The organism is Rheinheimera sp. 1928-s (assembly GCF_029269265.1).
Classification (GTDB): Bacteria; Pseudomonadota; Gammaproteobacteria; order Enterobacterales; family Alteromonadaceae; genus Pararheinheimera.
The window spans coordinates 230,686-288,356 of record NZ_JARIXP010000003.1; the positions used below are offsets into that span (position 1 = coordinate 230,686).

General features: G+C 48.3%; 56 protein-coding genes and 1 riboswitch (1 of these 57 running past the window's edge). Of the genes, 16 read left to right on the forward strand and 40 right to left on the reverse strand.

Going from position 1 to position 57,671, the window contains the following annotated elements; all coding sequences use genetic code 11:
* Positions 1–51: 51 nt before the first annotated feature.
* Positions 52–140, reverse strand: a riboswitch (cyclic di-GMP riboswitch).
* Between the two features lie 330 nt (positions 141–470).
* The 29 genes from P3C17_RS08750 to flgB all read right to left on the reverse strand — a co-directional run bounded on the left by P3C17_RS08750 (position 471) and on the right by flgB (position 24,600).
* Positions 471–2,543, reverse strand: coding sequence for a flagellar biosynthesis protein FlhA (locus P3C17_RS08750; protein ID WP_300929068.1), 2,073 nt, complete (start codon positions 2,541–2,543; stop codon positions 471–473).
* Positions 2,540–3,694 carry a flagellar biosynthesis protein FlhB gene (gene flhB / locus P3C17_RS08755; RefSeq protein ID WP_300929069.1) on the reverse strand — a complete coding sequence of 385 codons (1,155 nt, stop codon included), beginning with the start codon at positions 3,692–3,694 and terminating at the stop codon, positions 2,540–2,542. Before flhB ends, P3C17_RS08750 begins: the two co-directional genes overlap by 4 nt.
* A 5-nt stretch (positions 3,695–3,699) precedes the next feature.
* Positions 3,700–4,476 (reverse strand): flagellar biosynthetic protein FliR, encoded by a 777-nt coding sequence (fliR, locus tag P3C17_RS08760; RefSeq protein ID WP_300929070.1) that lies wholly within the window; start codon positions 4,474–4,476, stop codon positions 3,700–3,702.
* Between the two features lie 7 nt (positions 4,477–4,483).
* Entirely contained in the window at positions 4,484–4,741 is a 258-nt protein-coding gene (locus tag P3C17_RS08765; RefSeq protein ID WP_300929071.1) for a flagellar biosynthetic protein FliQ, read from the reverse strand.
* Positions 4,742–4,749: 8 nt separating this feature from the next.
* Positions 4,750–5,487 (reverse strand): flagellar type III secretion system pore protein FliP, encoded by a 738-nt coding sequence (gene fliP, locus P3C17_RS08770; protein WP_300929072.1) that lies wholly within the window; start codon positions 5,485–5,487, stop codon positions 4,750–4,752.
* Positions 5,480–5,836 (reverse strand): FliM/FliN family flagellar motor switch protein, encoded by a 357-nt coding sequence (locus P3C17_RS08775; RefSeq protein ID WP_300929073.1) that lies wholly within the window; start codon positions 5,834–5,836, stop codon positions 5,480–5,482. Before P3C17_RS08775 ends, fliP begins: the two co-directional genes overlap by 8 nt.
* Positions 5,836–6,717 carry a FliM/FliN family flagellar motor switch protein gene (locus tag P3C17_RS08780; protein WP_300929074.1) on the reverse strand — a complete coding sequence of 294 codons (882 nt, stop codon included), beginning with the start codon at positions 6,715–6,717 and terminating at the stop codon, positions 5,836–5,838. Before P3C17_RS08780 ends, P3C17_RS08775 begins: the two co-directional genes overlap by 1 nt.
* A gap of 3 nt (positions 6,718–6,720) precedes the next feature.
* Positions 6,721–7,149 carry a PilZ domain-containing protein gene (locus P3C17_RS08785; RefSeq protein ID WP_300929075.1) on the reverse strand — a complete coding sequence of 143 codons (429 nt, stop codon included), beginning with the start codon at positions 7,147–7,149 and terminating at the stop codon, positions 6,721–6,723.
* 1 nt (position 7,150) lies between these two features.
* Complete coding sequence (locus P3C17_RS08790; RefSeq protein ID WP_300929076.1) at positions 7,151–8,143, reverse strand: flagellar motor protein MotB; 993 nt, start codon at positions 8,141–8,143, stop codon at positions 7,151–7,153.
* Positions 8,143–9,000, reverse strand: coding sequence for a flagellar motor stator protein MotA (motA, locus tag P3C17_RS08795; protein ID WP_300929077.1), 858 nt, complete (start codon positions 8,998–9,000; stop codon positions 8,143–8,145). The genes P3C17_RS08790 and motA overlap by 1 nt, the downstream gene beginning before the upstream one ends.
* A gap of 18 nt (positions 9,001–9,018) precedes the next feature.
* Positions 9,019–9,738, reverse strand: a complete 720-nt coding sequence (locus P3C17_RS08800) for a FliA/WhiG family RNA polymerase sigma factor (protein ID WP_300929078.1) — start codon at positions 9,736–9,738, stop codon at positions 9,019–9,021.
* A gap of 8 nt (positions 9,739–9,746) precedes the next feature.
* The gene (locus P3C17_RS08805; RefSeq protein WP_300929079.1) at positions 9,747–10,178 is read right to left on the reverse strand and encodes a flagellar basal body-associated FliL family protein; all 432 of its coding nucleotides are present in this window, start codon (positions 10,176–10,178) and stop codon (positions 9,747–9,749) included.
* Positions 10,179–10,201: 23 nt separating this feature from the next.
* The gene (locus P3C17_RS08810; protein WP_300929080.1) at positions 10,202–11,365 is read right to left on the reverse strand and encodes a flagellar hook-length control protein FliK; all 1,164 of its coding nucleotides are present in this window, start codon (positions 11,363–11,365) and stop codon (positions 10,202–10,204) included.
* Entirely contained in the window at positions 11,365–11,700 is a 336-nt protein-coding gene (locus P3C17_RS08815) for a hypothetical protein (protein WP_300929081.1), read from the reverse strand. Before P3C17_RS08815 ends, P3C17_RS08810 begins: the two co-directional genes overlap by 1 nt.
* 215 nt (positions 11,701–11,915) lie before the next feature.
* Positions 11,916–12,305, reverse strand: coding sequence for a flagellar export chaperone FliS (gene fliS, locus P3C17_RS08820; RefSeq protein ID WP_300929082.1), 390 nt, complete (start codon positions 12,303–12,305; stop codon positions 11,916–11,918).
* Positions 12,306–12,316: 11 nt separating this feature from the next.
* Positions 12,317–13,603: a flagellar filament capping protein FliD gene (gene fliD, locus P3C17_RS08825; RefSeq protein ID WP_300929083.1), complete on the reverse strand. Its 1,287-nt coding sequence runs from the start codon at positions 13,601–13,603 to the stop codon at positions 12,317–12,319.
* 92 nt (positions 13,604–13,695) lie between these two features.
* A complete protein-coding gene (locus P3C17_RS08830; RefSeq protein ID WP_300929084.1) occupies positions 13,696–14,559 on the reverse strand; it encodes a flagellin in 864 nt (287 codons plus the stop codon).
* A gap of 150 nt (positions 14,560–14,709) precedes the next feature.
* Positions 14,710–15,723: a hypothetical protein gene (locus P3C17_RS08835; RefSeq protein WP_300929085.1), complete on the reverse strand. Its 1,014-nt coding sequence runs from the start codon at positions 15,721–15,723 to the stop codon at positions 14,710–14,712.
* 15 nt (positions 15,724–15,738) lie between these two features.
* A complete protein-coding gene (gene flgL / locus P3C17_RS08840) occupies positions 15,739–16,635 on the reverse strand; it encodes a flagellar hook-associated protein FlgL (protein WP_300929086.1) in 897 nt (298 codons plus the stop codon).
* 10 nt (positions 16,636–16,645) lie between these two features.
* Positions 16,646–17,959, reverse strand: a complete 1,314-nt coding sequence (flgK, locus tag P3C17_RS08845) for a flagellar hook-associated protein FlgK (RefSeq protein WP_300929087.1) — start codon at positions 17,957–17,959, stop codon at positions 16,646–16,648.
* A gap of 2 nt (positions 17,960–17,961) precedes the next feature.
* Entirely contained in the window at positions 17,962–18,384 is a 423-nt protein-coding gene (locus P3C17_RS08850) for a rod-binding protein (protein ID WP_300929088.1), read from the reverse strand.
* Positions 18,385–18,401: 17 nt separating this feature from the next.
* On the reverse strand, positions 18,402–19,505 hold the full coding sequence (locus tag P3C17_RS08855) for a flagellar basal body P-ring protein FlgI (protein WP_300929089.1): 1,104 nt from the start codon (positions 19,503–19,505) through the stop codon (positions 18,402–18,404).
* Between the two features lie 10 nt (positions 19,506–19,515).
* Entirely contained in the window at positions 19,516–20,187 is a 672-nt protein-coding gene (gene flgH / locus P3C17_RS08860) for a flagellar basal body L-ring protein FlgH (RefSeq protein ID WP_300929090.1), read from the reverse strand.
* A 10-nt stretch (positions 20,188–20,197) separates the two neighbouring features.
* Positions 20,198–20,983, reverse strand: coding sequence for a flagellar basal-body rod protein FlgG (gene flgG, locus P3C17_RS08865; protein WP_300929091.1), 786 nt, complete (start codon positions 20,981–20,983; stop codon positions 20,198–20,200).
* Between the two features lie 13 nt (positions 20,984–20,996).
* Entirely contained in the window at positions 20,997–21,725 is a 729-nt protein-coding gene (locus P3C17_RS08870) for a flagellar basal body rod protein FlgF (protein ID WP_300929092.1), read from the reverse strand.
* An 11-nt stretch (positions 21,726–21,736) separates the two neighbouring features.
* Positions 21,737–23,113 (reverse strand): flagellar hook-basal body complex protein, encoded by a 1,377-nt coding sequence (locus tag P3C17_RS08875; protein WP_300929093.1) that lies wholly within the window; start codon positions 23,111–23,113, stop codon positions 21,737–21,739.
* A gap of 11 nt (positions 23,114–23,124) precedes the next feature.
* The gene (locus P3C17_RS08880) at positions 23,125–23,796 is read right to left on the reverse strand and encodes a flagellar hook capping FlgD N-terminal domain-containing protein (protein ID WP_300929094.1); all 672 of its coding nucleotides are present in this window, start codon (positions 23,794–23,796) and stop codon (positions 23,125–23,127) included.
* 10 nt (positions 23,797–23,806) lie between these two features.
* On the reverse strand, positions 23,807–24,223 hold the full coding sequence (gene flgC, locus P3C17_RS08885) for a flagellar basal body rod protein FlgC (RefSeq protein WP_233009027.1): 417 nt from the start codon (positions 24,221–24,223) through the stop codon (positions 23,807–23,809).
* A 2-nt stretch (positions 24,224–24,225) separates the two neighbouring features.
* Positions 24,226–24,600 carry a flagellar basal body rod protein FlgB gene (gene flgB, locus P3C17_RS08890; RefSeq protein ID WP_300929095.1) on the reverse strand — a complete coding sequence of 125 codons (375 nt, stop codon included), beginning with the start codon at positions 24,598–24,600 and terminating at the stop codon, positions 24,226–24,228.
* 78 nt (positions 24,601–24,678) lie between these two features.
* On the opposite strand from flgB, the gene flgA reads away from it, so the two are divergent.
* The 3 genes from flgA to flgN all read left to right on the forward strand — a co-directional run bounded on the left by flgA (position 24,679) and on the right by flgN (position 26,240).
* Positions 24,679–25,443, forward strand: a complete 765-nt coding sequence (gene flgA / locus P3C17_RS08895) for a flagellar basal body P-ring formation chaperone FlgA (RefSeq protein WP_300929096.1) — start codon at positions 24,679–24,681, stop codon at positions 25,441–25,443.
* 78 nt (positions 25,444–25,521) lie between these two features.
* The gene (flgM, locus tag P3C17_RS08900) at positions 25,522–25,809 is read left to right on the forward strand and encodes a flagellar biosynthesis anti-sigma factor FlgM (protein WP_300929097.1); all 288 of its coding nucleotides are present in this window, start codon (positions 25,522–25,524) and stop codon (positions 25,807–25,809) included.
* Positions 25,806–26,240, forward strand: a complete 435-nt coding sequence (gene flgN, locus P3C17_RS08905) for a flagellar export chaperone FlgN (protein WP_300929098.1) — start codon at positions 25,806–25,808, stop codon at positions 26,238–26,240. Before flgM ends, flgN begins: the two co-directional genes overlap by 4 nt.
* A 21-nt stretch (positions 26,241–26,261) precedes the next feature.
* Here the strand turns inward: flgN and P3C17_RS08910 are convergent, their stop codons facing one another.
* The 4 genes from P3C17_RS08910 to P3C17_RS08925 all read right to left on the reverse strand — a co-directional run bounded on the left by P3C17_RS08910 (position 26,262) and on the right by P3C17_RS08925 (position 30,379).
* Positions 26,262–26,984, reverse strand: coding sequence for a copper homeostasis protein CutC (locus tag P3C17_RS08910; RefSeq protein WP_300929099.1), 723 nt, complete (start codon positions 26,982–26,984; stop codon positions 26,262–26,264).
* 40 nt (positions 26,985–27,024) lie between these two features.
* Positions 27,025–27,996, reverse strand: a complete 972-nt coding sequence (locus P3C17_RS08915; RefSeq protein ID WP_300929100.1) for a N(4)-(beta-N-acetylglucosaminyl)-L-asparaginase — start codon at positions 27,994–27,996, stop codon at positions 27,025–27,027.
* Positions 27,996–28,919: a BadF/BadG/BcrA/BcrD ATPase family protein gene (locus P3C17_RS08920; protein WP_300929101.1), complete on the reverse strand. Its 924-nt coding sequence runs from the start codon at positions 28,917–28,919 to the stop codon at positions 27,996–27,998. The genes P3C17_RS08915 and P3C17_RS08920 overlap by 1 nt, the downstream gene beginning before the upstream one ends.
* Before the next feature lie 236 nt (positions 28,920–29,155).
* Positions 29,156–30,379 carry an acyltransferase family protein gene (locus tag P3C17_RS08925; protein WP_300929102.1) on the reverse strand — a complete coding sequence of 408 codons (1,224 nt, stop codon included), beginning with the start codon at positions 30,377–30,379 and terminating at the stop codon, positions 29,156–29,158.
* Between the two features lie 123 nt (positions 30,380–30,502).
* Here P3C17_RS08925 and P3C17_RS08930 point away from each other — a divergent pair, with 123 nt between their 5' ends.
* The 6 genes from P3C17_RS08930 (at position 30,503) to P3C17_RS08955 (ending at position 40,393) form a co-directional block, all read left to right on the forward strand.
* Positions 30,503–31,387, forward strand: a complete 885-nt coding sequence (locus P3C17_RS08930) for a LytTR family DNA-binding domain-containing protein (RefSeq protein WP_300929103.1) — start codon at positions 30,503–30,505, stop codon at positions 31,385–31,387.
* Positions 31,388–31,821: 434 nt separating this feature from the next.
* Complete coding sequence (locus tag P3C17_RS08935) at positions 31,822–35,160, forward strand: TonB-dependent receptor (protein ID WP_300929104.1); 3,339 nt, start codon at positions 31,822–31,824, stop codon at positions 35,158–35,160.
* A gap of 102 nt (positions 35,161–35,262) precedes the next feature.
* Positions 35,263–36,804 carry a tryptophan halogenase family protein gene (locus P3C17_RS08940; RefSeq protein WP_300929105.1) on the forward strand — a complete coding sequence of 514 codons (1,542 nt, stop codon included), beginning with the start codon at positions 35,263–35,265 and terminating at the stop codon, positions 36,802–36,804.
* Between the two features lie 4 nt (positions 36,805–36,808).
* Positions 36,809–38,191, forward strand: a complete 1,383-nt coding sequence (locus P3C17_RS08945) for a tryptophan 7-halogenase (protein WP_300929106.1) — start codon at positions 36,809–36,811, stop codon at positions 38,189–38,191.
* Positions 38,192–38,198: 7 nt separating this feature from the next.
* Entirely contained in the window at positions 38,199–39,707 is a 1,509-nt protein-coding gene (locus P3C17_RS08950; RefSeq protein WP_300929107.1) for a tryptophan halogenase family protein, read from the forward strand.
* Positions 39,707–40,393: a DUF6445 family protein gene (locus P3C17_RS08955; protein WP_300929108.1), complete on the forward strand. Its 687-nt coding sequence runs from the start codon at positions 39,707–39,709 to the stop codon at positions 40,391–40,393. Before P3C17_RS08950 ends, P3C17_RS08955 begins: the two co-directional genes overlap by 1 nt.
* A 1-nt stretch (position 40,394) precedes the next feature.
* On the opposite strand, the gene P3C17_RS08960 is transcribed toward P3C17_RS08955, so the two are convergent.
* Together P3C17_RS08960 and P3C17_RS08965 are read right to left on the reverse strand one after the other, a co-directional pair.
* On the reverse strand, positions 40,395–41,702 hold the full coding sequence (locus P3C17_RS08960) for a TIGR00366 family protein (RefSeq protein ID WP_300929109.1): 1,308 nt from the start codon (positions 41,700–41,702) through the stop codon (positions 40,395–40,397).
* 159 nt (positions 41,703–41,861) lie between these two features.
* On the reverse strand, positions 41,862–42,812 hold the full coding sequence (locus P3C17_RS08965; RefSeq protein WP_300929110.1) for a LysR family transcriptional regulator: 951 nt from the start codon (positions 42,810–42,812) through the stop codon (positions 41,862–41,864).
* A 106-nt stretch (positions 42,813–42,918) separates the two neighbouring features.
* On the opposite strand from P3C17_RS08965, the gene P3C17_RS08970 reads away from it, so the two are divergent.
* Both P3C17_RS08970 and P3C17_RS08975 read left to right on the forward strand, forming a co-directional pair.
* Positions 42,919–43,353 (forward strand): DMT family transporter, encoded by a 435-nt coding sequence (locus tag P3C17_RS08970; protein WP_300929111.1) that lies wholly within the window; start codon positions 42,919–42,921, stop codon positions 43,351–43,353.
* Between the two features lie 23 nt (positions 43,354–43,376).
* Positions 43,377–43,856, forward strand: a complete 480-nt coding sequence (locus P3C17_RS08975) for a DMT family transporter (RefSeq protein ID WP_300929112.1) — start codon at positions 43,377–43,379, stop codon at positions 43,854–43,856.
* On the opposite strand, the gene P3C17_RS08980 is transcribed toward P3C17_RS08975, so the two are convergent.
* Positions 43,849–44,850, reverse strand: coding sequence for an alpha/beta hydrolase (locus P3C17_RS08980; protein ID WP_300929113.1), 1,002 nt, complete (start codon positions 44,848–44,850; stop codon positions 43,849–43,851). The genes P3C17_RS08975 and P3C17_RS08980 overlap by 8 nt on opposite strands.
* A 386-nt stretch (positions 44,851–45,236) precedes the next feature.
* Here P3C17_RS08980 and P3C17_RS08985 point away from each other — a divergent pair, with 386 nt between their 5' ends.
* The 5 genes from P3C17_RS08985 (at position 45,237) to P3C17_RS09005 (ending at position 52,410) form a co-directional block, all read left to right on the forward strand.
* On the forward strand, positions 45,237–48,326 hold the full coding sequence (locus P3C17_RS08985) for a TonB-dependent receptor (RefSeq protein ID WP_300929114.1): 3,090 nt from the start codon (positions 45,237–45,239) through the stop codon (positions 48,324–48,326).
* A 102-nt stretch (positions 48,327–48,428) separates the two neighbouring features.
* Positions 48,429–49,169, forward strand: a complete 741-nt coding sequence (locus tag P3C17_RS08990) for a SapC family protein (RefSeq protein WP_300929115.1) — start codon at positions 48,429–48,431, stop codon at positions 49,167–49,169.
* Positions 49,166–50,212, forward strand: a complete 1,047-nt coding sequence (locus P3C17_RS08995) for a cupin-like domain-containing protein (RefSeq protein ID WP_300929116.1) — start codon at positions 49,166–49,168, stop codon at positions 50,210–50,212. The genes P3C17_RS08990 and P3C17_RS08995 overlap by 4 nt, the downstream gene beginning before the upstream one ends.
* A 30-nt stretch (positions 50,213–50,242) precedes the next feature.
* Positions 50,243–51,724, forward strand: a complete 1,482-nt coding sequence (locus tag P3C17_RS09000; protein WP_300929117.1) for a tryptophan halogenase family protein — start codon at positions 50,243–50,245, stop codon at positions 51,722–51,724.
* Between the two features lie 8 nt (positions 51,725–51,732).
* Positions 51,733–52,410 (forward strand): DUF6445 family protein, encoded by a 678-nt coding sequence (locus P3C17_RS09005; protein ID WP_300929118.1) that lies wholly within the window; start codon positions 51,733–51,735, stop codon positions 52,408–52,410.
* A 176-nt stretch (positions 52,411–52,586) separates the two neighbouring features.
* On the opposite strand, the gene P3C17_RS09010 is transcribed toward P3C17_RS09005, so the two are convergent.
* The 4 genes from P3C17_RS09010 to P3C17_RS09025 all read right to left on the reverse strand — a co-directional run.
* The gene (locus tag P3C17_RS09010) at positions 52,587–52,949 is read right to left on the reverse strand and encodes a hypothetical protein (RefSeq protein WP_300929119.1); all 363 of its coding nucleotides are present in this window, start codon (positions 52,947–52,949) and stop codon (positions 52,587–52,589) included.
* Positions 52,927–53,199 (reverse strand): hypothetical protein, encoded by a 273-nt coding sequence (locus P3C17_RS09015; protein ID WP_300929120.1) that lies wholly within the window; start codon positions 53,197–53,199, stop codon positions 52,927–52,929. Before P3C17_RS09015 ends, P3C17_RS09010 begins: the two co-directional genes overlap by 23 nt.
* 103 nt (positions 53,200–53,302) lie before the next feature.
* Positions 53,303–55,222: a sialate O-acetylesterase gene (locus P3C17_RS09020; protein WP_300929121.1), complete on the reverse strand. Its 1,920-nt coding sequence runs from the start codon at positions 55,220–55,222 to the stop codon at positions 53,303–53,305.
* Between the two features lie 13 nt (positions 55,223–55,235).
* Positions 55,236–57,671, reverse strand: the 3' portion of a protein-coding gene (locus P3C17_RS09025; RefSeq protein WP_300929122.1) for an exo 1,3/1,4-beta-D-glucan glucohydrolase. 153 nt of this gene lie beyond the right edge of the window; 2,436 of the gene's 2,589 nt are visible here — the last part of the coding sequence; its start codon lies off the right edge, out of view; it ends in the stop codon at positions 55,236–55,238.

Consider the following 57,671-nt stretch of genomic DNA (forward strand, 5'->3'; position numbering starts at 1 on the left):
TCTGACCATCACTGATCAACCTTCAGGTTCACCTTTTGGGTGACCGCTTGCTAATGCAACCCCGCTATCGTAGATCCTGAAGGATCCTTAGACCGGAGGCTTTGCGTCCTGACCTTTAAGCCAGTTTGCCTTTTAATTTCTAAGCTTGTTAGAAAAATGAGGTTCTGAACAAAAATGAACTCTCACTTAATACTCTACAATAAACAAAAAAAAATTGGCTGCAAGCTTTATTTGATAGGGTTCAATCGTTTACCTGAAAAAACACCCATCAGTGCACACCAATATTTTTTAACAAATAATCTACAAAACTTCATGTAGTTCAATAACATACATATGTTAACTATGATACATGACCTTTTGGTGACAAAGTTACGCTCAATTATGAATTCAAGCTGAATTGCGCCAGGCCGCCTCATTTGTGAGATGAATGGTTTAAGTTTAGATCCTTTTTTGTCGTTATTTAATCGCTTTTAACCCAGCGTACCTAACACATTGACCCGAATCTGTTCTGGAATTTCGTTATAAGACAACACAACCAGCGATCCTTGAGTAAAAGTACGGGCGTATCTGGCCAGCAAAGGTCGCAATTGTGGCAACACCACTAATACTGGTTGATAACCCTGGCGTTGCATTTGTTCTTTCACTTGTGGCATAGCACGCTGAAACTGGCTCAGTAAATTAGGCGCTACAGGGAAACTGTCCAGCGCTACTTTGCCCGCCTGCATCGCCTGATTTAACGCACTTTGTAAGGTTTGTTCCAGCTTCTCATCCAAACTATAAGCCGCCAGTTCTTCGCGCTCTCCCAGTACCTGCTTCACCAGTACTCGTTGCAAAGCACAGCGCACGTCGCTGGTGAGTAAAATAGGATCTTTGGTCACTTCTGCACTATCGACCAAGGCTGTGGCTATAGTCACCACATCCCCTAAACTAACCTGCTCTTTCAGTAACAAGCGATAGACTTTGAGTTGCAGATTAGGCGTCAAAGCCTTTTCTAAACTTTCAGCCAAAGTTGGTGCGACATGCGCAAGGCGTTTGTTAAATTGTTTAATATCTTCAAACAAAAATAAGTCAGCCAGATTTTCTTTAATCACTTTGCCTACATGAGTGGCGATGACTGTGGCCCCGTCCACCACCGAATAGCCCAAATTCAGCGCCTTGGATTTCTGCTCTGGCTCTATCCAGACCGCTTCCAAGCCATAAGCCGGATCAACGGTCAGCTCACCATCCATCTGACCATAAATATCGCCAGTGTTCAGCGCCAGCAGCTTTTGTGGCTGTAATTTGCCTGACACTAAGGGGACTCCGGCCAGCTTAATGCGGTACTCCTGAGGATTCTGTTTTAAGCTGTCGCGCACCCGTACTTCGGGGAGTAAAAAGCCGGATTGCTCGGACAAGGTTTTACGCACACCTCTTAAGGTTTGCAATAAAGTTTCGCCTTGTTCTTTGTCCGCCAGATACACCAGCCGAAAACCCAGTTCTATTGAAATACGGTCAATAAAAGGCAAATCATCCCAGACCAGAGTGGCTGGTTCCTGACTGATTTTTTCGGTCAGGGCCTCAACTTCAGTGTAACTGCGGCCATCGGCTTTTTGTTGTAAACGCCAGGCGGCAAAATACAGAGGTGCAGCAAATATCAAAAAAGCAAAGGTAGGCATACCAGGCACTAAACCCAGCACTGTCATAATCAAACCTGCCGTCAGTAGAACACGAGGTGAAGCCAACAACTGACGGCCCACTTCGTCTGACATTTCGCCTTCGTCATTCATCCGGGTGACAATAATGGCTGCGGCGACAGACATCAGTAATGACGGCACCTGAGCCACTAAACCATCACCTATGGTTAATAAGGCAAAACGCTGAAACGACTCGCCTAAGCCCAGGCCATGCATAAAGACGCCTATGGCCACACCACCCAGCAGGTTAATCACCAATATGACTAAACCCGCTATGGCATCACCACGCACAAACTTAGACGCACCATCCATAGATCCATAAAAGTCGGCTTCTTTGGCTATGGTCTGACGCCGTTCTTTGGCTTGCTCCGGCGCTATTAAACCGGCATTTAAGTCGGCGTCTATCGCCATTTGTTTGCCCGGCATGGCATCCAGCGTAAAACGGGCAGCCACTTCAGAGATACGTTCGCCCCCTTTGGTGATCACCACAAAGTTGATAATCATCAGAATGATAAAAACCACCATACCCACGACGTAGTTGCCGCCAATTACCACTTCACCAAAGGCTTGTACTACATTACCAGCGACATGAGTTCCCTCATGACCATTCAGTAATACCACCCGGGTTGAGGCCACATTCAGTGTTAAGCGCATCAAAGTTGCGACCAGTAACACAGTCGGAAACACAGAAAAATCCAGCGGTTTTTGGCTGGACACAGCCACCAGCAGAACGATGATCGACAGCACTATGTTAAAGGTGAATAGCACATCCAGCAGCCAGGCTGGCAAAGGCAACACCACCATGGCCAAAACGGCCAGCAGTAACACAGGAATTGCGGTGTAGGGTTGGGTAAAAGAACGCCAGTTCACAATGTACTTCCTCGCTCATTGGCCTGTTTTTGCAGGCTGGACGGAATAAAAATATCGGGAATAGGTGCAGGCTTTTGGCCTCGCCCCTGTTTATACGCTTTGAGTTGCATCACATAGGTCAGTACATAAGCCACAGCTGTGTAGAGGCCTTTGGGCACTTCCTGATCCACCCGGGTGGAGAAATAAATAGCCCGGGCTAAAGGTGGTAACTCAATCACTTCCAACTGATGCGTTGCGGCCAGTTCACGAATGCGCAATGCCATCTGGTCCACCCCTTTGGCCACTACATAAGGGGCTTTGGCTTTTTGCTCCGAGTACTTCAGCGCTACCGCATAATGAGTGGGGTTGGTAATAATCACATCAGCAGTCGGCACTCTGTCTTCAATACGTCTGTTGGCTATCTGGTACTGGATTTGCCTAATCCGGCCTTTAATTTCTGGGTTGCCATCTGTTGATTTGCGCTCGTCTTTTACTTCCTGTTTGGTCATTTTCAGCTTGCTGGCCACTTTATACTGCTGAAAAGGCACGTCGATAGCAGCCACGATTAACAGCACCAGCGCCAGCATCATCAGACTGAATGACAGCACTTCCAGCCCGTCTTTGGCTGCAGTAGCTAAATCCATGCGCTGCAAAAACAATAAGCGAGTCGCCAGATGGCTCATCAATCCCCATAAACACAAACCCAGCAGCAGTACTTTTAAAATTGATTTGGCTAGCTCAACCAGGCTTTCGCTGCCAAACATCCGGCCTAAACCGGCGATAGGATTCATATTGCTGAATTTTGGCCCCAGTAATTTACTGGAAAAAATAGCGCCTCCCGGCAACATGCCAGCTATCCAACTGGCGATAAACAAAGTCAGTAGAAAGGGCATGCTGGCCCCCAACATGGCCAACAAGGCATCGGCTATAGATCCCGTCATTAAGTCCCCCTGCTTGAGCGAGTCTTTATCCAGTTGCCAACTGCTTTCTACCAACTGATAAAACAACTGCATAAACAAGTCAGCAAACCACAACAAAGAAGCACTACCCAATAACAGCAACAAGGCAGTATTCAGCTCTTTTGAGCGTGCCACCTGCCCCTCTTTGCGCGATTTTTTAAGCCGCTGCTCTGTGGGTTGTTCGGTTTTGTTCTGACCGGTATTTTCTGACATCAGGCTTAACTCATCACCAGTTGCATCACGCCCAACACATGCTCAGCCAGCACAGAAAAGTGGTTGCCCATCTGGCTTAAGGTTAAAAACACACACACAAAACCCAGCAGCAGCGTCATAGGAAAACCTAAAGAAAATAAATTCATACTGGGTGCAGAGCGGCTAGCAATACCAAAAGTAAGGTTCACCAGCAGCATGGCAATAATGGCAGGCAATGCCACCAACAAGGCAGCACCAAACATCCAGCCAAATAAATTCACCAGCAGCATTAAATCCAACTGATACAAGCTGGCACCGACAGGCCATAAACTGAAACTGTCGACCATAATTTGCAGGCTGATCAGATGGCCGTTCAGTGCAAAAAATAATAAGGCTGTCATCACCCAAAATAACTGGCTGAGTACAGATACCGAATCGCCGCTGGCCGGGTCGTTCATCATCGCCATTGACAAGCCCATTTGCATCGAAACCATCAGGCCAACCAATGCCAGTACCTCAAACAACATCCGTACTGCACCGGCCATAATGACGGCGAAAATCACCTGCTCCAACGTCACTACGGCGCCTTCCAGTGAAAAAGGGTCTATGGCTTTGACTTCAACAGCAGGGGCCAGTAAAAAGCTGAGAAACAATGCCAGAATGATACGGGCTCTTGGCACAACAGCTGGGTTATCAAATACAGGCAAAGCCCAGAAAAATGCAGCCAGCCGGACAAAAGGCCACCATAAGGTACCAAACCACACCATCAGTTGATCTGTTGTCAGGCTTAATAACGAGCTCATCAGACGTTCATCCCAACATAGCCGGGATCATTTGACTTAAATTGGCAAACCAATCGAGTAACTTTTGGATCAGCCAATGGCCGGCAAAAACCACCATCAACAGTGTCAGCAGCATACGGGGCAAAAAGGTCAGGGTTTGCTCCTGAATGGAGGTCGCAGCCTGAAACACCGCCACTACAATACCCAGCAGCAAGCCCGGCACTATCAGCACCAGCAAAATCTCGATAATGGTAAAAATGGCGTCGCTAATTAGCTGTGTCGCCATACCCGGATTCATGGGGAGGCTCCGAAAGTTGCAGCTAACGTGCCCGCCACCATAGACCAGCCATCGGCCAGCACAAAAATCATCAGCTTAAAGGGCAAACTGATAATCAGCGGCGACAGCATCATCATGCCCATGGACATCAGCACACTGGCAACCACCAGATCGATAATTAAAAACGGAATAAATAACATAAAGCCGATCTGAAAAGCTGTGGTCAATTCACTTAATACAAAGGCAGGTAACAACACATCAAAAGTTAAATCTGCAGCGGCTCTGGTGGTAGGCTCATTGGCAATTTTTAATACCTGATGCAATTCGTTTTCACGAATTTGCGCCAGCATAAATTGCCGCACCGGCTGCTCAGCCCGCGCTATCGCCTGTTCCAGCGTCATGCTTTGCGCCTGATAAGGCTTAAAGGCATTCTGATAAATATCCTGCCAGACAGGTTTCATAATCAGCAGGCTGAGCATCAGCGCTATGCCAATTAAAATCCGGTTTGGCGGACTTTGCGCTAAACCCAGCGCCTGACGCAAAATCGCCAACACTATAATAATGCGGGTAAAAGAGGTCATCATCAGCACTATGCCGGGGATCAGACTCAACACCGTCATCAGCAATAAAATTTGCAGTTTGACGCTGTAATCTTGTCCTGTTGCGCTGTCGGTGACAGATAACAAGGTCAGATCCTGAGCCGATAACCCCAGTGGCAACAGCAGTGCAGTCAGAGCCAAAAACAGCTTAGGCATGACGGGTCTGGCTCTGTTGCGTCGATACAAACTTCAGACCGTATTTGCCATTCACCATCACCACTTCGGCTTTGGCAAATAACACACCATTCACTTTGACATCCAAAGGTTCGCCAATAGGCTTGTCCAGTGGCAATACGTCACCCGCTTCGGCACCACTTAATTCACCTAAAGTCACTTCGGTGCTGGACACTTCTAAGGTCACAGTCAAAGGCACATCACGGAACATATCCATACCCATAGCACCTAGCGGTTTATCTGTTTTCTCTTCACCAAATAACTCGCCCATATCCAGCATAGTGATGTCATCCATCATGCTGTCTGTATTGCTTTGCACTTCGCTCATCATTATCTCTCCTGTTTTTGAGTGACCTGAAACATTAAAACCTGACCTTCTTCGGCCACAGTGCCGTGAAACAGCACCTGCTTACCCAATTGGAAACGCATAGAGCTAAACAGCTCAATGGCCAATACTTCTCCTTGTAACCAGCCTTGCAACTGCTTGACTGTGACTTGTTTGCGCGCCATTTCGACAGTGCAGCGCACCGGCACCTGCTGCCAATCCAATGGCAACGGACAGGCCTCTTGTTCTGTGCTGCTGAACAACTCATCGTTGTCCTGTAAAAACAGCTCGATAGGCAACCATAAGAACCAACTGACGGCCTCTTTTTCCAGAATTAAACGAACTTTCAACGGGATATAACTAAAAGCGGGCAACTGTAGTTTTTGTTTATACAAATGCGCGGCCAGCGGCAGATGCTGGTTAAACAACAACTGCATCAATGCCTGGGCTTGCTTTTGCAATAAACGGCAACAAATACGGTTTTCCGAGCTGCTGAATTCCACCTTTTCCTGAATTTGTGTTTTGTCGGTCAGTTGCCCACCCAGACATAAATCCGCCATGTTATGCACTGCCAAATGGTCAATCGACATATAACAAGAGCGGTCTTTGTCCAATGGCAAACCTGCATCCAACAGTAAAATGCCGGGCTCTGCCAGCCAGTTGTCCAGCCCAACGCCACTGCATAAATTAAGGTCCAGATCAAAAACGACATCGGTCAGCATCCGGCCTAATTCAGCCTGCAAGGCTTTACTCAGATCAGCCAGACGGCTTTTGCATCTTTGGCTGGCAGCCTCAAAACTACGTTGTTGCCGGGTTAAGGCATAAGGCGTTGCGACCAAAGCCAAATCCCCGCTTAACAACTTGTGTTCAGTCTCTGTAAGAATCATCCGCTACCCTAAGTTCTGCTGTTGGCTGACTTCAACCAATCGAAAATTGTCCTGCTTTAATGTAAAAGCACGCCGTCTGAGTTTGCGTAACAGAGTCAGGCGTACAGCTCTGTCTTTGCCTTGCCACTCCAGGCCTAAAAATTCCAGCTTGTCGTTAATGGCTTTGCGATAACACACTCTGGCTTTGACCTGGGTGCTTTTGTCGTACAGTACCCAAAACTCATCTGGCACTTTATCTTTCAGCGGAGCCAGTAAACCAGCACCGCCCATACTCATGTCTTTCACCACAGCACTGCCAATCTCACCACCAAACCAGCCTGGACGTTTTAACTTCACCGCTATGCCCTTGGTTTGGGTTTGCAGGGACTGCTCTGGGTCATAAAAATACCAGCGGTAAAAACTGCGACCCGGTTGTTGGCGTAAATACGGCATATCAGTCCTGATAATCTGTGCGTAATACAGGTTGATTCTGACGGGCAGCATCGGCTGCTTTATTCAGCTCATTCTGTTGATTGTCGCTGGAGAACATATCTTTTAACTGCTGCTCTGCTTTACTGGTCAGGATCAGAATTTCTATGCGGCGGTTTTCACTGCCCCCTGGTTGTGCCCTGTTCAGTAACATGGTTTCGGCAAAAGCACTGACCTGAGCCACACGTTGTGTTGGCATACCACCAGCAGCCAAAACCTGTCGTGCTTGTAAAGCTCTGTCGCCGGACAATTCCCAGTTGCTGTACTGGCTGCTGTTAAAGGCCGTGCCGTCTGTGTGGCCCGAAATCAATAATCTGTTGTGAATGCGCGAAAACACCGGTGCCAGCTTTAATAACAAGTCTTCAAAATAAGGCGTCATTTGCACCTGCCCACGCTGAAACATCTGACGGTTCTCACTGTCGCGGATAATCACCCGCAGTCCGGCTGGCATAGCTTCAATCACCAGGTTGGCTTCGGCCTGATTCACTTCTGCAAAATTCTGAAACGCCTGAGCTAACAAACTTAAATCCGGTGGTGAATCGTATTGGCCACTGATCAGCGAATTGAGTTTTTCACCCACACCTGCCGATGGCTCCTTTTTACCTTCAGGGATTTGCAAATGAGCCGACATGCCAGCGACAAAACTTTGCTGAGGCTCATGCACAGACACCGCCATTTCTATAGGAGAAGGGGTGCCGCCTAAATCCACCGGATAGGGGCTGTTCATCGCGTCAAAAGGGTGACTGTTGCCGCCTAAAATGGACTGAGTACGCATATAAGACGCCACTTTCGTGCGCTCTTTGACGCTGGACACCTCTAAAATCCACAGCACCATAAAAAACGCCATCATCGCCAGCGTAAAGTCAGCAAAAGCTACTTTCCAGGCGCCATTGCTTTTTTTTGCGCCGCCTTTGGCCGCCCTGCTGCGTCTGATAATTACCGGAACTGAGTCGTTCATCAGGCCGCCTTGTTATTGATCCAGTCTTCCATTTCAGTGAAAGACGGTTTCAAATCTTCGGTGATCAGCTTTCTGCCAGAATCTGTCGCCACCACAGCCACATGGCCTTTGGCATGAGCCACCAACACAGCACGTACACATTCAAACAAAGCAGTCTGTTTGCGGACATACGAATCCATCGCTGAACTTAAAGGTTCAAACAGACAATAACAGGCAAAAATACCAATAAAAGTGCCCACCAGCGCTGCCGCAACGTGGTAGCCAATTTCGCTTAAAGAGCCATCCAGATGCTGCATGGTAATAATAATGCCGCCTACTGCAGCCAAAATACCAAAACCTGGCATGGCTTCAGCTATGCTGTGCAAGGCAGAAGAGGGTTTGAGTTTTTGCTCTTCTATGGTCTGAATTTCCTGCTCCAGCAGAGCATCCAGATCATAAGCAGTAATTTTTCCCATGCTGAGCAAACGTACGTTGTCGCAAACAAACACCAGCAATTCCGGGTTGTCTAAAACTGCAGGGTAAGAGATAAAAATAGAGCTGGTTTGCGGACTTTCAACATGGTCTTCCAGTTCACGAAAGCCTTTGCTGCGGATGGTTTCCAGCAGTTGATACATCAGCATCAGCAGCTCTTTATACAGCTGACTTTGGTCCGGCTGCTTAACAAACTGCGCCTTTAATTGCCTCAGCATTTCTTTCAGTACATAACTGCTGTTGCCTATGATCAAGGCACCGACACCTGCGCCTAAAATAATAACAAACTCAGCAGGTTGCCACAGCATGGCGACATTGCCACCAGCCATCATAAAGCCGCCAATTACCGCAGCAAGTACAACCAGAAAACCTATTAGTCTTTGCATTGTTTTTGTTCCGTCCTTTTACCACTGAGCCAGTTTTTTATTCAGTAAATCAATAGAGTGCTTATGCAACTGACAGACTCTGGATTCTGTCAGCTCCAGCACCAGCGCTATCTCTTTCATATTCAGTTCATGGCTGTAATACAGATGCAGCAGCAATCTGCAGCGATCCGGCAAAGACGCCATGGCTTTTTTTAACGACAGTTTCAATTCCAATGCTGACAAACTGGTTTCACCTAACTGTGCGTGTTGCTGTTGTTCCAGCAATTGATCCAGGCTTTCCATCGACTCAGCCTGTGTCAGATACATCAGCTCCGACAGCTGAGCTGCATCAATTTTTAAGTGCTTACCCAACTCTTCATGACTAGGCACCCGGCCTAAGGTTTTGGTTAATTCGCGGCTGGCATCGCGGAACTGATGCGCCTGCTGACGTAACTGCCGGGGCCGCCAGTCGGTGCGGCGAAACTCGTCCAACATGGCACCGCGAATACGTTTAAAGGCATAAGCTTCAAAAAATTCGTCCGGATTTTTGCCATAACGCCGCAGCGCCGATAACAACCCCAGCAAACCTATTTGCTGTAAATCGTCTGAATCAACCACAGGCCCTAATAAAGAGCGCAAATGACCAGCGGCTCTTTTCACCAAAAAGCTGTACTGCGCCAATAAGCTACTTTCATTGCTGATGGCCAAAGCAGATGAGCTTTGTGTGTCGGTATCTGACCAGAGACTTTCCGCCAGCATGCTGATACCTACTGAATAAAAATGTTAGTGATCAGCACGTTATCCAGCTGATCATCGAACTTGTTGTCAGCAAGTGTCTGGTTAAAGCGGCCTAACAGTAGTTTTTGCACTTCTTCAATTTGTTGCATCGCCAGCTTCACTTCCAGATGACTACTTTTAGCAAAGTGCTCCACCATGGCGTTACGTAGTAATGGCGTGGCTTCTTTTAATGCTGCAACAGTGTCAGGTTTATGGGTAACCAAAGTCAGTTCCAGCACCAGATAACGCGAGTTCGGGTCGCTGTTGACGCTCATCACAAACTTTTCCATAGGGAAAAATAGTGGCTTTACACTGACTTGCTGCACTGCAGTTTTACTTTGCTCGGCCTGAAACCAAAAAAAACCAGCTGTGCCCAAAGCGCCAACCAATAAAACTCCAAGTAACACCACCATCTTATTCATTGGTTTTTTCCCTTTTTTCCGTGTTATACCAGTTGATTAATTAAATTCTGTGGGCTGGCCTGAGGTGCCGCAGGCAGTGTCATATCAGGCTCAGCATAAAAGTTTGCATCGGTCTGCTGTGTCAGCTGTTGCTCAAACTTCTGCTGCTGTTGCTGAGATGAACTCTCTGTCCCCATACGCAGGTCAATCTGCACTTCAGAGCCTAATTTTTGTTGCAAACTGGCTCTTAACTGTTCAAGCCCCTGCGCCATAGCGTCACGCAATTGTGCATTGCTGCTGTGCATCTGCACCGTCAGACGATCACCGTCCAATTGCACCGACAGCTCAATACTGCCCAACGAAGGAGGATCCAGCCGGATCATGGCTTTATTGACGTTTAAACCCAGTTGTAAATCGACTTTATCCGCCAGCATCTGCACCAGACGTTGCCCCCAGTGCTGGCTTTGTGCCGGCAGTGGATCAGCTTGCCAGACAGGTAAGGTTGCGCCGGCCTGATGTCCGGTAGCTGTTGCTGTTACCGGAGCCAGCAGCTCTGGGTTCAACAGCTGTGAGTTCACACTGGCAAAGGGGTTTATCTGGCTGCTGAGGTGCTGGCTCAATGCAGACATCAAAGACGAGGTATTTTGTAGCCGGAGATCCGCAACATGCTGGGAGACCGACACCACAACGGGGGCGGGCAAATCTGCACTTCTTTCCAGCTGCGGCAACAAGGGCTGAGCTGCGGTTCGTGTTTGTTGCTCTGGATGCAATGGCATAACAGCGACAGGCGGTGCTGGCAGTGCTGACGGCTCGGACAATTTCGTTAAGCCAGCGGAAATAAGCGCCGGAGCAACCCAGTCCTCTTCGGAGGACTTTTGTATCACCAGCTCTGGTGCAAGCACAGGCATAACAGGTTCTGCACTCTCTGCGACAGGCAGTGTTTCCAACGCTACAGGTAAAGGCGCAAATAACAGAGGTGGAGGCAGCATGCTCTGAACCAGACCACTTGGATCCGTAACTTCCGGCAAGTGCTGCAGCTCAGTGTCAAGCTCGGCCAAAGCAGCTTCCATTGTTGCCAGCAACACCGCCGCGTCTTCGGAATAAGATTGCTGCTGACTGTCGGAATAGTCTGTCAGTGCCGGTCGCCCTTGAGTCAGTGGCTGAGGCACTGCAACAGCAGTGAATGAGGCAAAAACCGGCATGGTCATCAGCTGTTATGCTCCAGTGTTGCTTCAGAGGTTAATTGATAAGCCACCACGGCAGTTTTAGTCTCCTGAAACCGCTGCATTTTTTGCTCTAACATTTGTTGCTGACGTTTAGCCAGCTGCAGTAAGGCCTGATAACGCTGTTTCACCAGCTGTAATTCAAGCTGCAACTCCTGGCGGTCTTTACTTTGTTTAATCTGCAGTACCAAGGCGCTGATTTGGCGATCGTAGTCCTGCACCTGCAACCATTTACCCGCCACCATAGCCTGCTGCATCTGCAACAACAGCTGTTGGATCTGCATCAGGGCAGGATTGGATTTCGCAACATAGACAGACATCAGACTCACCAAATTATCGGATAACCAACTGATTCAGCAAAAAGCACGCCACAAAATATCTATATGATTTATAAGGAGTTAATAGGGGTTCAATCGAGAGGGAGGAAGTAAAACTTCCGCTGGGCGGAACCTGATAAAAAAATAGTTCCTCCTTAAAAATGCACAGGGGCAGAGTAAAAATTTACGCTGCCCCTGTTTGGTCGTAAAAAACCAGCTCAGGCTTTATTCAGTAAACCTTGCCAGCCTTGCTGCAGATTGGTCATCACTTCCCGCACATGCTCCAGTTCAGCGACATTATTTTTCATGCTGGCCCGTACAATGCTATGACCACAATGCTGATACAAATTGTGCATATTGGCAGCCACTTCACCGCCTTTTTCCTGATCCAGAGAGGCATCCAGACCACCGAGTATTTTTAGTAACTTCTCTACACCAGCGGCTTTTTTATCAAACCTTTTGGCCTGAATATGGCCTTCAACACGGGCCAGTTCATCCAAAAAACCATCAAATAACATCAGCACTAAACTGTGGATATCTGCGCCAGAGGCTTTTACATTGACACTGGTATTTTGATAGGCCTGATAGCCCTGAGCGAAATCTAACATAAGCGAACCTCTTAAAACTGCGACATTGAGCTTTCCAGCTGCGCCATGGTCACCTGCATTTGCGTGAACTGCGCCACATAGCGTTTGTACACCATATCCATGGAATAATCGTGCCGTTTTTGTTTTTCCGTCACCATATCCAGACTGGCCTGAATAGTTTGCTGCTTACTTTTCATCATACCGGCACGCTTGGTAAAAGGTTCTAATGAGGTTTGTAAGCCACTGAATAAACCTGAATCTCCTACCAACATAGCTTCAATTTTGGTGGGGTTATCCGCTAAGGCTTTTTCCAGCTTTTTACTGTCTACAGATAAAACACCATTCCGGTCAAACTCAATGCCGACACTGCTTAAGGTAGTTCCTTCGTACAGTTTCTGAAATGACTGGCGCAGCTGACTACTGATGCTACGCGCCATAGTGTCTGAGTTTAAGCTGGAGTCAGAACTGATTTGCTTGACCAGCGCATTGTAGCCATCGACAAACTTTTTCAGTTTTTCTTCGACAGCTTTTGGATCTTGTTCCACCTTAATCTGCACTGGCTGATCGGTGCCCAACTGTGCTTTTTTCAAATCAATGGTTACGCCTGCTATCACATCTTCCAGTTTGTTGCTGGCCGAGGTGACTGTGATCGCATTTTCAGCGCCTACCTTGACTATCGCATCCTGCGCCGCTTTTAACTGAGTAGCACCCGCAACAGCAGCAGAGATATCAGCACCTGAAGTATCAGCGCCAGGCACAAAATTCATACTGATCGCATTGGCTGCACCTGAATCTTTGCTGGTCAATACCAGATAAGACTGAGCGCCGCTGCGCACTACAGTGGCCTGCACGCCGCTGTTATCTTCGGCTTTATTAATGGCTGTGGCCAGGCCAGTTAAGCCGGCACCTGGAGATAAAGTGGATAAATCAACAGAAAAAGACTCGCCTGCAACCGTCAGTTGAAATTGACCATCAGCTGGCAAGGTATCAGTGCTGTTAAAGGCCATGGACATCTGATGATTCTGGGCTATCTGCTGGACAAAAATTTCATAATCGCCCGCTACCGCATCACTGCCTACGGTGACGCCTAACACAGTATCCAGGTTAGTACTGGCTGTGTTCGCTAATAATTCTTTGTCTTTCGTAAAGCTTTTTAGCAGGTCCTGCATACTGCTCAGCGATGTTTCCAGTTTTTTATAAGAAGAAAGCAAAGTGGAGAACCGGTTCTGCTGCGCGTTTAACACGTTATCTTTGCTCGAGCGCTCAATTTGAGTGTACTGCTGAGCCAGATAAGCGGGATCTATACTGGAATATGCCATAACGCTTTCCTGCTAAATTCAATTCGGGAAAAACCCCACTAAGCCGAAACTTAGTGGGGCGCGGTTGGAGCAATCCTTCGCCCCGGGCTCGATTAACGTAACAGCTGACTGACCATCTGAGTGGTGGTGTTCGCTGTGCTCAGTACAGAAATACCTGAGTTCAGTAACAATTGCTGTTTAGTCATGTTAGAAGTTTCTTTAGCGAAATCAGCATCCATCAGCTGGTTCTTTGCAGCACCAGTGTTTTCAGTCATGTTAGACAAGTTGTTGATGGTGTGGTCTAAACGGTTCATGCTGGCACCCAGCTTAGAACGTGCAGCACCTATGTTGTCTAAGAAGGTATTGATAGTATCGATTTCAGTACGGGCATTGGCCTGAGAAGTAGCTGAGTCAGTATCGAACGCCAGATTTAATAAATCAGTATCGACGCTGGCCTGTACATCAGTCAGTTCAGCAGTAATATCAACTTCCAGAGTTTCAGCTGAAGATGCGCCGATATGGAATTCTACAGCAGCGATAAATTTACCGTCTGTAGCGTCAAATAATTTAGTACCGCTACCAAAAGCTGTGTTGTCCATAATGTTGGCCAACTCTTCTTTTAATGCAGTGTATTCAGAATCAAAAGCAGCATATTCAGCTTCTGAGTTAGTACCGTTGGCTGCCTGAGTAGCCAGTTCTTTCATACGGTAAGCGATGTTGGTCATCTCATCAAACGCACCTTCAGCTGTTTGCAGCATAGAGTTAGCGTTGTTCGCGTTGTTGATGGCAGTTTCCTGACCCACTAACTGAGAGTTCAGACGGCTGGCAATTTGTAAACCGGCTGCATCGTCTTTTGCAGAGTTAATACGGAAACCTGTACCTAAACGCTCTAAAGCTACAGACAAACCATCGTTAGTACGGTTTAACTGGTTACGGATTGTGGTTGCAGCTGCGTTCGATTGAATTGATAAAGCCATTTGAGTTTGCTCCTATGCATGTTGCTCAAAACTATTAAGCGACCCCTGAAAGCAGGAACTGAAATTTTTTTTCAAAATAATTTTTCAAGGTAAAAAAATGGCGCTGAACCGTTACCAGCGCAGCGCCCAACTACAGGAAAGAATTGTGTATCAATCAGCTAAAGCAAACTCAACTAAACTGCGGGTGACATTGCCTTGCGCCATAATGGCAGATAAAGAGGAAGCCGCACCTTGCTGCATTTGCACTTTCAGCTCCTGGCTGACTACAGAAACCTGTTGTTCACTTTGCTGACTGTCGGCCATCCGCAACGCGTTCAGTTTAGCCACCAGCACCTGACGCTCAGACTGTACTTGTCGCAACATCTGCTGCAGTTTCTGCTGTACTTGTGTCAGCTGTGCCTGATAAGCCTGCTGGTTTTCCATCTGCTGCGCTTGCTGTGCCAATACAGTCAACTGACCTTCAGGTTTTTGCAAGCGAACCTGCACCGGATTACCAGCGGCAATACGAATACCTTCGCCCTGCATTTGCCAGGGCTGACTCAAAAGATGACTCTGGCCAGCAGCGGCACTGAAGATCAGCACAGGGCCTTGTTGTTTCAGTTCAATCTGATGTTTGGCAAATTCCTGCTGCATCATGGCGAGGTTAGCATCAGCTGACTGTCCTGCCGGAAAACTCAATTGAATTTTCTGACCGTCAGCCAAACCAATACTGAGTATCTCGGGTTGTTTGCGAGGGCTTAACAGATCGATTTTGCTGTTCAGTTGCCACTGATGCTGACCTTGGGGCTGACTGCTGAGCAGAAAATCGGCAGTCAAAGCCGTATTTTTTTGCTTTAACTGGTTTTCCAGTTGCTGCAATTGCTGACTTATTTGCTGTTTTTGCCCGCCAGACTGCGGTAAATCCAGCTGTTTTTTTAACTGATCAAGTTGCTGATACAACTGACGAATTTGCTGTTCAGCCTGTTGATTTTTTGCCAGTTGGCGTGACACGTCAGCACTGACACTCCAGCGGCTTAAAGTCTCAAGCTGCTGTTGTAAGGAACCACCGCGACTGGAGCCTGCTTTTGTGGGTTCTGTTTCGACAACCTGAGTTTTAGCAGCTTTGCCCGCAGTGTTCAGCGCCGCGACATTACTGGTCAGTTGTTTCAGGCTATCGATCAACATGGCGTAAATCCCAACTTAGAGTTGACTGAATAAACTCAGTTTTGACACTGAGCTATAGACTTTTAAAGTGGATTCATAAGACGCCAAAGCATTGTTCATTTCAATGTAAGCGGAAGGGTAATGCACAGCTGTTAAGTCGTCCCGCAGGTTTTCAGTAAACAGAGCTATGTCGGTATTCGTAAACTCCAGTGTTTCCAGTGAACTGACAATACCGCCTATTTTGGTGATAGCAGAGGTGGTATTGCCCAGCATAGTGCTGAGCTTATCCAACATAGCGCGCGACTCGGCACCAGCACCTGCGGCTGGTGGAGCTTGCAACAAGGCCACATAGTCCTGCAAATCATTCAGAAAAGTAGCACCAGGCACCAGATCGCTACCCACTATATTGGCATCAACCAGCGTATTAGATGAGACTGCTACTTTACGAACCATAGCATCACCCTGATAAATGTATTGACCAGTGCCATCCTGAATAAAAGGCGGCTGGTCAATTTCACTGCCAGCAAACAAATAATTGCCATTGCCGTCTTTTGCGTTCAGCAGATCTGCAATACCAGGCATCAGCACCGCCAGCTCATTCGCCATAGCTTTCAGTTCATCTTCACCATAAGAGCCATCAGCTGCGGCTGTGACTAAAGACTGCACGGACAACAGCAAGTTATTGATACTGCTTAACTGAGTTTCCTGCTGACTTAAACTGTAAGTCACCAATTCCATATTTTTGCCGTACTGCTCCAGCGAGGTCAGCTCAGAATCCAACCGTAACACTAAAACGCTGCCCAATGGGTCGTCCGAAGGTTTGGTGATACGTTCATTGGTGGCCATCTGCACCGACAACTGGCTGTATTTTGCACTGCTGGTTTGAATGTTCCGTATTGCCGTCTCATGGTACTGGCTGCTGCTTATCCGCATTTTATTCTCCTCAGAACATCATCATCAGGGTGTCAAACATCTGCCCGGCCGTGCTGATCACCTTGGCATTGGCTTCATACAATTGCTGGTAATACATAAGGTTGGCGGCTTCTTCATCACGATTGACACCACTGATGCTTTCGCGGGATGCGACAGCTTTATCATTCAATACCTGCGAGGTTTTCACACTGGCTTGCACTTGTTTACTCTGAATCGCCAGTTTACCAATCAGGCTGTCATAACCTGAGGCCACACCTTTCATTGAATCGATCACATTCACTAGGTTGCTGTTGTCCCCTATACCCCCTGCTGGCGCTCCGGCGACATTGCCCCGAAAAGCCAGTTTGTCCTGCGTCATCGCTGGATTCACCAAAATGCTGCCCAAAGGATCAGCAGCGTTATAGGTAAACAAAGGCACACCCGGATCATCGTTTAAATCAAAACCCATAACCAAAGCGCCATTGACCTTGTCGGCAATGTTCGTGACCAGATTATTTAATTCAGTGCGGGCCGGGTCCAGTACTTCAGATTTAACCCGCAACAAGCCACCTAAACTACCCCCGGCCGACCCTGAAATTGAAAATTGCTGATTATTAAAGGTCGATGTCACTTCTGTTCCAGCCACAGACAAGACTGCCGCTTTACCAGACATCACTAAAGGCGCACCGTTTAAGGCCGAAATGGTCATGCTGCCATTGTCTTCCGGCATCACTTCAACCTGAATATAAGCAGATAAACGATTGACCGCTTGCTCACGCGCATCCAGTAAAGTCGAAGCATCATGGCCTAAAGCAATTTCTTTGGTGATTTTCTGATTTAACTCCGCCAGCTCCTGCAGCACAGAGTTGGTATTTTCCGTCACAGCTTCCAGTTCAAACTCAAGCTTACGGACCTGGCCTGTTAAAGCACCATCCAGTTGCTGTAAATCCTGCACCATGGCATTAGCGGAAGAGATAACTTGCTGACGATAGGCTGGTGATTCAGGTGCAGACAAAGCAGCATTAAAGGCCGAATTCAATTCAGCCACTGCGTCATTCAGATTCAGCGAGTCGGTACCCAGCACTTCTTCGAGGTAACCAAGATAATCCTGATAACTTTCGTAGTAATTTAAATCCGACTGAGTACGCCAGATATCTGCATTGAGGAAGTTATCCACCACACGTTCAAACTTGGTTACTTTGACGCCATTCAGTGCACCATCATTGGTTTGTAACACTACGGTCTGACGGCTATAACCTTTCACAGCAGCGTTCGACACGTTCTGGCTGACGGCATGTAGTCCGGCGTTGGCGGCGTTGAGTCCTGAGACTCCGTTCGATAGCATACTCATTCAGTTGACTCGCTCTGACGTACAGGCACCTGAAGCGGCTGAGTTAAAGCCGGGGCACCATAATCCTGATATAAAGACTCAGCGACAGAATTAGCCTCTGGCTTAAATTTATTTTCAGCATTTTCTGTTGTGCCCGAAAATTGCCGCACTATCTGTTCAGCCAAACCACTTTTGCTGTTGCTGGCCATAGACTGTGCCATCTGACTGTCGTACATATCACGGAACATCAGTTGTTCATTGCTGCTGAACATGCCTTCATCACCCGTCAGTGCATCACTGGCTGAACGCATATTCTTCAGCACCATTTGCAAAAATAAGGTTTCAAACTGTTCAGCAACTTGCTGCAAAGACTCGCTTTGTGACTGATTTTTATCAATTTGCAGGCCAAACTGAGGGTCAAAGGCCAATTTCTGACTCATTGTATCTATCTTCATTGTTAAATCACCACCACATCAGCATCCAGTGCCCCGGCATTATCCAACGCCAATAAAATAGACATCAGCTCGGTAGGTGTTGCGCCCAGGCTATTGACCGCCTGCACTATAGTGTCGAGCGATGTGCCTTCAGGCCAGACCATCATATTGGCGTTTTGCTGAGTGACATCCACACTGCTGTTTTGCAGCGGCAAAGTTTCGCCCCGACTGAATGGCATAGGCTGGCTGGCCCCTTCCTGCTCACTGATAGTAATAGTTAAACTGCCATGACTGACGGCTGCACGTTTCACCCGCACTTCATTGCTGATCACCACAGTGCCAGTTCTGCTGTTAAACACCACCCGAGGTCGCTGTGAGCCTTCTTCGACTGTTAGATCCTGCAACATGGCCATAAAAGTAGTGCGGTTATCGGCATCTTTAGGAGCACTGATCACCAGTTTTGACCAGTTTTCTGCCCGCGCCACCGAAGGACCAAACATATCGTTAATAGCAGTCACTACATTGCGGGCGGTTTTGTAATTGGGCTTTTTCAGGTTCAATACTAAATCGCCGTCCTGCTGCAGATTTTCAATGCTGCGCTCAATAATAGCGCCACCAGGAATAATGCCGGCTGTTGGCACGTTGACTGTGACTGAGGAGCCATTTAAGCCTTCGGCCTTAATACCACCCACCACTAAGTTACCTTGCGCCAGCGCATACACTTTACCGTCTACACCCCGTAAAGGTGTCAGCATCAGACTGCCACCATGTAAACTTTTAGCATCGCCCAGCGACATAATAGTCACATCTATCGCCTGGCCCGGGCTGGCCATAGGCGGCAGGGTGGCCTGCACTGCCACCGCAGCGACGTTTTTCGATTTAGGTAAAGAGGCTTCGTCCAGCTGTACGCCAAATTGCTTCAACATATTATTCAGCGACTGGGCGGCAAATTTGATCTGGGCTTTGTCACCTGAACCGGGTAAGCCCACCACTAAACCGTAGCCAACTAACTGATTTTCCCGAACGCCCTGAATATCCACTATATCCAATAAAGGCCGTGCCGCAGCCTGACTTTGTTGGCTTAACAGCAACAACACCAGAGGTAAAATCAAACAAAAAAAACGCATAAGTCACCCGTCAGAATAAGTTCAGGTAAGAAGAAAACAGCTTGGTGATCCAGCCAGGTTCAGCCGCATCGGCCATGCTGCCTTTGCCGGCATAGGTAATACGCGCATCAGCAATACGCTGCGACGAAATACGGTTGGTGACATCAATATCATCGGGCCGCACTATGCCTTGCAGGCGAATATACTCATCCCCCTGATTCAACTTGATCCACTTCTCGCCCCGAATGGTTAAAGAGCCATTAGGTAACACTTCAGTCACCCGCACTGTGATAGCGCCTCGTAAGAAGTTCTGCTGACTGGCACTGCTTTCGCCTTCATAGTTCTGACCATTTCTCAGCTGCATAGCTAAATCAGATACGGTAGCGTTGCCAAGTAAAGGCACACCCATATTGATGTTGGTGTTGCGGTCTACTGCACTGTCGGCACTTTTACTGGACTGGGTCCGCTCGTTCAGCTCGACAGTCAGAATATCGCCAACTCTGTAGGCTCTTTTGTCTTCAAATAAAGTGAACATATAAGAGTCAGCATACAAGCTGCCCGCGCTGGCAGGTTCGGCTTGCTGGCTCACCATAGGATTAGCTGCGCCACGTTCCCAGTCAGCATCATCTGCCAAAGGACTGTCAGGTTTAGTGCTGCAAGAGGCCAGGCTAAACAGCACAAATACCAGAAGAAAACGCAGCATAGTCAGCTCCTTACATGCTTTGGCTGATAAAGTTCAGCATATCGTCGGCGGCAGTCACTACTTTGGCGTTCATTTCATAAGCCCGCTGTACGGCAATCATATTGACCATTTCATCAACCACACTGACGTTGGAACCTTCCAGTGTGTATTGCTGCAACTTGCCCAGAGCTTCTTCACCCGGTATACCCTCAACAGCTTCGCCAGAGGCTGCGGTAGCGCGATACAAATTGCCGCCCAGCACTTCGAGACCAGCCGGATTAACGAAGTTAACAGTTAAAATTTGCCCCAGCTCCTGCACTTCATCCTGACCAGCAATTTTTGCCGTCACAGTGCCGTCTGTGCCAATAGTGACCTTGGTCGCATCCGGCGGGATCGCAAGGTTTTGCGCCAGCGGCAAGCCATTGCCATTGGTAATTAAGCCATCTGAGTTCAGATGAAACTGGCCGTTGCGCGAATACAGCAATTCACCGTCTGTATTTTCAATCTGAAAAAAGCCCTGACCATCAATGGCAACATCCAGCTGGTTGCCTGTGGTTTCAGCGCTGCCTTCGGTGAAAATTTTCTGAGTGCCGTTTACCCGCACACCAGTACCGACCTGAATGCCAGAAGGCACCTGATTCAGTTCATCCGCTTGTGTTCCTGGTTGACGCTGCACCTGATAAAACAAATCTTCAAACACCACACGGTCTTTTTTAAAGCCGACTGTGTTGACGTTCGCCAGGTTGTTGGAAATAGTGGTCATGCGCATATCCTGCGCTGCTAAACCTGTTTTACTGACCCATAAAGCTGAATTCATTGTTGTTGTCCTGTTAACCGCTAATCAGTTTGTTGCCGGATACAGCCAGTTCGTCTGCTGTTTTCATCATCTTCAGATTGAGCTCAAATTGACGACTGATATTCATAGTACTGACCATCTCTTCGACGGCATTGACGTTGGAGCCTTCCAGTACGCCTGAGCGTAAACTGATATTTTCGGCCTGATCCAAAGGCTCACCATCGACAGCCCGGAATAAACCATCAGCGCCTTTCACCATCACCACATTGTCAGCATCGACCAGCTTGATACGTTCCTGCTGTTCAATCACACCGCCGCCAACAGGCAGCAGGTTTAAGGTGCCATCAGCGCTGATATCAATATCGCCAAATTCAGGCAACTGAATAGCAGCTTCGCCACCTACCACAGCAAAACCATTAACCGTCAACTCGCCATTCGCACCCACCTGCAACTCGCCGGAACGGGTATAAGCTTCATTGCCATTGGCGTCCTGTACCGCAATAAACCCTTTGTCGCTGACCGCCACATCCAAATCACGGCCGGTTTCCATCATGGCTCCGGCTTGCAGATCCGTCACAACAGGCATCAACTGCGCCTGAAAACGGGTGCGGTAGCCTTCACCCATGATTTGCAGTGATTTGGCTTGCTCCATATCGGCTTTAAAGCCAACTGTATTGACGTTCGCCAGGTTATTCGCCGTAATACGAAGTGCGGTTTGGGCTAATTCAGCGCCGGAAACTGCAGTGTGGATCAAACGTTCCATGCTTTAGCTCCTTACACTGCGTTAAACAGAACCTGCATCATTTCATCTGCAGTACTGATGGTTTTGGCATTGGCCTGATAGCTTTGCTGGAAAGACATCAAATCAACCAACTGTTTGCTGATATCCACATTCGAGCCCATATATGAGCCGGCCAGAATGGCACCAAAACTACCGGCAGCAGGAGTACCTATTAAAGCTTCACCTGATTTTTGACTGGCATACCAGGTGGTATTATTGGCGGTTTCTAAGCCTTGTGGATTGGCGAAGTTAGCCAGCGCTATCTGGCCCTGCAATTTCACTTCACCGTTAGAGAAGGTAGCGTAAACGCCGCCGTCTTCTGCCACAGCCACACCACTGAATTCACCTGAGGTATAACCATCGGCTTTGTTTTGATACAAACCAAAAGCAGAACCAAACTGAGTGGTTTTGACTAAATCCAGTTTGATCGACATGCCATCAGCACCCGTTGGGTTAAAGGCAAGGGTAATTTCTCTTAATCCGGCAGGATCAGCGACATTGTTATCTTCAGCCGGAGCAGTGGCTGGTGTGACTAGCGGAGCAAGTTGACCATCAGTGCCAAAGCTCATACGCACTACGCCAACGTTATGCACTACAGCACCAGTATCATCCAGCGCTGAAGTCAAAGTGGTCACGTCTGTGTTTTCAGGTAAACCCAGATCAGCAGCCAGCATAGGCTTGCCATCCATGTAATAGACAATATCCCATTGATTGCCACCAGCATGATTAAAATACTGGGTCAAAGTATGGCTGTTGCCTAAGGAGTCAAACACTTCACTGGACTGAGAATAATTAAAGGAAGAACCATCTTTTGGATCAAAAGACTGCGTAGCAGTAGGGGGAATTGCGGGCAAAGTTGCATAAGTCTGTTTGTGATTAATCACATCAGTGCCAGAATTCAGGTTCAGTGAAAAGTTAATATTTGTCGTGGCTTTGGCCGGAATATTACCTGCCTCAATTTTCAGGTCCGTTAAAATACCAGGAACCAGATTGCCCTGATCATCAATGCCGTAACCCTGCAATTTATCGCCATTATTGGTGACAATGCCGCGATCACTGCCGTCCATTTTAAACTGACCTGCCTGGGTGTACGCCAGACGACCATTTTCAGAGATGATAAAAAAACCTTTGCCTGTGATGGCTAAATCCAGGCTTTGGCCTGTACCCACCAGATTGCCTGCTTTTTCAAAGTTTTCACTGGTGGCGGACACATTGACACCACTGCGCTGACCGCCGCTGTATAAAGCAGAGAATTCTGTGCTGGTGGTTTTGTAGCCTGCAGTACCGGCGTTGGCAATATTGTTTGATGTCACTTCCAGTGCTTTCTGGGTCGAACTTAAGCCACTCAGGCCAATACTAAACATCGACATTATGCGGTTCCTTAACTCTGAGTTGTTTTAGACAACTGGTTGATATCAAAAAGGTAATGATTACCTAAGCCGTTGACTTGCAAGATAATGTCATCCGGGCCAGTCCCTACGGACACCCGTTCCACTTCGTTGGTCAGATAAGTCGGCACTTGTTGTTTGGTGGTATTGAGCTGCACTTCAGCCTGTACTGTGTAAGCACCTGCGTCTTGCTGCGGGAAGGCAAAACGTACTGTGCCAATAGCTGGGTTGTCTAAGGTAATCTCATCAGCCAAAGCGCCTTTGCTGTCATACAAACGCACCACCACACTGTCTACTTTGGCACCGAGGTTAATGGCACCTTCCACTTTGTCTGGTTGCTCCAGCGACAGCGTATCGGCTTTGACATCCACTTTCTGGCCGACCAGACTGGTGGCTTCCATCGCCTGCATACTTTGCATATATTTAATTTGCTGACCGGATTGGATATTCAGGTTTTCTAAACTTTCCACACTGCTGAATTCCGCCAACTGGCTGACGTACTGAGTGCCATCCATCGGATTTAGCGGGTTTTGGTGGCTGATTTGTGCCACCAAAAGCTCCAGAAACATACTGGATAAACCTGCAGCATCAGTTTTGCCATTGCTGGCGATTTGGTCGCTTTGCGCTGTATTACGTATGGGTGAGTTGTTATCTACGGCAGACATAGTCAATTCCTTATTGGCCCAGCTTCAGCAAACTTTGCTGCATGCTGGAGACCCGGTTCATCACTTCCACAGAGGTCTGGAAAGCACGGGAAGCAGACATCATGTCAGCCATTTCAGCCACAGGATTGACGTTAGAATAAAACACCATGCCATCTGCATTGGCGATAGGGCTGTTCGGCTCATACCGTTGCTCTACAGTACGGTCTGATTTCACCACACCTAAAGTTTGCACCTGAGCCGACATGGATCTGTTATCAAAATCCTGAGTGTATAAAGCGGAGAACACCGGCTTGGTAGCGCGGTAAGCTTCAGCCTCACTGGACGCTGCTGTGTCTGCGTTAGCAAGGTTAGAAGCGACAGTATCCAGACGCATCACCTGAGCCCGCATCGCACTGCCGCCTATGTCATAAATAGCGGAAAAAGACATGCTTATTCTCCCTTAATGGCTTTGTGTAAGCCGCTGATCTTCATATTCAGAAAAGTCAGGCTGGTTTGAAAATCCATACTGTTGGCAGCAAAGTTTGCCTGTTCCACACTCAACTCGGCTGTATTGCCATCGGCTGAAGGCTGAAACGGCATGCGGTATTTCAGTTCAGCCCGCACATCAGCTGAGTTCATACTGGCGCCATAAGGGCTGGTTAAATCGGATTCGATATTTTGCAAAATGCTTTGGTAATCCAAATCCCTCGCCTTAAAACCCGGTGTGTCGACATTGGCCAGATTGCCTGAGATAATCTCGGCTCTGTCGAGGCGAAGTTGCAGTGAAAACGGATGTACACCTAAAGCTTTGTTAAAAAATTCCATCTGAGTGCCCTGTGAATGCAGCAGTAGTGAGGTGGGAAGTACAAGCTTTATGCCATCATTAAAAGGCTATTAAATTTAATGACTTACACTAATACCATTGCAAAAGAAGCACCAAGAGCGGAAGCCTTACTTCCGCTACGGAAGTGGTTATTTTTCCTCCTGTTGTGTTTCCCGGCCAGCACTTTTGCCACCACAGCACTGGAGCAACAGATCCGCTCCCATATCAGCGCTGAAGTGCAAAGTTTCGCGCGCCAGCTCGGTGCAGAGGGCAAAATCAAACAAGAAGTGGAACTCACTTTGCCTGGAGGTCTGGACAAACAAGGCCGCTGTAACCAACTGGTTATCAGCCGCAGTAACAGCCAAAAAGCGCCCTGGGGTCGTGTCAGTTACAGCCTGAATTGCAAAGATAAACCCAGCTGGCAAAGCCGTGCTACAGCCAGGGTCAGAATCTGGTTGCCTGTGGTAGTAGCCAATCAGGCGATTGAAAAAAACCAACTGTTAACGGACGCTATGCTGGGCACCCGCCTGACTGAACTCAGCCAATCCAAACTCAGTGTGGAGCTGAAAGTTGCCGCTTTAATCGGCATGCAGACCAAACGCCGAATTCAGGCCGGGCAAGTGATCAGCCGCCATCTGCTGGAACACAAACTGTTAGTCGAAAAAGGCAGCCATGTACTGATCCGGGTGCAAGCGGAAGGCTTTGAAGCCAGTACCAAAGGAGTGGCTTTGGAAGACGGTCAGTTGGGTCAGCGCATTAAAGTACAAAATTTAAGTTCTGGCATAGTGCTGGAAGCCGATGTAGTGGCTGAAGCGACAGTACAAAGTATTTTTAAATCACATTAAAGTTTCTTTCAGAAGCTGTCGCTTAACAAAGGTAACAGCAGAATTTCGGATCATTATCCGGGTAACCAGGTAACTATCATGGTAAAAATTGATCAATACAGTCAGGTTCAGCCCCTGATCAAAACCGATCAGCAAGGCCAGAGCAGTCAGAGTAAAACCACAACAGTAGTGGTTCCGGCCACTGAAGCTCAAGCCTCGATCAGCAGCACCACCCAAGCAGTGCAGCAAGCGTTTGAACAGTTGCAGCAACAAAGTGAAGTAGATCCAGAAAAAGTGGCCAAAATTAAACTGGCGCTGGCTGAAGGTTCATTGCAACTGGATGATGATGTGTTAGCTCAGGCTATGCTGGATTTTCATAAAAAATGAATCAGACAGCGCTGAGACAAATCATCAGTACACTGCAACAGGACGCTGAACTCTTGCTGCAACTGAGCCCGCTATTGCAAAAACAATATGTGCTGATGAATTTGCGCAAAAGTGCTGAGCTGGAACAACTGAATCAACAAGCTTCAGTGTTATTGGAACTGCTGCAGCAAAATGCAACAGAGCGTCACAGCGCCATGGCGTCTTTACAACTCCAACCTACCAGCCAGGGCTTCGACCGTTTACTGTCGATACTGCCGGAAAAAATCCGCGATGCCAGTCAACAACTGCTCGACAAAGTGCAGCGCCACACTGAACTCTGCCAACAGTTAAATCAGAAAAATGGTGAATTGCTGGCCCAGCAACGCCAGTTGATGCAAAACCTGTTGGGCATGGAAAGCAAAACCAGCTACCCGGATATGCCACTGGGTTAAACCAGTCGGATCACTGCACTGTTAGCGGCAAAGCCGGAGCATAGCGGCCACTTTTTGCGGGTCTACCTTGCCCTGACTAAGCACGGCTGAATAACTGTGCACGGACCAGAGTTTGTCTGCTGGTTTTAAGCTATCCACTATTCTGGCCAGATTGCCGGAGTGAACGCCTCCACCCACCACCAGTTCAATACGGCCTGCGGCCTGAATTTTTAATTGCTGTAAACGCTCAAGGCCATGCATCACACCTAAATCGCTGCCCCATAAAGTACCAGCACTCAGCACTCTGTCGACCCCAACATCGATCAGTTGTTCCAGCGCCTGCTGCTGCTCCGCAATAGCATCAAAAGCCCGGTGAAACGTCACCTGCAGCCCCAGCTTTTTAGCCTGACTCACCAGCAGTTCCAGCGAAGCTAAATCCAGGCATCGCTGTGCATTTAATGCCCCCAGCACTACACCATTAGCCCCTGAGTCTGCGGCCTGACTAATAGCTTGCTGCATAGCCGCCAACTCAGTTTTAGTCTGAATTTGATCGTCTTTGCGAAACCTCACCATGACCAGTAAGCCGGGGACAGTTGCAAAAGCCTGACGCGCTTTTTGCATAGCCAGCACTGTTGGCGTCATGCCTTGTTGCTGCATATCAGCGCAGAGCTCAATACGGCTGGCACCGCCTTGCAATGCAGCGTCGACATTGGCGTCCAGTTGCTGCAGGTCGTCGGCGTTAATACAGATTTCCAGCTGCGTCATGCTAAAACTTCCTGCGTATTCTGCCTGACAGAGCGCCACATCAGGCTTTGGCTCCGAGCAGGCTTTTGCCATCAATCAGCGTGCTACCCGCTTTGGTTTGTACCGCATAATTAAAGCCAGGCTGAATGCCATAAGCGCCATACTGGCCCTGCTTATTTAACGCAAGAAAGCCAACCTGAAACTGCGCATAATCCCCCAGTTTTTGGGCAATACGCAGTACCGCCTGTTTGCAGGCTTCTTCAGGACTCGCGCCCTGACGCATCAGTTCGACCACCAGATGGCTACCGACTGTTTTGATCATCAGTTCGCCCATGCCTGTGGCCGTAGCGGCACCAATATCATTATCCACATACAAACCAGCGCCAATCAGTGGCGAATCGCCGACCCGGCCATGCATTTTGTACGCAGCACCACTGGTGGTACAAGCGCCACTTAAATTGCCGGCAGCGTCCATCGCCAGCATGCCAATGGTGTCGTGATTTTCGATATTAATTTGCTGAATTTTTTGATCTTTTAACCAGGCTTTCCAGTCGGCTTCAGATTCAGCGGTCAGCAGATTTTCTTCTTTAAAACCCTGCTGCAATGCAAACTGTTTTGCGCCTTCGCCGACCAGCATCACGTGAGGTGTTTTTTCCATCACCAGCCGGGCTACCGAAATCGGGTGTTTAATATTCTGCAGAAAGGCCACTGAACCGCAGTTCATATGCTCGTCCATAATGCAGGCATCCAGTGTGACTATTCCGTCCCGATCCGGATAACCGCCATAACCTACAGTCCGCACTTTAGGGTCGGCTTCAGGCACCCGCACTCCGGTTTCCACCGCATCCAAAGCCCGTCCACCTTTGGCCAGTACTTGCCAGGCGGCTTCATTGGCAGCCAAACCATGTTCCCAGGTAGAAACCACTATGGCTTCGGGTTGTTTTTTAGCTGCCGCAAAAGCTGGTGTTGCTTTTGTCAGGCCTGCCATACCTAAGAGTGCAGATAATTTCAGAAAATCACGTCTTGAGCGCATTAGTTTTCCTTAGCAACACGCAGCGCCGCCTGATGCGACTGTCTGGCAAATAAAATGGCGCCTTGCTCGGGTGAAGAGAAAGCAGGAGTGATACAGACCGACAATTGCGGATCCAACCAGGGCTTAATACGTTCAGAGATACTCCCTATCATCGACACGCAGGACACCTGAGTGCTCAGAAGTTTGCGGATCAGCTGATTGATAAAAGCAGCGCCATGCTGAATAAAAGACAAACACACTTTATCGCCCAGATCGGCCAGCTCAAACACCAGTGGTGCCAGCTTGGCATAATCAGTGGCAGATGCGTTGATATACTGCTCTGCTAATGCTGTGGCCGTTTTATCTTTTAGCAAAATAGAAGTTAGCTTGGTGGGCAAACCTACGCCATCAGCATCAAGTAATACGGCTTTCACCGCTTCAAGGCCAAACCATGCTCCGCTGCAGGTCGCATTTATCGGAAAACCATAACCGCCAATTTGGGTGAGTTGGCCCTGATGGGCAGCTAAAGAGCTAAAACCAGTCCCCAGAATAATCACTGCCCCATCCAGCCCCTGATGGGCTCCTGTTGCGGCTACGTGTAAATCTGTGGTCAGGTACAAGGCTTTAAACGGATGTTGCCACTGCTGCATCGCCTGTTGCATCGAGGGTAAATGTAAACCAGCCAGGCCAGCTCCAACAATCAGTTGGTTTTTTTCCGCAGGAGTCAAGCCCGCCTGTAACAAGGCTTGATCAGTTGCAGCGAGAATAGACTGGATAGCTTGTTCTGTACCGTAAACAGGATTGGCTGGTCCGCCAAGACCCTCGCCAAGTAAAAGGCCGGCATCGTCCTGCAACATCACGCGGCAATGGCTGCCCCCACCGTCTATTCCCAGATACCAGGTCTTGCTTGCTGTCTGTTCGGTGGATGCAACTCTATCAGTCATGTTGTGTGTGTTCCTTCTGAGTTCAGGGCTGAAACAGCCTAATCAGGTTATTTTTATAAACAACGGCCAGTTGTGCACTGGCCACCTTGTCAGACTTAGCTATCCGACCTGTCAGCTCAATCTAAACAAGCCGCATCAGGGTATCATCCCCTTCATACTTGGTGTTATTGATTCGATAAGTGGTCAAGGCAAAACAGGCCCATTTCAAATACTCTGGCTGCAGCTTAGGCCTTTTTTCAGCTTACAGGCCTTGTCACTGATAATGGCTCAGTGGAGTTTGAATTCTGAATGCTCTGACGGGCTTTGCCCAGCCCAAAACACCAACCTAATAAAGCAACACGGCGTATTAGTTCATAGCCCAAATAACAACCTGCTACAGTCAAAGCCAACAACAATGGAAACTCTGCAATTGCAGGTATAGCCAAAGGTTTTAACCAGGCCGCAAACAGAATAATTAATGTTTGGTGCAAAATATACCAGGGCAGCACAGCATCGTTGCAGTACCTTAACAGCGGGCTATTTGTTTTTGCCAGATAAGCTCCGGCATAACCCAATACTGCCAGTAACCACAGCCAATGATTAATCACCAGTACAGAACCAAACAGCATATTATGCAGCGTTTCACTATTTGTCGGGCCTGAGTAATAGTCAAAAACATCATTGCGCTCAGCAATAATAAGGCAGTAACAGCACAGAGCTATCACCAGCCATACCCTTCTGTTTGCTACCAGTTGTTGCCACCACAGATCCTGCCGCGCCAATAAAAAACCCGCAATAAACACCAGAAAGTATTTAGCATGGTTATACCAATCATCGACTAAGGCATGAGTGCTTGGAAAATCCGCCTTTAACATCCACCAGGCCCATAACATCAGACCAAAAACCAGTGCCAAAGCATACCGGCCTTGCAGCTGCTGCAACCAGCCTGCTTGTGATACTACATTCAGCAGCGGATAACACAACAACACCAGCAGGCTGTAACACCATAAATACGGAATAAACCAGGCATGGTTCCAGGTCAGTAAGCCAATAGGGCTATGATGATCGGGCAATAAGTCGGTAACAGGATTGACATACTGCCACCAGAACTGCAGATAACCCGGCTGGATCAGTTGCTGGCTTAAGGCCTCATAATAAACTTGCGGTACCACCACCACAAACATAGTGAACAGCAAAGGGATCAATAAACGCTTGGAACGTAGCCTTAATAGTTTCAATCGACTGATACGTGGCAAAACTAAACTCAGCGCCATACCGGCCAGTAAAAACAACAAGGACATACGCCATGGATTGGTCAGAATCATCAGCTCCTGCAGTCCGGTAAAGGTTTGCTCACTTTTAATATGCCAACCCCAATCGGCAACATAATACATCCCAATGTGGTACAAAATCAGTATTGCAAAAGCGAGAGTGCGTAACCAATCCAGTTCATATCGACGGCCTGTGTCAGTTCGTGTCATGCTAATAATCCTCTGCGGTAGGGTGTTGTATTTGATTCTGTCCGCTGCGAACGCCAGCGCACAGCGCTGAATAGGTTTGTGGTGGAATTGAGGGATAAGAGGTGGCTGGTGGGGACGAACGCTGTGGCTAAAAACTGGTTTGAAAAATTTGAGCACCACAAGGTGCTGTATAGCTATCTGCTTTTTGCTTTGTATTTGTTGATCAACAACAGTATTAACGCCAGCTCAGTCTGGATGGAGCACCAGAGGGATGCTCTTTCTACCCTGCAATGGTGGGAGCCTTTAGTCTGGGAATACAGTAGCGCCATAGGTACTTTGATGCTGACTCCGTTTTTAGTCTGGTTTTTTAACAAAGTGCCACCCCGTTTTAATGCTATAGGCTTACAATTATCACTGCATTTTGTCGCCAGTTTATTGTTTTGTATTGGCCATGTCAGCCTGATGGTAGCGCTGCGGAAGCTGGTGTATGGGCTACTCGGCAGAGGCTATGATTTTGGCCCTTTAGCCCGTGAGTTCTTCTATGAATACCGCAAAGATGTCTGGGGTTATTTGTTTTTATTTGCGCTCTTTCATCTCGCGCAGTTTGTCTATCGCCGCTTAAAAGGTGACGCCATGCTGATTGGTGCTGAGCAAAACGAAGACAGCATAGCAACCAGCCACAACAACTCCCCACCCGAACATTTTCTGGTACGTAAACTGGATAAAGAATTTCTGGTGAAAGTGGACGATATCGACTGGCTGGAGTCATCCGGTAACTATGTCAATTTACACAGCAAAGGCCGTATTTACCCGCTGCGCGCTACCCTTGCCAAAACTATTGAAACACTGCAACACAAAGGCTTTAGCCGTATTCACCGCAGTTTTGCGGTCAACCATCATGCCATTCACAGCATCAGTTACGACCCCAGCGGCGATGGTGAAATTCTACTTAACAGCGGCGAACGGCTGAGTTTATCCAGGCGTTTTAAAGATGAATTCAGGGGGCGCTTTCAAAGCAGACCGCAATAATCTGCGCCCCAATCCGCTACTCAGCCTGTAGTCACGTATTTCATTCAAGCCCGGGAAAAGCGGCTTGCACCACCAAGTACCTAAAGGTGCAACGCAGACCAAAACTTTGACCCGGGCTTAGCCAAGCATCTGTTTTTACTCATCTATTGACAAACCCCATCTGCACCAGATTAATGCATCACTGCTCAAAAAAGGTGCGAATTCTGTTTTCGCTATTTCGTTTTTTCGGAGACGGTTTGACGTCCAGACTCACACGACTCAGTATCAACTTGGGCAGCTATGACGATAAATAACGGTATAAAAAGCGGTACGTTAGCCTAGAAGTGCAGGAAATAATAATAGCTGGCAAACAGCGCCACAGGGACAGACGGGGGAGAAAACTGACTGCTGTTGGGTGGCAAGATAAAGACAAAAACAAAAAGGGGAGAGTGCTGATGGCACCGACAAAAAGTGTAATACACAAAAGGTCTGACAGGCCCATATTCAGAAAGTCGCTGCTGGCGATGGCCATAGTGGGAATGTCGGTTTCTGTTCAGGCGCAGGAAACAGACAAAACAGCTGAGCAGGAAGCAGTCAAAGAAGGGGTGGAGATCATAGAGGTGAAAGGCACCAGAGCGAACCTGCAAAGCGCTCAGAATGTCAAACGTCTGGCTGATACGGTAGTAGATGGTATTTCCGCAGAGGATATCGGCGTACTGCCGGATCGTAGCGTGCTGGAAGCTATACAAAGGGTTCCTGGCGTGTCGATAGAACGTTTCGCCGGCCCTGACGACCCGGATCATTTCAGTGTGGAAGGTAGCGGCGCCATTATTCGGGGTATGACGCAAACCCGCAGTGAGTTTAATGGTCGTGATTCTTTTACCGCCAACTCTGGACGTGGCTTATCCTTTCAGGACGTATCACCTGAGTTAATGGGTGGTGTGGATATCTATAAAAACCAGACTGCCGATATGATTGAAGGCGGTATTGGTGGCACAGTCAGTTTGAGAACCAGAAAGCCTTTTGATGCAAGCAGCCGCTTGTTTTCCATTAGCGGCGACTATTCTTATGGCGATTTGGCAGAAAAAGGCAGCCCCACCCTGTCCGCTATTTTTAGCGACAGATATCAGCTTGATGGTGGCAGCGAATTTGGCTTTTTGATAAACGCCGCACATTCTCAGCAGTATGGCGAGTCTCATGGTATTCAGTCTGATGCTTATGTGCCATTCTACGCCAATACTCTGCCCGGTGCGGAAGATTTTGTTGGAGCAGATGGCAACGGTACAGTCTGGTTACCCAACGCATCCAACTTACTGAAAAAATTTGATGACCGTGAACGTACTGGTATGTCAACGGCTTTGCAGTGGCAAAACAGCGATGACAGCTTCCTTGGTACTTTTCAATATATTCGCTCCGACTCACGTTTATCCTGGCATGAGCAGGCGGTGAAATATCAAGGGGGCTACTACAGCATAGACAATCGTCGTACCCGTCCGCTTGAAGGTACAGAGTTTGAGTTCGACGACAAGGGCTTGTTTGAATCCGGTATTATCACTCAGGGTGTCGACGGCTGGCGCGCCGCTGACGGCAACGCTGACAGAGTGCCAAGAGCATGGGGAGACAATGCCCGCAACCAGTTTGGTTATATGACGCAGTTTGATAGCAGGGTCAAAGATACTGAAACTCTGGTTGAAGATTTCTCGCTGAATTTCAAATGGAAACCGAATGAGCGCCTGGAATTAACCAGCGACTTCCAGGTGGTGAAGGCTGAAACCAGTGACGATGACGTAGTAGTCCATACCGGCGCTTTTGCTGGTCAGGCTTATGATGTTACAGGCAGCACTCCTACTATGTCGTTAATTGACCCCTGGTTTGGTTATCGTGATGCCAATCCGGATTTATTTGCCACTGGTTATCCTGGCTTTAGCGGTGATCCGGCGGGAGATAGTAATTACTTCCAGGATCCAAGCTCCTATTTGCTGCGCAGTGCCATGGATCACTATGAACGCTCAGAGGGCGATTCTTTTGCCACTCGTTTGGACGCGACTTACCATCTGGAAAACAAAGGCATTATGACCTCCATTCAGGCTGGTATTCGTTATGCCAAACGTGAGCAAACAGTTCGGACTACCAGCTGGAACTGGGGCGCTTTAGCACCAGAGTTCAGTAGCGCTGCTCCCGCTGGCTGGCTGGATACGCTGGAAGGCTCAGCGACAGATTTTGAGCTGGTCGATTGGTCAGATTTCCATGGTGGCGGCATAGCCAATATACCGGGTAACCAGACCATACATGCCACTGAAGCTTATGTCCGTTCTATTATGGGAGCAAATCCAACCCGACAGCCATTCCAATCCGCTGGCGGCAGTTGGACTCCTTATCCACAACGCGCTGGTGTGGACTCAGAATTTGGCATTTTCACACCAGGTGAAGTCAATGACACCACTGAAACCAACAAAGCCGTGTATTTCCGACTGAATTTCGAAGGAGATGGCGAACTGCGTTATGGTGGTAACATTGGTTTACGCTATGTGGTACTGGACCGTGAGGCCAATGGTTTTGTCACTTTCCCGGATCTGCTACCGGATTTTCTGCCACCAGAATCACTGCGAAACCAACAGCTGACTCAACCTGTGGTGCTGGATTACCTGAATCAGCAGATAGCAGCAGGTACTTATGCTGATCTGGAGGCTGCACTGGAAGCTCCTGAAAATCGCTGGGCGGGCGACCCGATCAACTACCTGCCAGACAACGACAGGGCCTTTGGTAATGACAGCGAACAGCGCCTGACAGCGGAAACTAAGTTCACGATGCTGCTGCCCAGCTTCAACATTAAAGTGGAGCTGACGGACGAATTGGTATCACGTTTTGCCTTTTCTAAAGCAGTCGCTTTACCGGATATGGGTGATGTGCAAAACAGAGTGACTTTAGGCAATGAATCTGTGCAGTCGGTGCGGCCTATTAGCGTTATTGACCCGGATAATCCGCCTCCACCACAGGATAATATGATAGAGCGCGCCTTTGTACCTGCCTGGACAGGCAGTGGTGGCAACCCCTACCTGAAACCTATGGAGTCAGTGCAGTACGACATTTCTTTGGAATGGTATTTCGCTGATGTGGGTCAGTTAAGTGCCACTTTGTTCCACAAAGAATTGAAAAATTACTTTGTGCAAGGTGCATTCCCGCAATCCATGACGAACCCTGACACCGGAGTAACACAGACCTCACTCATTAGCACCACAACTAATGGGGGCGATGGCAAAATGGATGGTTTAGAACTGTCTTATCAACAGTTTTATGACATGTTGCCTGAACCCTGGAATGGTTTAGGTATGCAAGCCAGCTTTACTTATATAGATGCCAGTGGTGTACCCAATAACACCGTAGACATTGAAGATGAAAGTTGGAATGGAGATGAAAATACAGATACAGGCATACGGGTGAACTTAGACAATGTGCCTTTACAGGGGCAGTCTGATCGCACCTTTAACCTGGTGGCTATGTATGAAAAAGGCAAATGGAGCTCGCGCCTGGCATACAACTGGCGCTCCAAGTACCTGTTAACAACCAGGGATGTGATCAGTAAAGCACCACTTTGGTATGACGACAGCGGTCAGTTGGATGGCTCAGTGTTTTACAACATGACAGATAATTTCAGCATAGGTTTGCAGGCGACTAACCTGACAAACTCACAATCAGAAACCCTGATGCTGCTGAATGATGAAGGCCTGGAAGCGGGTCGTTCATGGTTTGTTGCTGACCGTCGTATCGCTTTAGTGATGCGTGGCAACTTCTAAAGTTGCTACTCAGTAGAGCGATGAGGTTGTAGTATTCAAGGTGCACTTTGGTGGCTAACGCCAAAGTGCACCTTGTTATGCAGGAGCTATACATTAGTCATTATGGAAGCTAAACAACGTATTATTATTTTGGGTGGTGGCACTGCGGGTTGGATGACAGCAGCGGCATTATCCAGATATTTACCCCAAAATCGTTACAGTATTCAACTGATTGAATCGGCTCAGATAGGTACTGTTGGTGTGGGTGAAGCCACTATTCCGCATATCCGCCAGTTTAACCAGTGGGTTGRCCTGGACGAGACTGAGTTTATGCAGGCCACAGGGGCTAGTTATAAACTGGCTATCCGTTTTCGTGGTTGGGGTCAGGCAAACAGCGATTATTACCACCCTTTTGGTTTAAGTGGTGAGGATTTATATGGCCTGCCTTTTCATCAACACTGGCTCTGGTTACAGCAGCAAAAAGCAGCCACACTAAAAGATTATGGTCAGTACTCGCTCGCCGTACTAATGGCACAACAAGGCAAGTTCAGTCGTCCAGTTGCCGATTTGAAAGACCCCGCTTCTGCTTTTAACTACGCCTATCATCTGGATGCAACTCTGTATGCCGCTTTGTTACGTCAGCATTCAATCACTCAGGGCGTCGAGTGGCTGGATGGCAAAGTCACGGCTGTGACACAACATAACAACGGTGATATTGCTCAACTGATATTGGAAGATGGCCGGCAGATAGATGGCGATCTTTTTATCGATTGTTCAGGTTTCAGCGCCTTGCTGATCGATAAAACGCTCCAGACTGGTTATGACAACTGGCAGCATTGGCTGCCTTGCGACAAGGCTTTGGCGGTACCCAGCGAGAAAGACCCAACCCCACCTTCTTACACCAGCTCAAAAGCTATAGCTGCAGGTTGGCAATGGCGTATTCCATTGCAACACCGCACCGGCAACGGTGTGGTGTATTGCAGCTCTTACCTGACTGACAGCGCCGCAGAGCAGGAATTAATGGCAGGCTTAGAGGAGCGAGCTTTAGCCCCAGCCAGAGCCCTTCAGTTTGTTACAGGGCGACGCAAACAAAGCTGGGTTAAAAATTGTATTGCGATAGGCTTATCCTCTGGTTTCCTTGAACCACTGGAGTCCACCAGTTTATATCTGGTGCAAATTGCCATTGAAAACCTGCTGCAGTATTTCCCATCCAACCCGGTAGGAGATATAGAGCGTGAGCTGTTTAACCAGAAAATGCAGCTTGAATATCTGCGGGTGCGCGACTTATTAATACTGCATTACAAGCTAAATTCCAGACCCGAACCTTTTTGGCAATATTGCGCCCAGATGGCGATACCTGACAGTCTGACGCAGCGACTGGAGATGTTTAAGGAAACTGGCCATCTGCTGGAATACCGGCAAGGGCTGTTTCAGCCTGCCAGCTGGCTGGCACTTTATCTGGGCCAGGGCCTGCAACCACAACAACTGGATGCCCGCCTTGGCGCTTTGGATCCAAACCAGTTGCAGTCCTGGTTCAGCAGCTATCAGCACCAGCTGCAACATTTGGTGAGCGCTATGCCAGACCACCATCAGGTATTGCAGCATACTGAACTGGCAGGTGCCGCAGTTGCACCCGCCTTTAGTTTGTACGGACACAGGGGGTAAAAGGATGCAACAACCTCTGGTGTTAATAGGCCATGGCCTCTGGTTACAGATGGCAACAGCCATAGTAGCCAAGCATCTACAGCCCTTTGGTTATCCCTGTATAGCGCTGGAGTTACCAGCAAGGGTCAAAGAACCTGCTGCTGTAGCATGCGGACCTGAACTCGCAACACTCTGTCAGATGTTGGGTTTACCACTGCAACTGGTGCTGGCTAAAGCCCAAGCTACTTTTTCTTTGGGCAGTCAGTATCAAAGCGGCGCAAACCGCTGGTTTGTGCCTTTTGGTCATTATGGCCTGAACGGCTCTGCAGTTGAATTTGAGCAGGCTATACTGCAGCTGTTGCAACAGGAGCCAGACAGTAAGGCTGAGCTATTTAGCATAGCGGCCCAGGCAGCCCATCAGGGTAAATTTGCTCTGGCCCCTGCAAACAGACCCGATCTGGCCGAAGCTCTGAGTTATGGTATGCATCTTCAGACCGCTGAATTCGCAGCTTGCCTGAAGCACTATAACCAGCAGCTTGGTGTGACCTTCCTCAGTAGTCAAATAGTGGAGATTAACTACAGCGTCCAGGGCCAGATCAGCAGCCTGCAGCTGGACAATGGTGCTGCTATCGCTGTGGGTTATTGCCTGGATTGCAGAGCAGAACCCACAGCAGACGAGGCAAGCCGCACCGTGCAGCTTTTCTCTGCTCAGGACACAACTGTGCTATTGCAACAGCCTTACAGCTCTGTGATCCAGACCTCATGGGGCTGGTTAGTGCGGCTGCCTTTGCAGCAAGGCAGTCATTGGTTCAGCCAATGCACGGATCCGGCTGTTGATTTGCCACAGATCAGGCACGAACTGCAACAGCTGACAGGCCAAACCGACTGGCAAAGCTACACCAAACAGCAGCCAACAGGATCCCAACCCTGGCAGCATAATCATTTGCGTTTTGGACAAGCCGCAGCGGCCTTGGATTGCCCTTTGTACAACGGCCTGACCGCCTTGCAATATTTGGTGATACGTTGGCTGGATTTGTTGCCAAACCAAAGCAGTTGCCCGGCCACTGCACTGATGTATAACCAGCACTGGCAACAGTATCAGTCTGAGGTGCAGGACTTTTTGCACTTACATCAGCAACCACTGGCGACTAAAACTGGCCAGGCTTTTGCCCGCTTAGGCCGCGTTTTGACTACAGAAACCGATGCAATTAAAGCGGGCCAATGGTTTGGTTTGATGCAGGGTCTTGGTCTCACACCTGAACTTCGCAGTATGTTGCTGGCAAACCGGACAGAAACAGAAATACAACAAGGATTAAGGCAAATACAGCAGCAAATAGCCAGATTAGTTGCCGCTATGCCGTCTCAGATTGATACCCTGAATCGCTGCCTGCAGCAGCTTTCACATTGAGGTTGTTATGATAGAAAAAATAAGAAAAATCATCGTATTAGGTGGAGGCTCTGCTGGCTGGATGACAGCTGCAGCTTTGGGAAAAGTATTAAAAAACCAATATTGTCAGATCCAGGTCATAGAATCAGAACAGATAGGCACTGTTGGTGTAGGTGAAGCCACTATCCCTCAGATTATGCTCTACAACGAATTGATTGGGTTAGACGAAAACGACTTTATGCGTCGTACTCAGGCCACCTTTAAACTGGGTATTCAGTTTGTTGACTGGCAAAAACAGGGCAGTAGCTACTTTCATGCTTTTGGCGATGTAGGCAAAAATATGGAAGGGCTGCAGTTTTATCACTACTGGTTAAAAATGCGCGCTTTGGGCAAAGCCGCACCGCTGGATGAATATACCCTGAGTTCACTGGCCTGCCTTGAACAGCGCTTTATGCGGTCCATGGATGCAGGCAACTCGCCTTTGTCGAATATCGCCTACGCCTTTCATTTTGATGCAGGGCTTTTTGCCAAGTATTTACGTGAATTAGCCGAACAATGGGGCGTGCAGCGCACCGAAGGTGAAGTGGTTGAAGTACGTCAGCTGGACAATGGCTTTATCCGCTCTTTACGTCTGGCTGATGGCACTGAACACGAAGCTGACTTTTTTATCGATTGCTCCGGTTTTCGTGGGCTGCTGATTGAGCAAACCCTGAAAACCGGCTATGAAGACTGGAGCCACTGGTTGCCTTGTGACAGAGCTATTGCAGTGCCAAGCGCAACAACGTCTGAACCCTGGCCTTTTACCAGAGCCACAGCCCAGAGAGCTGGCTGGCAGTGGCGTATTCCACTGCAACACAGAGTAGGTAATGGTCATGTCTACTGCAGCCGTTTTATGTCGGAAGATGAAGCTACAGCTATTTTGCTGAAGAATCTGGATGGTGAAGCGCTGGCAGAACCAAGACCCATCCGCTTTGTCACAGGCAAACGCAAACAATTCTGGAATAAAAACTGTCTGGCTGTTGGGCTGGCAGGTGGTTTTATGGAACCGCTGGAGTCCACCAGTTTACATTTGGTACAGGCCACAATTTCTAAGCTGTTTAGTTTTTTTCCCGACCGTAACTTTGCACAAAGTGACATAGACGAATTCAACCGTCAGATGCACTTTGACTATGACAAGATCAGGGATTTTCTGATCCTGCATTACCATGCCACAGAACGGAATGATTCAGAGTTCTGGAATTATTGCCGTACCATGGCTGTGCCAGAGGAGCTGACGCAGAAAATCCAACAGTTTAAAGCCAATGGGCGTATCTTCCGTTTTAACAATGAAATGTTCAGCGATCTGAGCTGGTTTGAAGTCATGCTGGGACAAGGCATAACACCACAAGGCTATCACCCTATGGCGGATCTGTTTCCTGAAGCTGAGCTGGCAAAACGGCTGGAGGGTATTCGCAGCGTGATCCGCAAATCTGTCGACCATATGCCGTCTCATCAAAGCTTTATCGACCTGAACTGCAAAGCCGGAAAAGTCTATTAATGAGGCAGCCTGTACTGAGGTTTAGCCGCATAGGCACGCAGCAACAGCCGCTAATGGTGGTGGATGATTTTATTCCACAGCCGGAGCAACTGCTCCAGTATGCCTTGCAACAAGGAGAGGTGAAACAAGCTGGGGGTTTGTATCCTGGCTTACGCTCTGCTGCGCCAGCGGCCTTTGGTACTTTCCTGCTACAGCAGTTAGCACAAGCTGTTCAGGACTGTTTTGGCCTGGCGCCAACCCAACTGCAGCAGATTGAAAGCTATTTCTCCCTGGTCAGTACCCCGGCGGCAGCATTGTCGCCTATGCAGTCTATTCCCCACTTTGACCGGCCTTGCCCTGACGAACTGGCGGCCATCTATTACTTATGTGATGAACGCCACGGCGGCACCAGTTTTTATCGACACCGCAGCACAGGCTATGAGGCTATTACGCCAGAGTGTCAGGTCCATTATCAGCGCGCTTTGCAGGCTGATTTTCAAATGCATGGTGTGCCAAAGGGTTACATTTGTGGTAACACACCACTCTTTGAGGTGATTGCTACTGTACCTGCCCGTTTTAACCGTCTGGTGCTGTACCGCTGCTCGTCTTTGCATTCCGGCGATATCAAGCCTGATTACAGCTACGATCTAAACCCGTTTTCCGGCCGTTTTACTATAGCGTCCTTCCTGTCGGCTGCTTCGGCCTGAATCAGATAAAGCTTAACACCAGACTGATAATGACACCTGTCACCAGCAACTGCAGCAGGCAATACCCCATTACATCTTTGGCTTTAAGGCCAGCTATCGCCAAAACAGGCAAAGCCCAAAAGGGTTGAATTAAGTTAGTCCAGGCATCGCCCCAGGCCACTGCCATCGCTATACGATTGACTTCAGCCCCTAACTCCAAAGCCGCCGGTATCATCACAGGAGCCTGCACTGCCCATTGGCCACCACCGGATGGAATAAAAATATTGACTAAACCAGCACTCAAAAAGGTCCAGAACGCCAGACTTTCTGCCGTGGCAAAGCTAACAAACCACTGCGATAAAGACTGAGCTAAACCCGACTGCATCATCACCGCCATAATACCGGCATAAAACGGAAACTGAATAATAATGCCAGCTCCGCCCTGAATAGCCTGCTGCAAGCTATGCAATAAACGCCTTGGAGTGCCATGCAGCAAAATTGCCAGAAATAAAAACAGGAAGTTCACTATATTCAGATTCAGCCCACCTGCTTTGGCAAAGTACTGCAGCAAATAAGCTCCGGCGGCCACAGCAATGAAAGCTGTGATAACAAAGCTATTTTCCAGCTTATCGGCAGGGCGTTCGGTGGTTAAATCGGGCAGGCTTTCAGGCTTTAACTTAGCCGGGTCTATATAAACTGCATCTTCGGCTTTAGGTCGCATCAGGTAATTCAGCAGCGGCACAGAGATAAATAAAGCGGCCAGCAACAGCAGATTAAATAACGAAAAGATGGTGTCGGAGGTTGGAATAATGCCGATTTGAGCTTCAGCAAAATGGCCGGACGTGGCAATAGTTAAAGGCACTGAACCCGACAAGCCACCATGCCAAATAACAAAACCTGAATAGGCGCTGGCAATCAGCAAGGGGTAATCGACCTGAATGCGCCGCGCTAAAGCTTTAGCAAACAAAGCCCCAACTACTAAACCAAAACCCCAGTTCAACCAACTCGCAGCTAAAGACACCAGCGTCACCAGCACTATAGCCTGACCTGCAGTGGAGGCTAGCATCGCCAGCCTGTCCAGTAACTTGCTGACTAGCGGAGTACTGGCTAGCATAAAACCTGTCACCAGCACCAACAGCATTTGCATCGAAAAACTCAATAAACCCCAAAAGCCGTCGCCCCATTGCTGCGCCACAGCCAAAGGACTTTGTTGCTCAAAGACTATGGCGGCGACAAACACCAACAGACTCAATAACAACACAAAAATATAAGGGTCAGGCAGGTAACGTTCCACCAGTTTAACCAGAGGTTTAGCAACGACATTCAGCATCTTTTATCCATCATTTTTATCTGCTTCTGCTAGTACCATAAATCACTGTGCTTATTCGGGCAATCAGGATAGACCTATGGATTGTTGTATCACTAAGTTCTGCCTTTATGGCTCCAACTGCCGATTTATTTCAGTTGCCCCTTTATTCCAATTGCCCATTTATTCCAACTGCCAATACAGCGGCGAACCATAGACTTCAATAAAATAATCAATCAGCACTCGCACATTCAGCGGCGGATGACGAACATGAGGGTAAATAGCAGCTATACACTGCGGCTCCGTTTTAATGGCCGCTTCATAGTCGGGTAATAATAGAACCAGCTTGCCTTGCTTCAGGCTATCGCCAATCAGCCAGTCAGGAAACAGCACCAGCCCCATACCTGTCAGCGCTGCTGTATATAAGCTGTCGGCATTGTTGGAGGTTAAAGTAGCCTTGACTGGCGAATGAACCCAGCTGGTTTGTTTTTCCCCCTCTTGTTTTTCCCTGAACAGCCATCGATTCGGCCCTGAAGATCCGCGATACACCAAGGCCTGATGCTGAAGAAGATCGGCTGGTGTTTTGGGTTCGCCGTGTTTGTTTATATAGTCAGGAGAAGCTGCCAGATAATAGGTCTGCTTTCCGATAACCCGTGCATGAAAAGAGGAATCCGCCAAAGCACCAATACGGAAAATCAGGTCGGCAGCTTCACGGTGAGGGTCAATAAAATCGTCGGTTAGACTAAGTTCTATTTGCAGCTTGGGGTATCTGTTGCTTAATTCGGCTAACCAGGGCGCTATATGTTTTTGGCCAAAAAACACCGGCGCATTGACCCGAACCACACCTGCTGGCTGCAGTGTTTTGTCTTGTAACTCTTTTTGCGCTTCGCTCAACTGCTCAGCCATGGTGCGCGCATAGTCCGCAAAAATCCGCCCCGCTTCAGTTGGGATCACAGCCCTGGTATTGCGATAAAACAATTGTTGGCCCAGTGCGTCTTCTAACTGCTGCACAGAACGCGACACCATAGAAGCTGACACTCCTTGTCGTCGCGCCACTATTGAAAAACTTTGTGCATCAAACACGCTGATAAAAAACAGCAAATTTCTGATACTAATCGCATTTAAGTCATTCATTCGTGCAAATCCTGCAAAGGTGATTTCTGGATTATAGCGTTTTTCGCAACCAAGCACTGCTATATGCTGCGCGGCTTGAATCAGCACTGAAGCAATGGAGAAAGTTATGCAGATGTTGTTATTGCTACTGGTGGTAGCAGGTGGCATGGGGTTGTCGGTGGAAGCGGGTTTACTTGGGCCATTGGGGCTTGAAGTGGGTAAGTTATGGGCCACCTTTAGTATTTTCGCTGTGGGTGCCGCCATCACTTTTATGCTGATGCTGTTTTTTAGCCCACGCAACAGCCCATCCTTTTTTAGCCAGCCTTCATGGCAACTGCTCGGCGGCGTATTAGGGCCTGTCTATGTGGTTATTCTAACTCTGGCCGCGCCCATTATTGGCATAGCTATGACCATGGTCGGCATTTTGGCCGGTCAGGTGTTTAAAAGCTTAATCATTGATCACTATGGCTGGTTTGGGGTGCCGCACCGCAGAATGGATACTAAACGTCTGCTCGCACTATTTTTCATTGTGATTGCATTGGCATTAATGGCGAACAGCTAATAAACAAGTTTTAAGGAAAAACCATGACCATTTTAATGATTATTCTGGCGGTGATTGCTGGCGCAGTATTAAGTATTCAGGCTGCTATTAATGGCCGTTTGGGCGCTCAGGTAGGGGTGTTTCGCTGTGCTTTTCTGACTTTTGCGTTAGGCGCATTAATCACAGCTTTATTGATCTTTTTCTTTGAACCTAAACACAGTGTCACGCTGCTGGATGTGCCTAAATGGCAATTACTCGGAGCGCTGTTGGGTGTGCCTTACATAGTGATTATGGTACTGGCAGTGCAACGTATTGGCACAGCCATAGCCACAGTTGCGGTGATTTTTGGTCAGTTAAGCATGAGTATGTTGATTGATCATTTTGGCTGGCTGGGCAACAGCGCTATGCCGCTTTCAGAGCAGCGGCTAGGCGCTATTTTATGTTTGGGTATAGCGCTGTATTTTATTTATAGCAGCGGCAAAACCAGCGAAGCTAAACCAATAGCAACATCAGCAGCTACTTAGTGTGTAGCTGCTTAATCAACTGCTGGTGAAAACGCTCTGGCTGCTGAATATGCGGCGAATGGCCTAAATCTGCAAAAGTGATTAAAGATGCATTCGGTATAGCTTTCGCGGCAGCAGGACCAAGTGTGGCGTAATTGCCGAGCTTGAGTTTAAGTTCAGCCGGTGCTATATCTTTGGCGATGGCGGTATTATCCAGCTCGCCAATCATCAGCAGTACTGGCATCTGCAATTGGCCAAACTCGTACAACACCGGCTGGGTGAAAATCATCTCTGCAGTTAAAGCTGAATTCCAGGCCACCTGCTCTTTGCCTTCCCCCTTGTACATGCCGGCCTGCATCTCTACCCAGCGGTCAAACTCTGGCCTCCACTTGCCGGCATAATAAGTACTCAACTGATACTGTTTGATGCCAGCAGCAGAGGTGTTTAACTCACGCTGATACCACTGATCCACAGTGCGATAAGGCACACCTAAAGCTTTCCAGTCTTCCAGCCCTATAGGATTCACCAGCACCAGCTGTGCTGTTTCCTTTGGGTATAACAAGGCAAAACGAGTGGCCAGCATGCCACCCATCGAATGACCCATGACTGTCACTTGTTGGATACCGAGCTTGTCCAGCAAAGCTTTGGTATTGACCGCCAGTTGCTGAAAACTAAACTGGTACTGCTTTGGTTTGCTGGATTTACAAAAACCAATCTGGTCCGGCGCTATCACCCTATAGCCAGCAGCTGTTAAGGCTTCGATACTGCCTTGCCAGGTGGCGGCACAAAAGTTTTTGCCATGCAGCAGTAACGCCACTTTGCCATTGGGTTTTGTTGCGGGAACATCCAGATAAGCCATTTCCAACWGCTGTTGCTGGCTATTCAGACTAAAAAGCTGCACAGGGTAAGGATAGTCAAAACCTTGCAGTCGTGGGCCATACATAGCAGCTGTTGCCACGGCAGGCAGCGCTGTACCTACTAAGCCTAGCAGCAGAGATATCTGTACAAGTTTCAAATGACATCCTCACAAAAGTAATTTAATTCATAGAGTTACTTCTAAGAATACTTCAGTCGGCTTAAGTTCAAACAGGAAGCAATCAAATACCACCCACTATGCCAGCAGCTTTTTATCTGAAAACAGTGCTGGCTATTTTCTGTTCAATAAAAAATATAAAAAAAAGCAAGAGGGTAACGCATTTTGGCAAAATCAAGCTTCTGACTGTATCACTACAATGAATTTTGGGGAGTTGGCAATTCGGCATTGACGTGGAGGAAGCCGGTAAGTTCAGCACCTTAACAAAAAGAGAATTTGGCGGTTTTCAGTAACTACAGCTTTTTGGCTGTATAGCTGGCCAAATCCTTGATTCAGGTGACTAATATAAATCAAGAGGGTATGGATAGATGAACAATAATAAGATATTTACCAGAACCGCAGTAGCGAGGGCTGTCACCCTGCTACTGAGTGGCAGCGTAGTTCTGCCACTTTATGCGCAGGAAACGCAACAAGCACAAGAAACTAAAGCTTCAGAGACAGCACCAGTGGAAATCATTGCTGTCTATGGTGTACGTTCCAGTCTGCAACAGGCAGCGGAAATTAAACGGAATTCGATGGGGGTGGTAGACGCCATCTCAGCTGAAGATATAGGTAAGTTCCCGGATACTAACCTGGCAGAATCTCTGCAGCGGATCTCAGGGGTATCCATCAGCCGCACCAATGGTGAAGGTTCTGAAGTAACAGTACGGGGTTTTGGTGCTGACAATAATATGGTCACTCTGAATGGCCGTACTATGCCTGCTGCCAATACTTATGCCGCAGGTTCAGGTGCTGACGGCACCAGCCGTGGTGGTAGTTCCCGTGCTTTTGACTTCTCCAATCTGGCTTCTGAAAGCATCAGCGGCGTTGAAGTCTATAAAACTGGCAAAGCCAATATAGCCACTGGTGGTATAGGTGCCACCTTGAATATCAAAACGGCCCGCCCACTGGAGAATCCGGGTGGTGCAGCCAGCATAGGTGTCAAAGCGGCACATGACACCACCAACAGAGCGGGCGACGATATTACCCCTGAAGTATCAGGTATTTTCAGCCATGTCACCGCGGACGATAAATTTGGTGTCAGTGTCTCTGCCAGCCACCAGAAACGGGACTCAGGTTACACTGGTGCTACAGTCAATGACTGGCAGGTGGGCTACTGGGACGATCTGAATGCTCCAGGCCGACTCTGGAACAATGCCGATACAGAGGTGACAAACGCGCCGGCTCAAGGCCAGCTGTATACACGCCCGAACGATATTCGTTATGCATTTTCAGATTCACAACGGGAACGTGACAATGCTCAACTGACTTTACAATTCAGACCTTCAGAACGATTCACCGCAACTGGCGACTATACGTTCGCCGAAAATAACATAGTTGAACATCGTGGTGAGATCACCAACTGGGTGCAAACTGGCAGCAATATCAAAGAAGTTGAATTTGATAACAATGTTGTTAAAACGCCTACTTATATTAAAGAAGAGTATGCAAGTACTGTCGATGAAGGTTACGAGCAGCAATGGCGTGAGCAAACCAATACTTTGAAATCTGTGGGTGTAAATTTTGAGTATCTGGTTAGTGACGACCTGACTCTGGAATTTGATGCCCACGATTCCAAGATGCACAGCCGCGGTACAGGGCCACGTAACTCAGGTGAATTGGCTGTAGGTTTGGGTGCTCCTATCGTCGAATCACGTGAATGGTTTTGGGGTATGGATTTACCAACTTATCTGAACGTGTATAACGATGCAGCTCCGGGTAAAGGTGCCAATGCCAACGGTATGGTCGATGCGGGTGATGTAGGTTCTTCTATTGGCCGTATTCGTAACGCCAGTCAGGAAAGCGATATTCAGCAATTTAAGCTGGATGCAAAATATGCGCTGGACGATGGTCATTTCGACTTTGGTGTTGAAATCCGTAATATGGAGTCCCGCACCCTGCAAACCGCAGGTAATAATATAGCCTTAGGTAACTGGAACGTTGGCAATCCTGGTGAGTTTGGTGATCTGATCCAACCCTTTGATTTACCGGGTGAATTTGATGACTACAAAACCTTACCAGGCGGTTACGGTTTTATTGCCGACCCACGCGCTTTGTACACTGCAGCTTTGGCTTTATACCCTGGTATTCCAACAGCCTCTGAAACAACTTATTCTGCTGACAATATTGTTAAAGAAGACACTATGGCGGCGTATTTCCAGGTGGCTTTGGGCGGTGAAATCGGCAAAATGCCATTTGATGTGCTGACAGGTTTGCGATATGAAAAAACTGAGTCTGAGTCCAGCTCGCTGGTCAGCAGAACATTTTTCCGCTGGGAAGACAACAATGATATTGTTGCTTATGCAGATAGCACTACTCCGGCACAACCTTTCAATGCTGAAAACGACTACGACTATCTGTTGCCAAGCTTAGATTTTACCTTACATCTGAGTGATGATGTCATCAGCCGTTTCTCCTTTAGTAAAACTATTGCCCGTGCCGGTTTAGGTAGTTTAGGTGTATCCGCTTCTAACTTTGGTGGCGGTGGTGGATCTACCCTTTTGGGTGCTCAACCTACAGCCAACGCGTCCAACCCTGGGCTGTTGCCGCTGGAATCGTCTAACTACGATTTATCGCTGGAATGGTATTACGACAATGGCAGCTATATGTCAGCTGGTTTGTTCCAAAAGGATGTTGTGAACTTTATCGGTAGCCGTCAGGTCGACCAGCCACTACTGGGTATTCTTGACGTGACTGGAGGCCCACGCGCTATTGCCGCACTGCAGGCTATTCGCGATGCTGGTTTCCCTGTGGATGACACCCATCTGTATGCGATGATGGTCTTTACTGAATACCGCAACCATCCGGATATGATTGCCGAGTTTGGCACAAATCCTCAGTTTACCGGTACACCTGAACAAATTGACTTCCTGGCCAATAATGCAGGTTTTGATTTAATTGCCAATCCTGATGATCCGGAAATGGAATTTCGTACCAGTACACCTGATAACAACAGGGCTGCCAAAATACATGGTGCCGAGTTAGCTATTCAGCATTTCTTCGGTGAAACAGGTTTTGGTGTGCAGGCTAACTATACCTTAGTACGAGGTGATATCGGCTTTAACGTCGCAGCGGACCCGGGCGAATCTCAGTTTGCACTGTTAGGCCTGAGCGATACAGCCAACCTGATTGGTATCTATGAAAAAGAAGGCTGGACTGCCCGGGTAGCGTGGAACTGGCGTGACAAATATTTGGCTGAAGTGAACAAAGGTGGCTCTAACAACCCACGCTTTGAAGAAGCTTACTGGCAACTGGACGTCAACCTCGCCTATGATGTGAATGAGCAACTGACCGTCTTTGTTGAGGGTCTGAACCTGACAGGTGAAAACAGTCGTTCTCATGCCCGCAACGAAGCTATGTTGTGGTATCTGACTGACTTAGGTGCACGCTACCAGATCGGTATGCGTTATGACTTTTAACCTGTCATAAACTTATGTTGTTTTACAGGGAAAAGTTGCTTATGCAGCTTTTCCCTGCTCTGCTGTACATGCTGATACCTAAGAAGTCACAGGATTAATAATATGACCAGGCATGTGTTACTGAATAATATCGATCATCAAAATAGCCGCGTTATCCACTACTTTGGGCCTGAGTTTGGCGACAATGTACCCAGTGCTCTGGTGTTTCCCACTGAATTTATTGAACTGCAAAAAGAATACCCCATACTGCTTCGCAAAGATGACCCACAAGGGTCCTACCAGGCCATAGCTTTGTTAGGTTTTTCCAGAGAAGAAAACCTCTACCTGAACGAGCAGCACCCTATAGGTTGGGATGCCCGTTATATTCCGGCCAGCCTTGAAAAAGGTCCATTTTTGATTGGCTTCCAGCGATCCATGGGCATGCAAGACGAAGAACCAAATGCTGTGGTACATATTGATATGAGTCACCCCAAAGTCAGCACAGAACAAGGCCAGCAATTGTTTTTATCCCAAGGTGGCAACAGCCCTTATCTGGAACATATTTCCGCCCGACTGCAAACTATCCACCAAGGTACAGCTTTAGCTCCCATTTTTTATTCTGCTCTGGAACAACTGGAGCTGGTGGAGAGCGTGACCATTGAGTTTGCTCTGCAGAACGGCGACAAAATCCGTCTACTGGGGAACTACTGCATTAATGAACAACGGCTGGCGACTTTACCTGCGGATGCCCTTGCCAGGCTGCAGCAATCTGGTTTTTTAGCGCTGATTTACGCCATGGTGTTTTCAATGGGCACTATTCGCCATTTAATCGAGCGCAAAAATAGCCTTCAGAGCCAGCAATGACGGATAACGCTATGCAGCAAATTACCCGTCAGACCAAAACTATCCAGTGCCAAAGCGGCGTGATCCCGCCTGAAGTCTTGTCAGGCGCTGAACCAGTGATCCTCAAAGGTCTGGTCAGTCACTGGCCTTTGGTGCAACTGGGTCAACAAGGTTCTGCTGCTGTGGCAGATTATCTCTGTAGCCACTACAACGGTAAACCTACCCAGATTTTTTATGGCGAGCCTGCTTTGAACGGCCGCTATTTTTATGATGAAAGCTGCAGCAAACTCAATTTTGACACCCGAATGGGCCAGGTCGATCAGGTGCTGCAACAAATTTTACAGTGGCAAGATCTGGAGCAGCCGCCTTCTGCTTATATCGCCTCCAATTTGCTAAGTACTCATTTTCCAACCTTGCGGCAACACAACGATATTCAGTTGCCCAAACCGACAGTCAATTATCAGACAGAACCCGACAGAGTCAGTATTTGGCTGGGCAACAAGTCACTGTCAGCCTGTCACTATGACTCGTCAGAAAATCTGGCCTGTTGTGTATTGGGTAAACGACGCTTTAGCTTATTTCCGCCGGATCAAATCAGTCATTTATATCCGGGGCCTTTAGAACCGACCCCAGGCGGCCAGGTCATTAGCATGGTGGATTTCGACAATCCAGACTTAGAGCGTTTTCCTGATTTCCCCAAAGCCATAGCCGCAGGCCAAATTGCAGAACTTGAGCCTGGCGATGCGCTGTATTTACCCAGTATGTGGTGGCATCAGGTGGAAGCATTAATGCCCTTTAATATTCTGATCAACTACTGGTGGAGCACAGCGCCACGCTACACGGGCTCAGGTATGAATTTGTTGTATCACGCTTTGTTGTGCCTGCGTGACAAACCAGAACACGAACGCAAAGCCTGGCAGGCCGTGCTGAATCATTACATTTTTGACGACCCGCACAAGGCCGGACACCACTTGCCTGAACAGGCCCGTGGTGTACTGGGCGAACTGGATGAAATGCAGGCCAGACAGTTAAGAGCCATGCTATTAAACCGATTAAATCGCTAAAAAAATTATAAAAATCACAGGGGATAGACAATGCAACAAGTGAAAAAAGTGGTGATTGCAGGTGGCGGTACCGCAGGCTGGGTTGCAGCTGCAGCCTTGTCCAAACGTCTGAAAGGCCTGATAGATGTGGTGCTGATCGAGTCAGAAGAAATTGGCACTGTAGGTGTAGGCGAGTCCACAGTACCTCCTGTGCAACTGTTTCATAACTTACTTGGCATAGACGAACAAGACTTTATGAAAGCCACAGACGCCACCTTCAAACTGGCCATCTCTTTTGAAAACTGGGGCCAGACAGGCGATCAGTATTTCCACCCTTTTGGCGTCACAGGCAAAGGCAGCTTTTTAACTGACTTCCAGCACTATTATTTACACGGCTTAAAACAAGGTGTCGATGCGCCCTTTGGCGACTACTGCTACGAATTACAGGCGGCTAAATTACATAAATTTGGCAAAACCGAAAAGTCAGTGATCAACTATGCTTACCACCTGGATGCGGGCCGTTACGCCCGTTTTCTCCGCAAATTCAGCGAAGATTTAGGCGCAGTGCGCATAGAAGGAAAAATTGCTCAGGTGCAGCAGCACGTCAATGGCGATATCCGCTCCTTAGTGCTGGAATCAGGCCAGGAAATAACAGGTGATTTATTTATCGACTGCACAGGCTTCAGGGCATTGCTTATCGAACAAAGCTTAAAAACTGGTTATGAGCGCTGGGACCATTGGTTGCCCTGCAATAAAGCCGTCGTAGTACAGACAGAACTCGGCCCCACTATGCATCCTTACACCAGAGCTATAGCTCATGACAGCGGCTGGCAGTGGAAAATTCCATTGCAGCACAGAGTCGGTAATGGTCTGGTCTATGCCAGCGATTATTTATCGGACGAAAAGGCGAAACAACGCTTGCTGGATGGCCTGGAAGCTCCGGCCTTGTTTGAACCTCGTGTCTTGAGTTATCAGACAGGCCGACGTAAAAAGCTCTGGAATAAAAACTGTGTCGCCATTGGCTTATCCAGTGGCTTTATCGAGCCGCTGGAATCGACCAGTATTTTCCTCTTTATGAGCGGCATTATCCGTTTACTAAGGCTGTTTCCTTTTAATGGTGTTACTCCGGCTTTAACCGAAGAATACAACCAACAGTCTATTACCGAAGTGGAAAAAATCCGCGACTTTATTATTTTGCATTACCACCAGACAGAACGAACCGACAGCCCGTTTTGGGACTATTGCCGCACCATGTCCATTCCCGACACACTGGCGCACCGGATGGAATTGTTTAAAGAAAGCGCTCACGCCTTTCAGACTGGCGATGAAATGTTCCGGCTTGAATCCTGGAGCCATGTGATGTTAGGGCAACGCCTGCAACCGCAAAGTTATCACCAGCTAGTCGCTGGTTTAGGCCAGGGCGAATTAAGCCGTCATCTGCAAAGCATTCGCGAGACCATTAACGCAGCGGTCGACAGATTGCCATCACACCGTGATTTTTTACGCCAGTATTGTCCGTCTAATCTAAGCTAACAAAACTTATGCAGATCACCAGACTGACTATAGGCAATGAACAATCCCCGCTTCTGGTGGTGGATAACTTTATTCCTCAGCCTGAAAGCCTGGTGGATTATGCAGCGAGCCAGCAGTTTCTGGCCAATTCGCCTTATTACCCGGGCATTCGCGCTGCTGCACCTGCGGCCTATCGACAATTTATGCTGCAAAGTCTGCAGCAGACTTTGATTGATTATTTTGAACTGCCAGCAACAAAGCTTGGCTTTTCGGTCTGTCATTTATCATTGGTCACGACGCCACCAGAGCAATTAAAACTGCTGCAGCGTATTCCCCATTTTGATACTACGGAAAAACACGCGCTGGCGGCTGTGCATTATTTATTTCAAGGTGATCAGGGAGGCACAGCCTTTTACCGGCACCGAAAAACAGGGTTTGAATGCATAGATGAAAGCCGCACGCGCGAGTATTACCGCTCATTGGAAAGCGAAAACAGCGGCCCTGATTTGCCTAAAACGACAGATGGTTATATTCAGGGCGATACGCCGTTGTTTGAACAGATTGCACAGCAGCCTGGCGTATTTAACCGGCTTATTGTGTATCGCCGCCATGCGCTGCACAGCGGCGTGATTACCAAAGAAACCAGTTTATCAGCCGACCCACTATTAGGACGACTGACCATCAGTAGTTTTATTGATCCGGTTTAATTGAAGCTGTAGGCCGGAAATTTATACCCAAAGTAGTTGGAGCTACAAGCCAGTGAGACCCCAGGAGCATAGTAAAGCTATGTGCAATTGGATTGAAGCGAGAACGCGCGGGTCGTTTTCAGCAGATCGTTACAAAATCACTGGGGCGAGATGATGCGGTCAACAAAACTACAGCTTCAAGGACGACGGGTATCCTGACGAAGACAGTACCGGATCAACGCCTGCCTGATACTTTGCTTGGTACTGAGAAACAGAAGAGGGTAAACAACACCTTTTGCAGCCGAAACCCGATAAATCGCTCTTAACTGAAGCTTAGGATCAAGGTAGTCGTGGTATGTAGTTAAACCAAGGTCAGCCGCTTCCTCGCACAAAGGAGCGCTGGCTGGATAGTTTTTTATTCTGCTCTCAAAACCAGTAATAAAACTATCCAAAAGCGCCAGAGCAGCAGCCTGGCCTATATGCCTGGCTACATAGTGAAAATGGTCATAGAGCTGATCCCGGAAAGTCTGAGTGTACTCAAACTTCATTATTGCGGTCATCGACCAGCCCTTGTAACCCAGCTCTAAGGTCGGCAGAAGAGAGGGTCCGGCCCGCTTTCACATCTTTTTCAGCAAAAGACAGTAATCGCAACAAGGCCATCTGCTCTTGCTGCATTTCAAATTGAACAGGATCCTGAACCACATAAAGAGGCTCGCCGTTTTGTGTAACAAGCACGGGTTCAGACACATCCATCGAAGCTAACTCTTTCTTAAAAGCCGAGACCGTAGTGACGCGTGGCGAAGCAGACATAACGCTCTCCAGTAATTAAACACAACAGCCTCAGCATAGTTCCAACTTAAACCAAAGTCCATATACAGTCCAAATATGGACATATATTGTAGTTTTCACCAACCTAAGGCTTTAGCGCGGCCTCAAAAGGTCCGGCTGGTAAAGCTTCGCTGTTATAAAGCACAGCCTCCGGATTGTCGGCCCAGGCATAGCGTACTTTGACCGGCGCTTTGATATCAGGGTGTGACAGTAGCAGTTGCTGATCCTTTAGCTGAACTTGTGCCCAACGATATTTACCATCAGCCCCTGCAATTGCAAAACTATTGCCTGTGCCTTTCAGCACTAAACCTTTGCCGCTGTGATTAAAACTCAGCTTCAGTTGTTGGCCTTCTGCAGTGACAGAGGTCAGTTCAGGCCCCCGGTATTCCACTTTTTCGCCCAAAGCCACAACACGGGCTGCTAACGCCAGCCGCTGCCCTAAGGTCTTTTTATCGACCGGATGAATATCATTCCATTCGCCCTTATCAATGGCTACCACCATAGCCGTATTGGCTTCAGACAAGCTTTGACGCTGCGCTTCACGTAAGCCAGCCCAACTGCTGTCTTTGGGCTTCTGAGTTTTCTTCAGGTAGTTGGCCAACTGCACAAATAAAAACGGGAACTGATTTTGCTGGCCTGTCCCTTCTGACCACTTGGCGCGCCAATCGCGGATCATGGCAGTGAAACGTGGTTGATAGTCCTTATAAGCACCCACATTAGATTCGCCCTGGTACCAAATCACACCTTTAATCGGCAAAGAGGTTAAAGGGGCAAGCAAACCATTGTATAAACCCATAGGTTTCCAGCGAATAAAAGTATCGCCTGGTAAATTTTTTGCCACAGCTGCTGTTTGCATTTTCCACTGACCTGTCAGAGGTAACGGATTGGCATCTGTGCCTATCCAATAAGGCTTATCAGGTATCAGACCGGTTTTGCCATTAGTGGCCGTCACCCGCACTGCAATCAGGTTAGCGCCAGCTTTTAACACTCCTGCAGGTAATTCATAACGGCGCGGCGGATACATATAAGTGGTATTGCCTACTTGCTTACCATTGATATACACCTCGTCGGCATCCACTACCGATCCCAGCCGTAAAGTTTTAGCCTCTTTGGCTTGTGCTGCGGTTAGCTCAATGCTTTTACGTAGCCACCAAACACCGGTAAAAGGCTCTGGTCTGAAGCCTGGCACTGTGAAGCTTTGCCAGTTACTGTCATCTAAGGCTGCGCTATACCAGGGTGTTTTACTATTTAGTCCTGGGTCACGACCTTTTAGATCAGCACGCCATTGCTCGTTTTTTGCTTTATCTGCATCCGTAATGGACTGAATATGTTTATCATCGCGAAATTTAATACCCTCAGCCAAGGCTTCAGGAAAAGCACGCAACGCTTCTTCACTCATCCAGGCTTCGACAGGTGAGCCGCCGAGGGCATTGTTTAAAATACCTATAGGCACGCCGTTATGCTGAAATAATTCCCGGCCAAAATAAAAGGCTAAAGCAGAGAAATTGTCGATGCTTTGTGGACTGGCAGCCACCCATTTGCCACCACTAAAATCCTGCTGTGGCGCCTTAAAGTTGTACTCTTGCGGCACCTTAAACTGACGGATGAGCGGGTAGTTGGCGCTGGATAAATCCTCTGGAAAAGCTTCGGCCACCCGCGCCATTTCCATTTCCATATTGGACTGGCCGGATGCCACCCAAACATCACCAAAATAAATATCTTTTAGCTCTATTTGGTTACGGCCTTTAAAGCTTAATTGATGAGGACCACCGGCCTGCTGGACTGGTAATTGCAGTAGCCAGCGACCATCTTTTGTTTTTACCTGGCCTACTAACTGGCCATTAAAACGCACTTCAACAGTTTCATCCACATCAGCCCAGCCCCAGAGAGGAATGGCCGTATCCCGCTGCAATACCATACCTTCGCCAATCAACTTCGGCAGACGAATATCGGCATGGGCCAAGGGGCTTAGCAATAAAGCAGCAGTGAGTAAAATTCTTAACATAACAACATCCTTTTTAATTACCGCATTGGCCCTGGCCTTCATTTTCTGCTAATCGCACTTTGGCCAGTTGCAGTTTTAAACCAGCTGTGGCTTCAATCACCAGCGGCTGGCTGACTTTGGTTAGATCAAAAGCGCTATTGGCTTCGGTGAAACAGCGCAATGGGATCTTCACACTATGCCAGCCTTTGTCCACCATAGCCGCAAAATGGCCAGTGAAATCCAAAGTGGATTGGCAATTTTCGCCGCAGTGCATGCCCAGTGTCACTTTACCGGACGTCATAGCAACCAGCTGATATTCCAGTTCCAGCGTCATATCGCCATTGGCCTGACGACTTAAATCCAGAGCCACGCCCTGAGCATGGTTTAACGCCACAGCAGCATCTTGATGGAAAGTCAGTAGCACTGAGTCTTCCTGCTGCAATCTGTCTGTGGCCGCAACCTCGATAGCGCCGTTAGCGGATTTTTGCAGCGCTTCTGTCACTACTGTCACCTGGCCTTTATCCAGCAATTGCAACTGCCATGGATTGACCGCTTTGCCTGCATGCAGATAACGACTGAAATTCAGCACCTGATCGGCACTGATGCCTGACTCTTCGCTGAGCTTAGCCAGTTCGGTTTTGTCGCTGTAGGTCAGGCCATAACCATAAGCAAACTGCGGCTGATAATTTTTGTCACCCTGATTCAGCAACTCGCCCGTCGCTTTTGCTGGCCAGGAGAAGGATAATTTGCCTTGAAAATCATGGCGTATTTCACCTTCAGGCGAGCGGACCAACAGATCCGCTACAGCGCCACCTTCACTGCCCGGTAAAAAGGCGGCGACAAAAGCATCGGATTGATTCAACTCAGGATTGACCCACAAAGGCCGTCCCGACAAAAACACCGAGACAGTTGGAATACCCAACGCTTTTAATTCAGTCAGAATTTGCAAAGCACGGCCATCGTCAAAAGCCAGATGACTACGATCGCCGACAAATTCGGCATAAGGTTCTTCACCAAAGACCACCACAGCCACATCAGGCTTATCACTAAAACGACCATTTTCGCTCAGCTCAGCTTTGCCGCCACCAGCTTCCACAGCCTGCTTAATACCGGCATAAATAGATTCGCCATTTGGGAAGTCAGTGTTTTTATTGCCTGAACCCTGCCAGCTTAAGGTCCAGCCGCCACTTTGTTTGCCTATATGATCGGCACCATCGCCAGCTACTAATACCTTGCTGCTGGCTTTGAGTGGCAGCAGTTGTTGGTTGTTTTTCAGTAACACCAGGGATTTACGGGCCGCCTGACGTGCTAACGCTTTGTGCTCTGTGCTGCCCAATAATTCATAACGGCCAGCCAAAGGCCGCTCTGAAGGTTTCACCTGCTCAAACAAACCCATTTCGGCTTTGATCCGCAGCACACGGCTAACGGCTTCATCCAGTCGCTCTGTCGAAATACGGCCATCTTTCACCTGAGCTAAAGTATTTTGATACAACTTCTCCCAGCTGTCCGGCGCCATAAACATATCCAGACCGCCGTTCAGTGAATTAGCACAGTCTGTCGGCGTGCAGCCCTTCACCTGACCATGACCATTCCAGTCGCCGACCACAAAACCGTCAAAGCCCATCCGATCAACCAGCACATCGTTCAGCATAGGCCGGTAACCGTGCATTTTTTCGCCAAACCAGCTGTTGTAAGACGCCATCACTACACGGGCACCGGCTGCTATAGCTGTGTAATAAGGCGCACCATGTAAATCACGCAACTCTGCTTCTGTGTGCTGATTGTCGCCCTGATCTTTGCCATCTATGGTGCCGCCATCACCGAGAAAATGTTTAACAGTCGCCAGCATATGCTGGCCTTTTAAAAAGTCGGCACTGCCAGGCACACCCTGAATACCTTGCAAAATATGAGGCGCATAAGAAGCCACCAGTTGCGGATCTTCGCCATAAGATTCATAAGTGCGGCCCCAACGGTCGTCCCGTACTACGGCAATAGTAGGAGCAAAGGTCCAGTCCAAACCAGTCACCTGCATTTCAACAGCAGTCACCCGGCCTATCTCACGTAGCAGTTCTGGCTCACGCATAGCGCCTAAACCAATATTGTGCGGAAAAATAGTAGCGCCTTTGACATTACTATGGCCATGCACTGCATCTGTACCCCACATGGCTGGTATATAAGGCCGACCATCGCTGGTATCTGTACTGGCTTGCCAAAAGGCATCCGCCAGTTCCAGCCAGGCTGCTGCGCCCGCTCTGTTGTCCCGGCCAGGAGCTGAGTTACCGCCATTGAGTACAGAGCCCAGATAATAATCCCGCACTTGCTGTGGTGTGACCGCAGCTATGTCGGCCTGAATAATCTGCCCTACTTTTTGTTCAAGGCTCATTTGGCTCAGCAAAGTTTTGATTTTGTCTTCTATAGCCTGACTGCGGGCTATAGGAGGCTGCTGCAAAGGCCAGTTCGCTGGCGTAAT

What these genes read in the sequence shown, in the direction of transcription:
- P3C17_RS08920 (WP_300929101.1), bottom strand. Translation starts at nt 28,919, where the DNA reads ATGACTGATAGAGTTGCATCCACCGAACAGACAGCAAGCAAGACCTGG.
- P3C17_RS08775 (WP_300929073.1), bottom strand. Translation starts at nt 5,836, where the DNA reads ATGATGAGCGAAGTGCAAAGCAATACAGACAGCATGATGGATGACATC.
- P3C17_RS08805 (WP_300929079.1), bottom strand. Translation starts at nt 10,178, where the DNA reads ATGAATAAGATGGTGGTGTTACTTGGAGTTTTATTGGTTGGCGCTTTG.
- P3C17_RS08975 (WP_300929112.1), top strand. Translation starts at nt 43,377, where the DNA reads ATGACCATTTTAATGATTATTCTGGCGGTGATTGCTGGCGCAGTATTA.
- P3C17_RS08850 (WP_300929088.1), bottom strand. Translation starts at nt 18,384, where the DNA reads ATGAGTCAGAAATTGGCCTTTGACCCTCAGTTTGGCCTGCAAATTGAT.
- fliR (WP_300929070.1), bottom strand. Translation starts at nt 4,476, where the DNA reads ATGAGCTCGTTATTAAGCCTGACAACAGATCAACTGATGGTGTGGTTT.
- P3C17_RS08985 (WP_300929114.1), top strand. Translation starts at nt 45,237, where the DNA reads ATGAACAATAATAAGATATTTACCAGAACCGCAGTAGCGAGGGCTGTC.
- P3C17_RS08875 (WP_300929093.1), bottom strand. Translation starts at nt 23,113, where the DNA reads ATGTCGATGTTTAGTATTGGCCTGAGTGGCTTAAGTTCGACCCAGAAA.
- flgB (WP_300929095.1), bottom strand. Translation starts at nt 24,600, where the DNA reads ATGGAATTTTTTAACAAAGCTTTAGGTGTACATCCGTTTTCACTGCAA.
- P3C17_RS08910 (WP_300929099.1), bottom strand. Translation starts at nt 26,984, where the DNA reads ATGACGCAGCTGGAAATCTGTATTAACGCCGACGACCTGCAGCAACTG.
- P3C17_RS08955 (WP_300929108.1), top strand. Translation starts at nt 39,707, where the DNA reads ATGAGGCAGCCTGTACTGAGGTTTAGCCGCATAGGCACGCAGCAACAG.
- motA (WP_300929077.1), bottom strand. Translation starts at nt 9,000, where the DNA reads ATGCAAAGACTAATAGGTTTTCTGGTTGTACTTGCTGCGGTAATTGGC.
- P3C17_RS08970 (WP_300929111.1), top strand. Translation starts at nt 42,919, where the DNA reads ATGCAGATGTTGTTATTGCTACTGGTGGTAGCAGGTGGCATGGGGTTG.
- P3C17_RS08780 (WP_300929074.1), bottom strand. Translation starts at nt 6,717, where the DNA reads ATGATTCTTACAGAGACTGAACACAAGTTGTTAAGCGGGGATTTGGCT.
- P3C17_RS08810 (WP_300929080.1), bottom strand. Translation starts at nt 11,365, where the DNA reads ATGACCATGCCGGTTTTTGCCTCATTCACTGCTGTTGCAGTGCCTCAG.
- flgC (WP_233009027.1), bottom strand. Translation starts at nt 24,223, where the DNA reads ATGTCTTTTTCCGCTATTTATGACATAGGCGGCAGTGCGATGCGGGCT.
- P3C17_RS08935 (WP_300929104.1), top strand. Translation starts at nt 31,822, where the DNA reads ATGGCACCGACAAAAAGTGTAATACACAAAAGGTCTGACAGGCCCATA.
- P3C17_RS08880 (WP_300929094.1), bottom strand. Translation starts at nt 23,796, where the DNA reads ATGTCTGCCGTAGATAACAACTCACCCATACGTAATACAGCGCAAAGC.
- fliS (WP_300929082.1), bottom strand. Translation starts at nt 12,305, where the DNA reads ATGTTAGATTTCGCTCAGGGCTATCAGGCCTATCAAAATACCAGTGTC.
- P3C17_RS09020 (WP_300929121.1), bottom strand. Translation starts at nt 55,222, where the DNA reads ATGTTAAGAATTTTACTCACTGCTGCTTTATTGCTAAGCCCCTTGGCC.
- P3C17_RS08815 (WP_300929081.1), bottom strand. Translation starts at nt 11,700, where the DNA reads ATGTCTGTCTATGTTGCGAAATCCAATCCTGCCCTGATGCAGATCCAA.
- flgA (WP_300929096.1), top strand. Translation starts at nt 24,679, where the DNA reads ATGACTTACACTAATACCATTGCAAAAGAAGCACCAAGAGCGGAAGCC.
- P3C17_RS09000 (WP_300929117.1), top strand. Translation starts at nt 50,243, where the DNA reads ATGCAACAAGTGAAAAAAGTGGTGATTGCAGGTGGCGGTACCGCAGGC.
- flgH (WP_300929090.1), bottom strand. Translation starts at nt 20,187, where the DNA reads ATGCTGCGTTTTCTTCTGGTATTTGTGCTGTTTAGCCTGGCCTCTTGC.
- P3C17_RS09015 (WP_300929120.1), bottom strand. Translation starts at nt 53,199, where the DNA reads ATGTCTGCTTCGCCACGCGTCACTACGGTCTCGGCTTTTAAGAAAGAG.
- P3C17_RS08990 (WP_300929115.1), top strand. Translation starts at nt 48,429, where the DNA reads ATGACCAGGCATGTGTTACTGAATAATATCGATCATCAAAATAGCCGC.
- flgG (WP_300929091.1), bottom strand. Translation starts at nt 20,983, where the DNA reads ATGAATTCAGCTTTATGGGTCAGTAAAACAGGTTTAGCAGCGCAGGAT.
- P3C17_RS08925 (WP_300929102.1), bottom strand. Translation starts at nt 30,379, where the DNA reads ATGACACGAACTGACACAGGCCGTCGATATGAACTGGATTGGTTACGC.
- P3C17_RS08830 (WP_300929084.1), bottom strand. Translation starts at nt 14,559, where the DNA reads ATGGCTTTATCAATTCAATCGAACGCAGCTGCAACCACAATCCGTAAC.
- P3C17_RS08765 (WP_300929071.1), bottom strand. Translation starts at nt 4,741, where the DNA reads ATGGCGACACAGCTAATTAGCGACGCCATTTTTACCATTATCGAGATT.
- P3C17_RS09005 (WP_300929118.1), top strand. Translation starts at nt 51,733, where the DNA reads ATGCAGATCACCAGACTGACTATAGGCAATGAACAATCCCCGCTTCTG.
- P3C17_RS09010 (WP_300929119.1), bottom strand. Translation starts at nt 52,949, where the DNA reads ATGACCGCAATAATGAAGTTTGAGTACACTCAGACTTTCCGGGATCAG.
- P3C17_RS08915 (WP_300929100.1), bottom strand. Translation starts at nt 27,996, where the DNA reads ATGCGCTCAAGACGTGATTTTCTGAAATTATCTGCACTCTTAGGTATG.
- P3C17_RS08995 (WP_300929116.1), top strand. Translation starts at nt 49,166, where the DNA reads ATGACGGATAACGCTATGCAGCAAATTACCCGTCAGACCAAAACTATC.
- P3C17_RS08960 (WP_300929109.1), bottom strand. Translation starts at nt 41,702, where the DNA reads ATGCTGAATGTCGTTGCTAAACCTCTGGTTAAACTGGTGGAACGTTAC.
- flgN (WP_300929098.1), top strand. Translation starts at nt 25,806, where the DNA reads ATGAATCAGACAGCGCTGAGACAAATCATCAGTACACTGCAACAGGAC.
- P3C17_RS08870 (WP_300929092.1), bottom strand. Translation starts at nt 21,725, where the DNA reads ATGGAACGTTTGATCCACACTGCAGTTTCCGGCGCTGAATTAGCCCAA.
- P3C17_RS08855 (WP_300929089.1), bottom strand. Translation starts at nt 19,505, where the DNA reads ATGCGTTTTTTTTGTTTGATTTTACCTCTGGTGTTGTTGCTGTTAAGC.
- flhB (WP_300929069.1), bottom strand. Translation starts at nt 3,694, where the DNA reads ATGTCAGAAAATACCGGTCAGAACAAAACCGAACAACCCACAGAGCAG.
- fliP (WP_300929072.1), bottom strand. Translation starts at nt 5,487, where the DNA reads ATGCCTAAGCTGTTTTTGGCTCTGACTGCACTGCTGTTGCCACTGGGG.
- flgM (WP_300929097.1), top strand. Translation starts at nt 25,522, where the DNA reads ATGGTAAAAATTGATCAATACAGTCAGGTTCAGCCCCTGATCAAAACC.
- fliD (WP_300929083.1), bottom strand. Translation starts at nt 13,603, where the DNA reads ATGGCATATTCCAGTATAGATCCCGCTTATCTGGCTCAGCAGTACACT.
- P3C17_RS08950 (WP_300929107.1), top strand. Translation starts at nt 38,199, where the DNA reads ATGATAGAAAAAATAAGAAAAATCATCGTATTAGGTGGAGGCTCTGCT.
- flgK (WP_300929087.1), bottom strand. Translation starts at nt 17,959, where the DNA reads ATGCTATCGAACGGAGTCTCAGGACTCAACGCCGCCAACGCCGGACTA.
- P3C17_RS08835 (WP_300929085.1), bottom strand. Translation starts at nt 15,723, where the DNA reads ATGTTGATCGATAGCCTGAAACAACTGACCAGTAATGTCGCGGCGCTG.
- flgL (WP_300929086.1), bottom strand. Translation starts at nt 16,635, where the DNA reads ATGCGGATAAGCAGCAGCCAGTACCATGAGACGGCAATACGGAACATT.
- P3C17_RS08945 (WP_300929106.1), top strand. Translation starts at nt 36,809, where the DNA reads ATGCAACAACCTCTGGTGTTAATAGGCCATGGCCTCTGGTTACAGATG.
- P3C17_RS08800 (WP_300929078.1), bottom strand. Translation starts at nt 9,738, where the DNA reads ATGCTGGCGGAAAGTCTCTGGTCAGATACCGACACACAAAGCTCATCT.
- P3C17_RS08785 (WP_300929075.1), bottom strand. Translation starts at nt 7,149, where the DNA reads ATGCCGTATTTACGCCAACAACCGGGTCGCAGTTTTTACCGCTGGTAT.
- P3C17_RS08790 (WP_300929076.1), bottom strand. Translation starts at nt 8,143, where the DNA reads ATGAACGACTCAGTTCCGGTAATTATCAGACGCAGCAGGGCGGCCAAA.
- P3C17_RS08965 (WP_300929110.1), bottom strand. Translation starts at nt 42,812, where the DNA reads ATGAATGACTTAAATGCGATTAGTATCAGAAATTTGCTGTTTTTTATC.